General features: G+C 71.3%; 49 protein-coding genes (1 of these 49 running past the window's edge). 31 read left to right on the top strand and 18 right to left on the bottom strand.

Going from position 1 to position 56472, the window contains the following annotated elements; translation table 11 throughout:
- From ACIBVQ_RS05425 to ACIBVQ_RS05415, 3 genes are all read right to left on the bottom strand, one after another.
- Positions 1–296: the start of an ABC transporter permease gene (locus ACIBVQ_RS05425; RefSeq protein ID WP_399175796.1), read on the bottom strand. Its footprint begins 643 nt before the window's first position; only the first 296 of its 939 coding nucleotides appear in the window; its start codon is at positions 294–296; the stop codon falls past the left edge of the window.
- 5 nt (positions 297–301) lie between these two features.
- Entirely contained in the window at positions 302–2026 is a 1725-nt protein-coding gene (locus ACIBVQ_RS05420; protein WP_399175794.1) for an ABC transporter substrate-binding protein, read from the bottom strand.
- Positions 2027–2270: 244 nt separating this feature from the next.
- On the bottom strand, positions 2271–3215 hold the full coding sequence (locus tag ACIBVQ_RS05415; RefSeq protein ID WP_362771915.1) for a LysR family transcriptional regulator: 945 nt from the start codon (positions 3213–3215) through the stop codon (positions 2271–2273).
- Positions 3216–3392: 177 nt separating this feature from the next.
- On the opposite strand from ACIBVQ_RS05415, the gene ACIBVQ_RS05410 reads away from it, so the two are divergent.
- Positions 3393–3812, top strand: coding sequence for a hypothetical protein (locus ACIBVQ_RS05410; RefSeq protein WP_352009425.1), 420 nt, complete (start codon positions 3393–3395; stop codon positions 3810–3812).
- A 4-nt stretch (positions 3813–3816) separates the two neighbouring features.
- On the opposite strand, the gene ACIBVQ_RS05405 is transcribed toward ACIBVQ_RS05410, so the two are convergent.
- From ACIBVQ_RS05405 to ACIBVQ_RS05390, 4 genes are all read right to left on the bottom strand, one after another.
- Complete coding sequence (locus ACIBVQ_RS05405) at positions 3817–5019, bottom strand: cysteine desulfurase-like protein (protein ID WP_399175791.1); 1203 nt, start codon at positions 5017–5019, stop codon at positions 3817–3819.
- A gap of 105 nt (positions 5020–5124) precedes the next feature.
- Positions 5125–5418, bottom strand: coding sequence for a hypothetical protein (locus ACIBVQ_RS05400; RefSeq protein ID WP_352009423.1), 294 nt, complete (start codon positions 5416–5418; stop codon positions 5125–5127).
- The gene (locus tag ACIBVQ_RS05395; RefSeq protein WP_352009422.1) at positions 5415–5753 is read right to left on the bottom strand and encodes a hypothetical protein; all 339 of its coding nucleotides are present in this window, start codon (positions 5751–5753) and stop codon (positions 5415–5417) included. Before ACIBVQ_RS05395 ends, ACIBVQ_RS05400 begins: the two co-directional genes overlap by 4 nt.
- A 219-nt stretch (positions 5754–5972) precedes the next feature.
- Positions 5973–7676, bottom strand: a complete 1704-nt coding sequence (locus tag ACIBVQ_RS05390; RefSeq protein ID WP_399175788.1) for an AMP-binding protein — start codon at positions 7674–7676, stop codon at positions 5973–5975.
- 72 nt (positions 7677–7748) lie between these two features.
- Between ACIBVQ_RS05390 and ACIBVQ_RS05385 the strand changes: the two genes are divergently transcribed.
- From ACIBVQ_RS05385 to ACIBVQ_RS05320, 14 genes are all read left to right on the top strand, one after another.
- Positions 7749–8015, top strand: coding sequence for a hypothetical protein (locus ACIBVQ_RS05385; RefSeq protein WP_399175786.1), 267 nt, complete (start codon positions 7749–7751; stop codon positions 8013–8015).
- Positions 8016–8203: 188 nt separating this feature from the next.
- Positions 8204–8434 carry a DUF6289 family protein gene (locus ACIBVQ_RS05380; RefSeq protein WP_362771909.1) on the top strand — a complete coding sequence of 77 codons (231 nt, stop codon included), beginning with the start codon at positions 8204–8206 and terminating at the stop codon, positions 8432–8434.
- A 454-nt stretch (positions 8435–8888) separates the two neighbouring features.
- On the top strand, positions 8889–10337 hold the full coding sequence (locus ACIBVQ_RS05375) for a DNRLRE domain-containing protein (RefSeq protein ID WP_399175784.1): 1449 nt from the start codon (positions 8889–8891) through the stop codon (positions 10335–10337).
- 172 nt (positions 10338–10509) lie between these two features.
- A complete protein-coding gene (locus ACIBVQ_RS05370) occupies positions 10510–11001 on the top strand; it encodes a MarR family transcriptional regulator (RefSeq protein WP_362916623.1) in 492 nt (163 codons plus the stop codon).
- 382 nt (positions 11002–11383) lie between these two features.
- Complete coding sequence (locus ACIBVQ_RS05365; RefSeq protein ID WP_399175781.1) at positions 11384–15145, top strand: nitrate reductase subunit alpha; 3762 nt, start codon at positions 11384–11386, stop codon at positions 15143–15145.
- On the top strand, positions 15145–16770 hold the full coding sequence (gene narH / locus ACIBVQ_RS05360; RefSeq protein WP_386189796.1) for a nitrate reductase subunit beta: 1626 nt from the start codon (positions 15145–15147) through the stop codon (positions 16768–16770). Before ACIBVQ_RS05365 ends, narH begins: the two co-directional genes overlap by 1 nt.
- Complete coding sequence (gene narJ, locus ACIBVQ_RS05355; RefSeq protein ID WP_386189797.1) at positions 16767–17393, top strand: nitrate reductase molybdenum cofactor assembly chaperone; 627 nt, start codon at positions 16767–16769, stop codon at positions 17391–17393. The genes narH and narJ overlap by 4 nt, the downstream gene beginning before the upstream one ends.
- Complete coding sequence (narI, locus tag ACIBVQ_RS05350) at positions 17390–18094, top strand: respiratory nitrate reductase subunit gamma (RefSeq protein WP_399175779.1); 705 nt, start codon at positions 17390–17392, stop codon at positions 18092–18094. Before narJ ends, narI begins: the two co-directional genes overlap by 4 nt.
- Before the next feature lie 4 nt (positions 18095–18098).
- Positions 18099–18812, top strand: coding sequence for a hypothetical protein (locus ACIBVQ_RS05345; RefSeq protein WP_399175777.1), 714 nt, complete (start codon positions 18099–18101; stop codon positions 18810–18812).
- Between the two features lie 508 nt (positions 18813–19320).
- Positions 19321–25416, top strand: coding sequence for an RHS repeat-associated core domain-containing protein (locus tag ACIBVQ_RS05340; protein WP_399175775.1), 6096 nt, complete (start codon positions 19321–19323; stop codon positions 25414–25416).
- 2 nt (positions 25417–25418) lie between these two features.
- Complete coding sequence (locus ACIBVQ_RS05335; RefSeq protein ID WP_352009410.1) at positions 25419–25841, top strand: hypothetical protein; 423 nt, start codon at positions 25419–25421, stop codon at positions 25839–25841.
- 130 nt (positions 25842–25971) lie between these two features.
- A complete protein-coding gene (locus ACIBVQ_RS05330) occupies positions 25972–27570 on the top strand; it encodes an amidase (RefSeq protein ID WP_386189800.1) in 1599 nt (532 codons plus the stop codon).
- Between the two features lie 209 nt (positions 27571–27779).
- Positions 27780–28721: an NADP-dependent oxidoreductase gene (locus ACIBVQ_RS05325; RefSeq protein WP_399175772.1), complete on the top strand. Its 942-nt coding sequence runs from the start codon at positions 27780–27782 to the stop codon at positions 28719–28721.
- A gap of 168 nt (positions 28722–28889) precedes the next feature.
- Positions 28890–29996, top strand: coding sequence for a nucleotide disphospho-sugar-binding domain-containing protein (locus tag ACIBVQ_RS05320; RefSeq protein ID WP_399175770.1), 1107 nt, complete (start codon positions 28890–28892; stop codon positions 29994–29996).
- 58 nt (positions 29997–30054) lie between these two features.
- Here the strand turns inward: ACIBVQ_RS05320 and ACIBVQ_RS05315 are convergent, their stop codons facing one another.
- Entirely contained in the window at positions 30055–30630 is a 576-nt protein-coding gene (locus ACIBVQ_RS05315; protein ID WP_362916646.1) for a helix-turn-helix transcriptional regulator, read from the bottom strand.
- Positions 30631–30677: 47 nt separating this feature from the next.
- Between ACIBVQ_RS05315 and ACIBVQ_RS05310 the strand changes: the two genes are divergently transcribed.
- Positions 30678–31547, top strand: a complete 870-nt coding sequence (locus ACIBVQ_RS05310) for a methyltransferase domain-containing protein (protein ID WP_362916648.1) — start codon at positions 30678–30680, stop codon at positions 31545–31547.
- Positions 31548–31635: 88 nt separating this feature from the next.
- Here the strand turns inward: ACIBVQ_RS05310 and ACIBVQ_RS05305 are convergent, their stop codons facing one another.
- Positions 31636–32667 carry a DMT family transporter gene (locus ACIBVQ_RS05305; RefSeq protein WP_399175768.1) on the bottom strand — a complete coding sequence of 344 codons (1032 nt, stop codon included), beginning with the start codon at positions 32665–32667 and terminating at the stop codon, positions 31636–31638.
- A gap of 73 nt (positions 32668–32740) precedes the next feature.
- Between ACIBVQ_RS05305 and ACIBVQ_RS05300 the strand changes: the two genes are divergently transcribed.
- Entirely contained in the window at positions 32741–33658 is a 918-nt protein-coding gene (locus ACIBVQ_RS05300; protein WP_399175766.1) for a LysR family transcriptional regulator, read from the top strand.
- Positions 33659–33670: 12 nt separating this feature from the next.
- Here ACIBVQ_RS05300 and ACIBVQ_RS05295 read toward each other — a convergent pair whose 3' ends face one another.
- A complete protein-coding gene (locus ACIBVQ_RS05295) occupies positions 33671–34099 on the bottom strand; it encodes a hypothetical protein (RefSeq protein WP_399175764.1) in 429 nt (142 codons plus the stop codon).
- A 1004-nt stretch (positions 34100–35103) separates the two neighbouring features.
- Here ACIBVQ_RS05295 and ACIBVQ_RS05290 point away from each other — a divergent pair.
- Both ACIBVQ_RS05290 and ACIBVQ_RS05285 read left to right on the top strand, forming a co-directional pair.
- Positions 35104–37560: a M14 family metallopeptidase gene (locus ACIBVQ_RS05290; RefSeq protein WP_399175762.1), complete on the top strand. Its 2457-nt coding sequence runs from the start codon at positions 35104–35106 to the stop codon at positions 37558–37560.
- Positions 37561–37705: 145 nt separating this feature from the next.
- Positions 37706–38629 (top strand): glycerophosphodiester phosphodiesterase, encoded by a 924-nt coding sequence (locus ACIBVQ_RS05285; RefSeq protein WP_399175760.1) that lies wholly within the window; start codon positions 37706–37708, stop codon positions 38627–38629.
- Here ACIBVQ_RS05285 and ACIBVQ_RS05280 read toward each other — a convergent pair.
- Positions 38539–39702, bottom strand: a complete 1164-nt coding sequence (locus ACIBVQ_RS05280; protein WP_399175758.1) for a methyltransferase — start codon at positions 39700–39702, stop codon at positions 38539–38541. The genes ACIBVQ_RS05285 and ACIBVQ_RS05280 overlap by 91 nt on opposite strands.
- A 74-nt stretch (positions 39703–39776) precedes the next feature.
- Here ACIBVQ_RS05280 and ACIBVQ_RS05275 point away from each other — a divergent pair, with 74 nt between their 5' ends.
- The 3 genes from ACIBVQ_RS05275 to ACIBVQ_RS05265 all read left to right on the top strand — a co-directional run bounded on the left by ACIBVQ_RS05275 (position 39777) and on the right by ACIBVQ_RS05265 (position 41721).
- Positions 39777–40328: an MFS transporter gene (locus tag ACIBVQ_RS05275; protein ID WP_362916662.1), complete on the top strand. Its 552-nt coding sequence runs from the start codon at positions 39777–39779 to the stop codon at positions 40326–40328.
- A gap of 120 nt (positions 40329–40448) precedes the next feature.
- Entirely contained in the window at positions 40449–41030 is a 582-nt protein-coding gene (locus ACIBVQ_RS05270) for a copper resistance protein CopC (protein WP_399175755.1), read from the top strand.
- A 43-nt stretch (positions 41031–41073) separates the two neighbouring features.
- Positions 41074–41721: a hypothetical protein gene (locus ACIBVQ_RS05265; protein WP_399175753.1), complete on the top strand. Its 648-nt coding sequence runs from the start codon at positions 41074–41076 to the stop codon at positions 41719–41721.
- A 22-nt stretch (positions 41722–41743) separates the two neighbouring features.
- On the opposite strand, the gene ACIBVQ_RS05260 is transcribed toward ACIBVQ_RS05265, so the two are convergent.
- Positions 41744–42694, bottom strand: a complete 951-nt coding sequence (locus tag ACIBVQ_RS05260) for a glucosyl-3-phosphoglycerate synthase (RefSeq protein WP_352009394.1) — start codon at positions 42692–42694, stop codon at positions 41744–41746.
- 130 nt (positions 42695–42824) lie between these two features.
- Between ACIBVQ_RS05260 and ACIBVQ_RS05255 the strand changes: the two genes are divergently transcribed.
- Complete coding sequence (locus ACIBVQ_RS05255) at positions 42825–44480, top strand: hypothetical protein (protein WP_399175751.1); 1656 nt, start codon at positions 42825–42827, stop codon at positions 44478–44480.
- Here ACIBVQ_RS05255 and ACIBVQ_RS05250 read toward each other — a convergent pair.
- The gene (locus tag ACIBVQ_RS05250; RefSeq protein ID WP_352009392.1) at positions 44465–45934 is read right to left on the bottom strand and encodes a helix-turn-helix domain-containing protein; all 1470 of its coding nucleotides are present in this window, start codon (positions 45932–45934) and stop codon (positions 44465–44467) included. The genes ACIBVQ_RS05255 and ACIBVQ_RS05250 overlap by 16 nt on opposite strands.
- A 226-nt stretch (positions 45935–46160) precedes the next feature.
- Here ACIBVQ_RS05250 and aceA point away from each other — a divergent pair, with 226 nt between their 5' ends.
- Positions 46161–47453, top strand: coding sequence for an isocitrate lyase (gene aceA, locus ACIBVQ_RS05245; RefSeq protein WP_399175749.1), 1293 nt, complete (start codon positions 46161–46163; stop codon positions 47451–47453).
- 152 nt (positions 47454–47605) lie between these two features.
- Here the strand turns inward: aceA and mihF are convergent, their stop codons facing one another.
- Positions 47606–47926, bottom strand: a complete 321-nt coding sequence (mihF, locus tag ACIBVQ_RS05240) for an integration host factor, actinobacterial type (RefSeq protein ID WP_352009390.1) — start codon at positions 47924–47926, stop codon at positions 47606–47608.
- 160 nt (positions 47927–48086) lie between these two features.
- Between mihF and ACIBVQ_RS05235 the strand changes: the two genes are divergently transcribed.
- Positions 48087–48260, top strand: a complete 174-nt coding sequence (locus ACIBVQ_RS05235; RefSeq protein WP_352009389.1) for a hypothetical protein — start codon at positions 48087–48089, stop codon at positions 48258–48260.
- Between the two features lie 313 nt (positions 48261–48573).
- On the top strand, positions 48574–48861 hold the full coding sequence (locus tag ACIBVQ_RS05230) for an HU family DNA-binding protein (protein WP_184714124.1): 288 nt from the start codon (positions 48574–48576) through the stop codon (positions 48859–48861).
- Between the two features lie 32 nt (positions 48862–48893).
- Here the strand turns inward: ACIBVQ_RS05230 and ACIBVQ_RS05225 are convergent, their stop codons facing one another.
- Together ACIBVQ_RS05225 and ACIBVQ_RS05220 are read right to left on the bottom strand one after the other, a co-directional pair.
- Complete coding sequence (locus ACIBVQ_RS05225) at positions 48894–49709, bottom strand: ATP-binding cassette domain-containing protein (RefSeq protein ID WP_352009388.1); 816 nt, start codon at positions 49707–49709, stop codon at positions 48894–48896.
- Between the two features lie 57 nt (positions 49710–49766).
- Positions 49767–51401: a protein kinase gene (locus ACIBVQ_RS05220; RefSeq protein ID WP_399175746.1), complete on the bottom strand. Its 1635-nt coding sequence runs from the start codon at positions 51399–51401 to the stop codon at positions 49767–49769.
- Between the two features lie 182 nt (positions 51402–51583).
- Between ACIBVQ_RS05220 and ACIBVQ_RS05215 the strand changes: the two genes are divergently transcribed.
- The 3 genes from ACIBVQ_RS05215 to ACIBVQ_RS05205 are packed head-to-tail and all read left to right on the top strand — an operon-like array spanning position 51584 to position 54035.
- Positions 51584–52459, top strand: coding sequence for an ABC transporter permease (locus ACIBVQ_RS05215; RefSeq protein ID WP_399175744.1), 876 nt, complete (start codon positions 51584–51586; stop codon positions 52457–52459).
- 1 nt (position 52460) lies between these two features.
- Positions 52461–53249 carry an ABC transporter permease gene (locus ACIBVQ_RS05210; protein WP_399175742.1) on the top strand — a complete coding sequence of 263 codons (789 nt, stop codon included), beginning with the start codon at positions 52461–52463 and terminating at the stop codon, positions 53247–53249.
- A 6-nt stretch (positions 53250–53255) separates the two neighbouring features.
- Positions 53256–54035, top strand: coding sequence for an ATP-binding cassette domain-containing protein (locus ACIBVQ_RS05205; protein ID WP_362771861.1), 780 nt, complete (start codon positions 53256–53258; stop codon positions 54033–54035).
- Between the two features lie 203 nt (positions 54036–54238).
- Here ACIBVQ_RS05205 and ACIBVQ_RS05200 read toward each other — a convergent pair whose 3' ends face one another.
- Positions 54239–54583, bottom strand: a complete 345-nt coding sequence (locus ACIBVQ_RS05200; protein WP_399175740.1) for a hypothetical protein — start codon at positions 54581–54583, stop codon at positions 54239–54241.
- A 3-nt stretch (positions 54584–54586) separates the two neighbouring features.
- Positions 54587–54796, bottom strand: coding sequence for a hypothetical protein (locus ACIBVQ_RS05195; RefSeq protein WP_399175738.1), 210 nt, complete (start codon positions 54794–54796; stop codon positions 54587–54589).
- A gap of 254 nt (positions 54797–55050) precedes the next feature.
- Here ACIBVQ_RS05195 and ACIBVQ_RS05190 point away from each other — a divergent pair, with 254 nt between their 5' ends.
- Together ACIBVQ_RS05190 and ACIBVQ_RS05185 are read left to right on the top strand one after the other, a co-directional pair.
- Entirely contained in the window at positions 55051–55575 is a 525-nt protein-coding gene (locus tag ACIBVQ_RS05190; RefSeq protein ID WP_399175736.1) for an MFS transporter, read from the top strand.
- 71 nt (positions 55576–55646) lie between these two features.
- Entirely contained in the window at positions 55647–56393 is a 747-nt protein-coding gene (locus ACIBVQ_RS05185) for a YcnI family protein (protein WP_352009380.1), read from the top strand.
- Positions 56394–56472: the final 79 nt, after the last annotated feature.

Below are 56472 nucleotides of genomic sequence, written 5' to 3'. Positions count from 1 at the left end.
TCCAGGATCACCTCGCTCACCGGCTGGTTGAGCTGGTAGGACTCGCCGAGGTCGGCGCGGGCCAGCCTGCCGATGAAGATCGCGTACTGGACGGGCAGGGGGTCGTGCAGGCCGTACCGGGCGCGGATCGTCTCCAGCACCTCGGGGGTGGCGTTCGCCTGGACCCCGCCCGCGATGACGTGGGCGGGGTCTCCGGGCACGAGCCGCATGCCGATGAAGGCCAGTGTCGCCGTCCCCCACAGCACGAACAGGGTCAGCGCGAGCCTGCGTGCCAGTCGGCGTGCCAGCGGCGGCATGGGGATCAGGCCCCCAGCCAGGCGCCGTGGAAGACGGGGTAGGTCTGCGCGTCGAAGGCGACGCCGCGCACCCGCCCCGACAGGCCGACGAGTTGCACCGGCGTGTAGAGGGGCAGCACGTAGGCCTGCCTGAGGACCTCCTTCTGCACGGCCGCGTAGTCGCGCCTGGCCGTCTCCGGGTCCGAGGTCTCGGCCGCCTCCTCGACCCGTTCGTCGATCTCGGGTGAGTCGACGAGAGCGACGTTGCCGCCCGCCTTGGCGTAGGTGTTGCCCGAGGCGAAGGCGAATCTCAGCACGTCGGGGGTCGGCCTGGCGAAGCTGACGTCGATCAGGTCGTAGCCGCCGCCGATGAGGTACTCGCTCACGTAGGCGCCGGTGTCGACGGGTGGCCGCCGGATCTCGATGCCGGCGAGTTTGGCCTGTGCCTGGACGCCCTCGGCCAGGACGTCGCGCTGGTCCTTGTTCCCCTCGGCCCAGAAGGGCCACACGAGGGTGAGCCGTTCGCCGTCCTTGACGCGGTAGCCGTCCTTGTCGGTCTCCTTCCAGCCCGCCTCGTCCAGGAGTCTGGCCGCCTCCTTGGGGTCGTAGGAGGCCAGTTCGCTCTCGGCGCCCGCGTCGTAGGCGGCGGTCACCGCGCTGAGCGGGTTGCGCGCCGCCCTGTAGTGACCGAAGTAGACGCTCCTGACCAGCTGGTCGACGTTGACCGAGGCGGACAGGGCGCGGCGGACCCGCACGTCGCGCAGCGGCCCCCGGGTCTGGTTGAGGTAGAGGTTGTAGTTGAGGCCGGGTGTCTCCTGGGCGTTCAGCGTGAACCCGGGCAGCGTCTTCAGCCTGTCGGCGTTGACGGGCGGCACACCCGCTATGGCCTGTGCCTGGCCGCTGGTCAGCGCGCCGTACCGCGTGGCGTCCTCGGAGACGAACTCGAAGACCAGGCCGTCGAGGTAGGCGGCTCCCTGGTGGGAGGCTCCCGCGGGGGTCGCGGTGTAGCCGGGGTTGCGCCTGAGGGTGACGCGCCTGTCCTTCTCCCAGGAGACGTAGGAGAAGGGGCCGGTGCCGACCGGCCGGTACTCGGAGACCGGCTTGGCGAGCGCGGCCGGGCTCTGGATGCCCAGGTAGGGCACGGAGAGCGCCTGCAGGAAGGGGGTGAAGGGCCGGGAGAGCGTCACTTCGACGACCAGGTCGCTCACCACGCGCGCCCTCCGGTACGGGGCGATCAGCGAGGCCGCGTAGGCCGACTTCGTCCCGGGGTCGACCACGTGGTCGAGGGAGGCCTTGACCGCCGCCGCGGTGAGCGGGGTGCCGTCGTGGAAGGTGACGCCCTCGCGGAGGGTGAAGGTGTAGACCTTGCCGTCCTTGGAGACCGTCCACTCCTTGGCCAGCCAGGGACCGAAGCTGTCCGGGCCGGTCTGCGCCACCAGGGAGTCGAAGACGTTGCGGTCGATGAGACCGGTCACCGCGGTGGCCGCGACGGCCGGGTCCAGCGATACCTGGGTGCCCGCGATCGCGTAGGTGAGGGTGCCGCCCGCGACGGGCGCGCCCGAGGGGCCCGCGACGGCCCGCGCCACCGGCCGGTCAGCGCCTCCTGTCATCACGGAGACGGCGACGGCGCCTGCGACGGCGGCCGTGGCCAGACAGGCGATCAGGACGACGGGGCGCCGGGAGCGCAGGGCGCCCCGCCTGCGGCCGGGGATCGGGGTGGCTCTGGTGGCCGGGTCATCGCTCGGTGTCATCGGCGTGGCCTTCTTCTGGGGCGTGGAACGCGTGCGCGAGAAGGGGCGGACATGCCATCGGCGGGTGAGCCGAATGGCCGGAAAACGCACCCTCCGTGGAAAGAAATCATTTTCCCCGGCCCCGGGCAAACATCAGGGCCGCACAGCGATCACACCATGTCAGGCGATTTACGTCAATGACGTACGAGCATTTCAGGCCACCTTTCACGAATATTCGCCAAGCAATTCACCTTGCCAATCGATGTCAATTTGAATTGCTTATCGGATGGCTGGTCTTGTATTGGTCGCGACGCTGCCGCTCTCCACCGGGAAGGCCGGTGAGAAACGGCCGGGAGGGCGGGACCTCGGCGAAGAAGGCGCGCAGGGTGTCGCCCGCGTACGCCTCGATCGCCGGATCGAGTCCCTGCCTGCTGAGCAGGCGCAGCCCGAGTGTGCCCTGCGGGGGCAGCTGGCGGACCTCCTCAAGTCCCGGCGGGACGCCGCACGCGGTCGGCATCAGGGCGACGCCGAGCCGCGCCCTGACCGCGGTGAGGACGCCCTCCAGATTGGCCGCCTCGGTGGTGATCCGCACGATCCAGCCGAGTCTCTCCAGCGCGCCCACGGCCTGCTGGCGCAGCCCGCAGGGCTCCTGGAAGGCGACGAGCGGCAGCGGCGCGCCGGGCGCGGGCGGAACCCAGTCCGGCGCGGCCAGCCAGCGCAGCGGCAGGGAGCCGACCTCCGTCCCTCCCACGTTGGCGACCGCGCCGAGGATCAGCGCCATGTCCACCGTCCCGCGCAGCGTCGCCTCGGCGAGGACCGTGCTGCGGTCCAGCCGGAACACCACGTCGCGTCCCGGCAGGGCGGACATCAGGACGGTGAGCAGGTCGGGCAGGACCGGGGAGGCCGCGTGCTCGACGGCCCCGACGGTCAGCGTCGGAACCGGCTCCGCCCCGAGCCTGCACATCGCCTCGTCGTGCGCGGCGAGGAGTCGCCGCGCCTCGGCCAGCAGCGCCTCGCCGGCCGCGGTGAACCTGGTCAGCCTGCCGGCCCGTTCGACCAGCGGACGTCCGACGACACGTTCCAGAGACCGCACGTGCTGGCTCACCGTGGGCTGGCTCGTCCGCAGCGCGGACGCCGCCCGGCCGAAGCCGCCACACTCCGCGATGGCAACAAAAGTACGCAGTTGCACAAGATCGAGCAATGCTCCCATGTTCCCATGATAAACCGAAAACCCACTTTATCTACCTAGAATGTTGGTTGTTGGGTCCGGAACCCGCCTGAACGGCCGAAACGCGGGCGCACGAGCCGCGCGGAGGCGGCCTTGAAAGAGAGGAAATCCGTCAGCTACGCTGACGATCAACTAAGCTGATGGATTGGAGCCCGCCGTATGTCCTCGACACCACCCGGCGAGATCGCGGCCCGCGCCGCCCTCGCGGTGACGGGCCTGGTCACCACGCTCCCCGTGTTCGCCCTGGTCAACCCGTCCATGCTGGGGTCGACCTACGGCGTGACCGACCCCGATCCCATGGTGCTGGCGCTGCTGCAGCACCGCGGCGTGCTCCAGCTCCTGCTGGGCGCCGCCCTGCTGTGGGCCGTCCTGTCCCCGCCCGTCCGGCTGGCCGCGTGCCTGGCCGCGATCCTCGCCAAGGCCGCCTTCCTCGGGCTCACCTTCCTCAACCCGGCGGCCCGGCCCGGCCTGTCGACGGTGAGCATCGTCTTCGACCTGGGCAGCATCGCCCTGCTGGCGTTCGTCGCCGTACGTGAGACGACCGCCCGGCGCGCGCAACCCGCCGGGACGGCCGCCTGAGAGCTCACCCGGCCAGTTCGCGCACGCCCTTCAGCAGCCGGTCGACGTCCTGCTCGTCGGTGTAGGGGGCGATCCCGGCGCGCACCGCGCCCGTGTCCCCCAGGCCGAGCCTGCGGGAGCACTCCAGCGCGTAGAAGGAGCTGGCGGGCGCGTTGACCCCGCGTTCGCCCAGCAGCCGGTAGGTGTCGGCGGGCGTGACCCCGCCGACGGTGAACAACGTGGTCGGGGTGCGCTCGCGCCCCGGCGCGCCGTACGTCCGCACCCCGCCGATCTCGGCCAGGCCCGCCTCAAGCCGGTCGAGCATGGCCCGTTCGTGCCCTTCGAGCGCGGCCATCGAGCGGGCGAGCCGCGCGCGCCTGTCCCCCTCGCCCGGCACGAGGTCCGCCAGGAAGCCGACCGCCGCCGTCGTGCCCGCCAGCAGCTCGTACGGCAGTGTGCCCAGCTCGAACCGCTCGGGCACGGCGTCACTGGCGGGCAGCAGCTTGTCGGGGTTGATCGTCTCAAGCAGCGCCGGGTCCGCGGCGAGCACGCCCAGGTGCGGGCCGAGGAACTTGTACGGCGAGCAGGCGTAGAAGTCGGCGCCGAGCGCCCCCACGTCGATCAGACTGTGCGGCGTCAGGTGCACCCCGTCCACGTAGACCAGCGCCCCGGCCTCGTGCGCCCGCGCGGCGATCGCCGCGACGTCGGGACGGGTGCCCAGCAGGTTCGACGCGGCCGTGACGGCGACGAGCCTGGTGCGCTCGGTGAGCAGGTCCGCGACCGCGGCGACGGGCAGTTCCCCGCTGTCCGGGTCGAAGTCGGCGCGGCGAACCGTGACGCCGCGCGCCAGGGCGGCCTGCTCCCAGGGCCGGATGTTGGCGTCGTGGTCGAGTGTGGTGACCACGACCTCGTCGCCGGGACGCCACTCCTTGGCCAGCGCGCGGGCCATGTCGTAGGTCAGCTGCGTCATGCTGCGGCCGAAGACGACGCCCTCCGGCGTGGCCGCGAGCAGGTCGGCCATCGCCCGGCGGGCGCCGGTCACGATCGCGTCGGCGCGGCGCTCGGCCGCGGTCATGACTCCCCGGTTGGCGACGGCGGAGCGCAGCGTCCCGGCCACCGCCTCGGCGACCACACCGGGGGTCTGCGAACCGCCCGGCCCGTCGAAGTGCGCCGCTCCCTCCGCCAGCGCGGGGAAGTGCGCCCGTACCGCCGTCACGTCGTATGCCACAGGGCCTCCAGGCTCGTTCCTCGGACAGCCGGTCGCCGTGTGGACCGGCCCCCCGGACAGACTTCCCCGGACGGCCGTCTCCGACTCCTCACCTGGGGCCCCGGGTCAGGGATGCTCGTGCCGTACGTGTGCCTCCTCGGGCCGGTCGCGCCGCAGCCTGTCGTGGAAGCGGCGGATCAGCCTGGCGGCTCCCGCCGGGTCTCCGGTCGTGTGGTACCTCCACCGGTCGCGTTCCCCGACCCACCGGAACCACTCAGGCCCGGCCCACACGATCAGCCCCGGGGCGAGGCTGAGCATCGGATCGCCGGAGCTCGTCGCGAACACGTCGTGCTCCTCGGTCTCGACCCCGGCCGCGCGCAGCTCCCGCCGCAGGTCGGCCAGCGCTCGCTCGGCCCTCACCGCGCCGCCCGCGCCGGTGCCTGACTCGGTGGCCTGTCCCTCGGCTCCCCATGGAAAGGGATGTGCTCCGCGTGGCGCCCGCCGTACGGCGCCTCGGGTCCGGGAGAGGCGGCCCGCGCGGCGAGGTACTCCATGTGCCTGACCGTGCTCTCCAGCTCCTGCGGGGTCGAGGCCTCGACGTGGGGTGTGGCGGCCAGGTGTCCCGCCGTGGGCATCGCCCAGAAGCTGTGGGTGTGCAGGCCGTACCAGATCGTCCAGTTCGGCAGCCGCAGGGCCAGCTCCCGCGCCGCCGCCACGTTGCCCGCCGTTCGCTCGTCCGTCGTTCGTCCGTTCACCGCGCGCTCCCACCTCCGCCGAAGAAACCACCGACTTCCTCAGAGAGGTCGCGCGACCGTCCGTGCCGGGTGGCAGCCGGGGGGGGGGGGGGGGGGGGCGGCCCCCCCCCCCCCCCCGCCCCCGGACCAGGCACTGTTCGTGAACGGGTGACATGTTTGTCCACTCCCGGTCACTGTCCCGGTCACCCTCACCGTCGCCGGGGCGGGGTACGGCGGGCCTCAGGAACGCAGTTCGGGGAACTGGTCGTCGCGCCACTCGCCGGAGGATCCGCCCCCGGCCGCGTCCCGTTCCGCGCGTCCCCTCAGCTCCACACGGCGGATCTTGCCGGAGACCGTCTTCGGCAACCCGGAGAACTCCAGGCGCCGTACCCGCTGGTACGGCGCCAGCCGCTCGCGGGCGTGACGCAGGATGGCCAGCGCGGTCTCCCTGTCCGGCTCCCACCCGGCCGCCAGCGTGACGTAGGCCTTCGGCACGGCCAGGCGCAGCTCGTCGGGCGCGGGCACCACGGCGGCCTCGGCGACGGCCGGATGCTCGATGAGCACGCTCTCCAGCTCGAAGGGGGAGATCTTGTAGTCGGAGGCCTTGAACACGTCGTCGGTGCGGCCGACGTAGAAGATGTAGCCGTCCGCGTCGCGGGAGGCGACGTCTCCGGTGTGGTAGTAGCCGCCCGCCATGGCCTCGGCGTTGCGCGTCTCGTCGCCCCGGTAACCGGCCATCAGCGAGACGGGCCGCTCGCCCAGGTCGACGCAGATCTCCCCCTCCTGGGCGCGCTCGCCGGTGACGGGATCGACCAGAACCACCGGGACTCCGGGCATGGGCAGTCCCATCGAGCCGGGCTTGACCGGTTCACCGGGCACGTTGCCGACCGAGAGCGTGGTCTCGGTCTGCCCGAAACCGTCGCGGATCGTCAGCCCCCAGTGGCCGCGGACCTGCTCGATCACCTCGGGGTTCAGCGGTTCCCCGGCGGAGACCACCTCCCGCAGCCGCCCCGGCCCGCCCGACAAATCAGCTTTTATCAGCATCCGCCAGACGGTCGGCGGTGCGCAGAACGTCGTCACCTCCGCCCTGCAGATCTGCGCGAGCAGCGCGCCCGCGTCGAACCTGCCGTAGTTGTGCACGAAGATCGTCGCCTCGGCGATCCAGGGTGCGAAGAAGCAGCTCCAGGCGTGCTTGGCCCACCCGGGGGAGCTGATGTTCAGGTGCACGTCCCCCGGCCGCACGCCGATCCAGTAGGCCGTCGTCAGGTGACCGACCGGATAGGAGACCTGGGTGTGCTCGACCAGCTTCGGCCTGCTCGTGGTACCCGAGGTGAAGTACAGCAACAGCGGGTCGTCCGGCATGGTGCCCGGATGCGCCGCCGGGGGCGCGTCGAGGGTGTGGGCGTCACGGTAGGCGACCCAGCCCGCCGGGGCGCCGTCGGCGCAGATCCTGACGTAGGTCCCCTCGATCCCGTCGAACTTGGGGGTGTCGGCGGCGTTGGCGATCACGTACCGGGCTCCGCCCCTGCCGATGCGGTCGGGCAGGTCGCCCGGGCCGAGCGCGGTGGTCGCGGGCAGGATCACCGCGCCCAGCTTCATCACCGCCAGCATCGACTCCCACAGCTCGATCTGGTTGTCGAGCATGAGCATGACGCGCTCCCCCCGGCGAACCCCCTGGGCCGCCAGGAACGCCGCGACCCGGTCGGAACGCCGGGCCATCTCGTCGAAGGTGTAGCGGGCCTCGGAACCGTCCTCCTCGACGATCCACAACGCCGTACGGCCGTTGCCGCGCGCGATCGCGTCGAACCAGTCGACCGCCCAGTTGAAGGGGCCCTCGAACCGGGGCCAGGTGAAGCGCCGCACCGCCTCCGCGTGCTCCCCGCCGCATCCCAGCAGCAGGTCACGCGCCTGACGATAGATCTCCGTGTTACCGCTTTTCCCCATCGCACGACTCCTCTCTGCGGCACCTTACTCCGGGCGGCGCTCGACACCGTTTCCGAAACAAAGGGCTTTTTCGTGAACCGGCCGGCGAGCGCCGGCGTCATCGTGCGGGAGGCCCCAGACAGGAACCGCGGTCTTGAGGTCGCCTCGGCCGGGGCGGTGAAGACCCTGTTCAGGACCAGGTACGGCGGCGTCGGCCACATCTTCCAGGGATGCGAGTCCGAGCGTGGCGGGCAGCGGTGCGCCTACTCCTACGAGGGCGGCGCCATGTTCATGCACGCGCGCAGGCTGTCGGCGGGGTCGGGGTACTGGATCGACTCGATCGACTACGTCGCGGACTGATTTTCGGACATCGCCGTCCCGGCACCACGACTGTCGGGACGGCCTCATCCATGAGACCTCCGGTTGCCGGTTCACCGTCCCTCGCACACCCTGGCAGTGATCCATGAGGGATCCGTGAGGCCTCCGCCGTCCGCCATCGGGGCCTTTTCGTTCCACGCCCTCCCACGAACAGGAAGGACCCCCCAACGATGCGCCGCGTGCTCCTCGTCACCGCGTTCGCCGCTCCCCTCCTCGCCCTTCTCCCCGCCGCCCCGGCCCAGGCCATGCCCTGCGGGATGGGCCGCAGCTGCAGCACCACCTACTACTCCGACGACTCGCTCACCACCGCGGTCGGCGGCGAGTGGACCGACTGCTACGGCTACACCGCGAGCTGGGGGGTCTGGAGCGGTCACAGCACCTACCACGAGAGCGACTGCTGACAGTCCGCGGGGCCGTACGTCCGGGAAACGGGGGTGCGGCCCCGCGCGTTCCGCGTCGCGGAAGGAAACGGATACACCGGTGTGACGTGCGCCACACTGCACTAATGTCCTTATTTTTCAGTACTTATTCGTGATAGTTATTTGGGCCAACGGGGATCTTGCTTCATCGCAGAAACGGGGAACCATGCTCGCACCCACGACGGGACACCCTCACCAAGGGTGATCACACCGGTTCGCTCGGCGAACCGGCCGCCTTCCTCCCTCTTCACACCGACGCCACGGGGCAAGAAACGGCGCCGGTGAATCCCATGCCGGAGGAATCCGTAACCGCCCGCCGTTTCCAGGGGAAATGACGGGCGCCCGAACTCCACGCGACCCGTCACGGTCGGTGTGAACGCGTTTTCCGTGCGAAAAGGCATTCCCGTCGAATGTTCGCTCACGACATAGGACGCACATGCGCATTTCTCTTGGGGGTTCCCTGGGCCGGCTGGCCCTGGGCGTGACGACGGTGGCCGCTCTCACCGGCGGGACGGCCGTCCAGGCCCTGGCCGCGCCGGGCGCAGGGCAGCCGCAGACCGTGGCCGACGACGACGCTCGGGACGCCGTCGAGCAGGCCGCCGCGGAGCAGGCCGCCTCGCTGGGGCGGGCCGTCCCCGTGCCGGGTCTGACCGACGAGACCAGCACCACCGTGGCCAACCCCGACGGCAGCTTCACCTCCACGATCACCTCCGGCCCCTCGCAGGTCAGGCGGAACGGCCAGTGGGTGGCCGTCGACACCGACCTGGTCGAGGAGGGCGGGGCGCTCAGGCCGCGCGCGGCGCGGGCGGACGTCAGGATCTCCGGCGGCGGCGACGGGCCGCTGGCGACGCTGACGGACGACGCGGGACGCGTGTTCTCCCTGCAGTGGCCCAAGCCGCTGCCCAAGCCCGTCGTCAAGGGGAACGTCGCGACGTTCACCGACGCCGCCGGACCCGCCGCCGACCTCGTCGTGACCGCGCTGCCCACCGGTTTCCGGCACGACGTGGTGCTGCGGGAGCGGCCCTCTGGCCCGCTCGAACTGCGCATCCCCGTCCAGACCACCGGGGTCGCGCTGTCGGAGTCCCCGGCGGGACGGCTGCTGCTGACCGACACCGAGGGCGCGGACAACGGCGAGGTCGTCGCCTCGGCGTCGCAGCCGCTGATGTGGGACTCGCGCGGGCACGGCAAGCCCCGCGGTAAGGCGGTCTCGGTGATCGACACGAGGGTCGAGACGGAGAACGGCTCGACGACCCTGGTCCTCAAGCCGGACCAGGCGTTCCTGTCCAACCCCGCGACCGTCTACCCGGTGACCGTCGACCCGACGACCACCCTGCCCATCGAGGCGGACACCGACGTCGCGACCTCCTGGAACTCGCACCCGGGCGACGTCCTGATCATCGCCGGGACGATGCTGAAGGAGGACCAGAGCGGAAGCGACGTCATGCGCTCCCTGCTGAAGTTCGACACCCACGCGCTGAACAGGAAGAAGGTCCTGTCGGCCCGGCTCGGGCTGTGGAACGTCGAGACCAGCGCCTGCGGCAGGCGGGTCGGCTCGGGCCTGACCGTTGAGCGCCTCACCGGCGCCTGGAACGAGCACAACCTGACCTGGGCGAACAAGCCCCCGGCGACCTCGGCGGGCGCCACGACCAACCGTGAGGGTCGCGGCCGTACCTGGACCGCCCCCTGCCGCCGCGGGGCGGGCTACCTGCGCTGGGAGGTGACCTCCATCGCCCGCGCCTGGGCCGCCGGCGCCCCCAACCACGGCGTCCAGTTGCGCAGCGCCAACGAGGCCGAGGCCAACAACTGGCGTGCGTTCGCCGCCTCGGAGAACAAGGAGGAGGGCGTCGGGCAGCCGACGCTCACCGTCACCTACCGGCGGCACTGACCTCTCGCCGACCCCTTTCACCGACCCAGGACCGGCCCCGGCGGGCGGGCGCGACGCGCTCACCCGGCGGGGCCGGTCCGCGTACACGGTCGTGCGGACGGCCCGGGCTCAGTACGGTCTAAACAGAGGGCGTCGCCACGGGGGCGGCGAACCGTACAGCGAAAGGGCGCGCATGACCACCGAAGCGATCCACGGCGGCGGCGACGAGCTTCCCTCCGGCGAGGAGAGCGATTCGGCCTGGGTGGTCGAGGAGGCCTCCCTGGTCCTGGTCGAGGTGACGCTCAACGCGGTGGCCGAGATGAGCGACCTGTCGCTCACCCAGCTTCGGGTGCTGCTGGCGGTCGACCGGCACGGCCCGCTCAACCTCAGCACGCTCGCCGCCCACCTCAGCATGTCGATCTCGGCCACGGGCCGGATGGTCGACCGGCTCGACGGCGCCGGGCTGCTGACCCGTTTCCCCGCCCCGCACAGTCGCCGTGAGATCCGCATCGAGACCGCCGAGCGGGGCCGGGAGACGCTGCGGCGGCTGCGCTCGGCCCGTCGCAGGCGCATCGGCGCGGCGCTGGAGCGGCTGACGCCCGGGACGCGGCAGGCCCTCGCCCGGGGGCTGCAGGAGTTCACCGCGGTCGCGCAGGACGAGGACGATACCGACCTTCTCTCCTGAAGCTCCGTTTTCCCCATGACAGCCCCACGCATCCAGCCATAAAGGCCCGTTCGCGACGGCCCACATCAATGACTCATTTTCCTTCCTCATATCCACCTGACGTGCAGAAAACCCCGCAGACGGCCCTCCCGGCGACCCTTTCCGTCGTTCCGGAGGACCGTCTCGCGCGTTTCGGGCCCGAAAGAATCGACATGCCGAGCAGGCGGATTCCCCCGTTAACCATCGCATGATAGAAACACTTTCCTTGACGAAAGTGTTGCCCGGCTGCTGACTCCGGTTGTTTCCATGCGGCAATGAGGCCGCCACCGACAGCGGGCAGCTCCACACAGTGAACATCAGGAGCGGCGCGGGCGTGATGACGCATGCCCGCCGAGGGGGTTCCATGGTTCCTCGGACAGCGCGTGACAGAACCGACCGGGCGGCGGCAGCCGCAACGGAGATGCTCCTCCAGGCGGGCAGGTTGCTGCACCGCTCGGAGACAACCCCCGACCTGCGGGCCGTCTTCCGCGGCGACCAGGCAGTCAACGACGCCCCCTACCGGAAGCGATGGGCGCACGACAAGGTGGTGCGCTCGACCCACGGGGTGAACTGCACCGGGTCGTGCTCCTGGAAGGTGTACGTGAAGGACGGGCTGATCACCTGGGAGACCCAGCAGACCGACTACCCCTCCGTGGGCCCCGACCGGCCGGAGTACGAGCCGAGGGGATGCCCGCGCGGGGCCTCCTTCTCCTGGTACACCTACTCTCCGACCAGGGTCCGCCACCCGCACGCCCGTGGCGTCCTGGTACGGATGTACCGGGAGGCCAGAACCAGGCTCGGCGACCCCGTCGCGGCCTGGGCGGAGATCACCTCGGACCCGGAGAGACGGCGGCGCTACCAGTCGGCGCGCGGCCAGGGCGGGCTGGTGCGGATCGGGTGGGAGGAGGCGCTGGAGATCGCCGCCGCCGCGCACGTCCACACCATCATGAAGTACGGCCCCGACCGCGTCGCGGGCTTCTCCCCCATCCCCGCCATGTCGATGGCCTCGCACGCGATCGGCGCGCGTTTCATGTCGCTCATCGGCGCCCCCATGCTGTCCTTCTACGACTGGTACGCCGACCTGCCGGTGGCCTCGCCCCAGGTCTTCGGGGACCAGACCGACGTGCCCGAGTCGGCCGACTGGTGGGACGCGGCCTACCTGATGCTGTGGGGGTCGAACGTCCCGGTCACCCGCACCCCGGACGCGCACTGGATGGCCGAGGCCCGCTACCGGGGCCAGAAGGTCGTCGTGGTCTCGCCCGACTACTCGGACGCGACGAAGTTCGCCGACGAGTGGCTGCACCCGCACCCGGGCACGGACGGCGCGGTCGCCATGGCGATGGGACACGTGATCCTGAACGAGTTCTTCGTCGAGCGCACCGTGCCGTACTTCACCGACTACGTCAGGCGCTTCACCGACCTGCCGTTCCTGGTCGCGCTGGAGGAGCACGAGACGGGCGGATACGTGCCCGGCAAGTTCGTCACCGCCGCCGACCTGGCACCGGACGGCGCCCCAGAGGGCAGCGCCCCAGGGGACGGGGCCGCGGTGAACGCGGCCGACCGGTGGCGGCCGGTGCTCCTCGACGCGGTCACCGGTGAGCCGGTCGCGCCCAACGGCACCCTCGGCGAACGCTGGAGCGAGGAGGGCGCGGGCCGGTGGAACCTGGACCTGGGCGCGGTCGAGCCGCTGCTCAGCCTCCACCCGCCGCAGGGCGGCGAGACCGCCGAGATCCTGCTGCCCCGCTTCGACTCCGGCCTCGACGAAGGCGACGGGGAGACGGGCGCGGTACGGCGCGGGGCGCCGGTGCGGCGGATCGGCGGACGCCTGGTGACCACCGTCTTCGACCTGCTCCTCGCCCAGTACGGCGTGCGCCGCCCCGGCCTTCCCGGACGGTGGCCGGACGGCTACGACGACGCCGACTCCCCCTGCACCCCGGCCTGGCAGGAGCGGATCACCTCGGTCCCCGCCGAACGGATCACCCGGATCGCCAGGGAGTTCGCCACGACCGCGGAGAAGACCCGGGGCCGGGCGATGATCGTGATGGGCGCGGGCACCAACCACTGGTTCCACTCCGACACGATCTACCGCTCGTTCCTCTCACTGCTGCTGCTGACCGGCTGCCAGGGCGTCAACGGCGGCGGGTGGGCGCACTACGTGGGCCAGGAGAAGGTACGGCCGCTGGCCGGATGGCAGCAGCTGTCCACGGCCGCCGACTGGGTGCGTCCCTCACGGCAGATGGCGGGCACACCGTACTGGTACGTGCACACCGACCAGTGGCGCTACGAGCGTTTCTCCGCCGACGCGCTGTCCAGCGCGACCGGGCGGCGGCTGTTCGCGGGACGGCACACCGCCGACCTCGTCGCGCAGTCGGCCAGGCTCGGCTGGATGCCGTCGTATCCGACCTTCTCCGCCAACCCCCTGGAGCTCGGGGCCAGGGCGCGGGCCAGTGGGAAGGACCCGGCGCTGTGGGCGGCCGAGGAGATCGCGGCGGGCAGGGTCGGCTTCGCCTGCGAGGACCCGGACGCGCCGGAGAACTGGCCGAGGGTGCTGACGGTGTGGCGGGCCAACCTCATCGGCTCCTCCGCCAAGGGCAACGAGTACTTCCTGCGGCACCTGCTCGGTGCTCCCGACAACGCCACCGCCCAGGAGGCGCCCCCGGGCGACAGGCCCCGCGAGGTGGAGTGGCGCGACGAGGCGCCGCGCGGCAAGCTCGACCTGCTGCTCTCGCTGGACTTCCGGATGACCTCGACCACGTTGTTCTCCGACCTGGTGTTGCCCGCCGCGACCTGGTACGAGAAGCACGACCTGTCCAGCACCGACATGCACCCGTACGTGCACGCCTTCTCCCCGGCCATCAGCCCGCCCTGGCAGGCCCGCACCGACTTCGAGATCTTCCACGGTCTGGCGCGCAGGTTCTCCGAGCTGGCCGCGGGGCGGCTGGACGTCGCCCACGACCTGGTCGCCACCGCGCTGCAGCACGACACGCCCGGTGAGACGGCCCAGCCCGGCGGCCGCGTCCCCGACTGGCGCGGCGGCGACGTCCCCGCGCGACCGGGCCACAACCTGCCCGCGCTGACCCTCGTCGAACGTGACTACACCGCCGTCGCCGCCAAGCTCGCCTCCCTCGGCCCGCTGCCGGAACAGGTGGGCCTGACGGTCAAGGGCGTCACCGTCGGCACCGCGCCCGAGGCGCGCTGGCTGACCGCGCGCTGCGGGCAGGCCGGGGACGGCCCTGCGGCGGGCAGGCCGCTGCTGGACAGCGACGTCAAGCTGTGCGAGGCGATCCTGGCCCTGTCCGGCACCACGAACGGGCGGGTCGCCGCCGAGGGCTTCACCAGGCTCGGCGAACGCTGCGGCCCCGGCTCCGGCATGGCCGAACTGGCCGCCTCCGTCGCCGAGCGCAGGGTGGTCTTCTCCGACACCCAGGACCGTCCCGTGCAGGTCGGGGCGAGCTTCGAGTGGTCGGGCAAGGAGGCCCCCGACCGCCGCTACGCGCCGTTCACCGTCAACGTCGAGCACGCCAAACCGTGGCACACCCTCACCGGGCGCCAGCACTTCTACCTCGACCACGACTGGATGGCCGAGCTGGGCGAGCAACTCCCGGTCTACCGGCCGCCGCTGGACACGGCGGCCCTCGGCGAGTACGGCGGGACCCACGAGGGGGATCTCGCGGTGACCGTCCGCTACGTCACCTCGCACTCCAAGTGGTCCATCCACTCCGAGTACCAGGAGAACCTGCTGATGCAGACCCTGGCCAGGGGCGGCCCCGTCATCTGGGTCAGCGTCGAGGACGCCCGGGCCGCCGGGATCGCGGACAACGACTGGATCGAGGCGGTCAACGCCAACGGCGTCGTCGTCGCCCGCGCCGTGGTCTCCCACCGGATGCCGCAGGGCACCGTCTTCATGTACCACGTGCAGGAACGCCTGGTGAACGTGCCGAAGTCGCAGGCCACGGGGCGCCGGGGCGGCGTGCACAACGCCCTCACCAAACTGCTGATCAAACCGACCCACCTCATCGGCGGGTACGGCCAGCTGTCCTTCGCGCCCAACTACTACGGGCCGACCGGCAACCAGCGTGACGCGGTGACCGTCATCCGCCGCCGTTCCCAGGAGGTGCAGTACTGATGCGCGTGATGGCTCAGATCGCCATGGTGATGAACCTGGACAAGTGCATCGGCTGCCACACCTGCTCCGTCACCTGCAAGCAGACATGGACCAACCGGGCGGGCACCGAGTACGTCTGGTTCAACAACGTCGAGACCCGTCCCGGGCAGGGTTACCCCAGGGGCTACGAGGACCAGGACAGGTGGAAGGGCGGCTGGCGGCTGCGCAACGGCAGGCTGGTGCCGCGTTCCGGCGGCCGGGTCAGGCGCCTGAGCCGGCTGTTCGCCAACCCCGAACTGCCGCTGCTCGACGACTACTACCAGCCGTGGACCTACGACTACGAGAACCTCATCAACGCCCCGCTGGGCGACGACGTGCCCACGGCCGCGCCCCGTTCGCTCATCGACGGCTCCCCGACGGCCGTCACCTGGGGGCCCAACTGGGACGACGACCTGGGCGGCGGCCCCGAGCACCTGGCGGGCGACCCGGTGCTGCGCAGGGTCAGCCAGGAGGTGCGGCTGGAGTACGAGCGCTCCTTCATGTTCTACCTGCCGCGCATCTGCGAGCACTGCCTCAACCCGTCCTGCGTGGCCGTCTGCCCCTCCGGCGCGATGTACAAGCGGCTTGAGGACGGCATCGTCCTGGTCGACCAGGACAGGTGCCGGGGCTGGCGGATGTGCGTCAGCGGCTGCCCGTACAAGAAGGTGTACTTCAACCACGACAGCGGCAAGGCGGAGAAGTGCACACTGTGCTACCCGCGGATCGAGGCCGGGGCGCCGACCGTCTGCTCCGAGACGTGCGTCGGCAGGCTGCGCTACCTCGGGGTGATGCTCTACGACGCCGACCGGGTCGGTGAGGCCGCCGCGACGCCCAGGGAGGAGGACCTCTACCCGGCCCAGCTCGACTGCTTCCTCTCTCCCGACGACCCCGAGGTGGTCGCCGCCGCTGAGGCGGCGGGCATCCCGCACGACTGGATCCTGGCCGCCAGGCGCTCCCCGGTGAACGCGCTCATCACCCGTTACCGGGTCGCGCTGCCGCTGCACCCGGAGTACCGGACCATGCCGATGGTCTGGTACGTGCCGCCGCTGTCCCCGGTGGTGGACGCGCTGGCCGGGACCGGCAACGACGGGGAGGACGCGGACAACCTCTTCGGCGCGATCGACGCGCTGCGCATCCCGCTGGAGTACCTGGCGGGGCTGTTCACCGCGGGCGACACCGCCCCGGTCGAGGCGGCGCTGCGCAGACTCGCGGCGATGCGCTCGCACATGCGGGCGCTCAACCTCGGCGAGGAACCGGACCCCACGGTCGCGGAGGACGTCGGGATGCGGCCCGGGGAGATCGAGGAGATGTACCGCCTGCTCGCCCTGGCCAAGTACGACGAACGGTACGTCATCCCCACCGCCTACGCCGCGGGCGCGGGGCGGGCCGACGCGGCGGCGGGGTGCAGCCTGGACGGACCGGGCGGCCCCGGCATGACGGAGGACATGTTCGCGGGGATGAGGGCGGGAGCGGACACCGCCGCCTTCCACGCGTCACCGATCCCGGACGGCGGCGACGAGCGGAGCGGGCGGTTCAACCTGTTCGGCTGGGACGGCAGGGGCCGGCCCGACGGCCTGTTCCCACCCCGCAGAGGAGAGGCCGGATGAACCACGCCGTCGTCCACCAGGCCGCCTCCCTGCTGCTCGCCTATCCTGGTCCCGACTGGCCCGGCCACCTCGACCTGGTAGGACGGGCCCTGGCCGTCGTCCCGACACCGCCCGCCCGCCTCCTGCTGCGCTTCCGCGACCACGTGCGGGAACAGGACACCCTCGACCTCGCCGCCCGGTACGTCACGACCTTCGACCGCAGCGGCCGCCGTACCCTGCACCTGACCTACTACACCGACGGCGACACCAGACGGCGGGGCGCCTCCCTCGCCGAGATCAAGGCGCTCTACCGCGCCAGCGGCTGGCGGCCGGAGGAGGCGGAACTACCCGACTTCCTGCCGCTGATGCTGGAGTTCGCGGCCCGCTGCCCCGAACGGGGCGGGCCACTGCTGCGCGGGCACCGGGCGGCGCTCGACCTGCTGTCCGCCGCCCTGCACAAGTACCGCAGTCCCTACGCCGACGTGCTCGACGCCGTACGCGCGACCCTGCCTCAGGCGAGCGCGCGGGAACGCCGGGCGGTGGGCGAGATCGCGCAGGCGGGGCCGCCCTCCGAGAGCGTCGGCCTCGACCTCACTCCCTATCCAACGGTCACTCAGCACTCCAGCCAGGGAGCCCGCCGGTGAGACATCTGCAGATCGCGTTGTGGGGCGTACTGCCCTACCTCGTCCTCGTCCTGTTCGTCGCGGGCAGCGTCTGGCGCTACCGCTACGACCGCTTCGGGATGACCACCCGATCAAGCCAGCTGCACGAGAGCCGCCTGCTGCGCGTGGCGGGGCCGCTCTTCCACTACGGCCTGCTGTTCGTCATCGCGGGCCACCTCGTCGGGCTGCTCGTCCCCGAACGGCTGACCGAGGACATGCACATCACCGAGTCCCTCTACCGCGCGAACGCGCTGTTCGTCGGCGGCCTGGCCGAGGTCGCCGCCGTCTGCGGGCTCGCCCTCCTGATGTGGCGAAGGCTGCGGGTCAGTGCCGTCAGGCAGGCCGGCGTCCGTGGTGACCGCCTGGTCTATCCGGTGCTGGCCACCGTCCTGCTCGCCGGGGTCGCGGCCACCCTGATCGGGGCGAGGACGGGCTCCTACGACTACCGGCTCGGGGTCTCGGTGTGGTTCAGGAGCCTGTTCGAGCTGGAGCCCGACGTGCCCGCCATGGCGAACGCCCCGCTGCTCTTCCAGGTGCACACCCTGCTCGGCATGGCCCTGTTCGCGCTGTGGCCGTTCAGCAGGCTGGTGCACGCCTTCGGCGTCCCGCTGGGTTATCTGGTGCGCCCCTATGTCGTCTATCGGTCGCGGGCCACGCTCGCGGGCCGGGGCGGGACGCGCTGATCCCATGACCACCTCACCCCTCCCCGCCCCGGTCGCGCTGGTCTCGGTCAGGATGCCCATGACCGTCACCCCCCACCTGCTGACCCGGACCCCCCACCCGCCGAGTGGACCGACCACCTTTCTCGTCACGTTGGGCCTGCTGCGCACCCACTGGCAGCTCCTCGCCCTCATGCTCGCCGTGGCCGTCGCCACGGCCGTGCTCCTCACCGTCAACCGCCAGGCCAGGCGTCCCCGCCTCCTGACCCCCACCGCCGAGCTGCTCACCTTCCTGCCCGCGGAACCGTCCTCGGCCTCGTCGCCGCTCCCGTCGGCCCTGGCGGCCCCGGCGCCGAGGACGGTGCGAAAGAAAAAGGACAACAGCCTGCCTCCGGTCAAGGAGACCGCGGCACGGCGGGCCGCGGAGATCCTGGTGACGACGATGCCCACCCCGCTGTGGCCGATGGCCAGGGCCAGGGCCGTACGGCTGCTCGCCCGGGGGGACTCCGCCCGTGAGGCGGAGGTCCGCCGCCGCCTGAACCTGTCGCGGACGGCCCTCACGGAGGCCGCCCCCGCCGAGACGGAGACCGTCCACCGCGCCGTCGTCGAGCAGTGGAGCCTGGCGTTCACCGTCACCCGGGAGAAGGACTCCCACGCCTGCGCCCTGCTGCACGCCTTCAGCGACACCTTCGCCCATCTGCTCGTCACCGCCGTCCCCAGACGGGACCCCGACCCCCGCTGAGGGCACTTCCGGCACCCGCGCCCACCCGGTCGTGGGTGCCGGGAAGTGGATCGCGGCGGCCGTACCCGGCGGTGGACAGGGTGAGCGCGGGGTGCGTCCCGGTGGCGCGGAAAGCCAAGGAAGGCGCCATGTTTCCGCGTCACACGGAATACGCGGAGCGTGAGCAAGGATCAGGTCGGCCGATCTTTCCGATTGATTAGGGAAGATCCCCGGAATTGCATCGCACCAGGCCGGAACCGTTGATCACGTTTTCCCCGCATTAACGACCTGCTCGGCGCAGCGAATTCGGGCTCTATAACAAAACGTCATCGGCGAAACAAAGCCATTGCAGTGCACAATGCCGAATGATTCCCTCGTTGGCGTACCTGGATAGCTGATTCTTCCGCTGCCGGTCCCTCCACGGGGGAGGTTTTGGGCAATGCCCGCCATCGGTCGACTTCGTCATGCCCGAATTCTGATTCCACTTGTCGTCTCGACGCTCGTCGCGTCATTTCTCACGGTACCGGACGTGCCTCCCGCGATTGCCGCGCCGCCACCGGTTCCGCAGGCCAGGCCCGGTCCCGGCCCCGTCGAACGCCCCCTGCCCAGGGGGATACGCCCGGACAGGGCGTTCAAAGCGGGTGAACGGCCTCCGGTCGTACCCCTGGGTGCGAAGGCCGCGGGCCAGCCGGTCAGGGTCAGCGGGGAACGCTGGACGTCCCTCACCGGAAAAACCGCGAGAAAGGCCGTGGACGACGGGTTCACCGATCTGTCGCTGCGTCCGGGTTACGTGCTGGGCGACACCTCGCTGGTGACCTACTTCAACGTCGGCCAGGCCGATCCCTCGTGGGCGGCGGCGCGGGTGCGGCTGTACGACGCCCAGTCGCAGACCGAGCAGACCTCCACCCTGGTTCAGCGCCCCGACCTGCAACGGTCCTACTGCGGCGGCGCGGGCGACCTCTGCCGTTCCTTCGGCGCCGCCGACGGCTGGACGCTGGAGACCGGCAGGGAGTACTTCGTCACCGTCGCCGCGGTCTACGACGACGGCCGCGAGGTGGTCTCCGCCCCGTCGGACCGCTCGGTCCCGCGCGAGACCGTGGACCCGCCGCCGGTCCCGAACGAGCAGGCCTCCGGCTGTGGGTGCGGCAACGCGCTGGCGCTGACCGCCGCGGGCCAGGCCTCCAGGGCGCTGGGCGTCAACACCGGCACGGGTGCCTTCGTGCGGACCGAGCGCGACCTGGCGATGGCCTCCTACGGCCCGCAGTTCGTCTCGGCGCGCACCTACTCCTCGATGAACCGGGGGGCGAGCCCTCTCGGTCCCGGCTGGGCCTGGTCCTACGACATGCGGGTGAGCGTGGGCGAGGACGGCGTGGCCGTGGTACGCGCCGAGGACGGCGCCCAGGCCCGCTACACCCCCGCCGCAGGCGGCGCCTACAAGCGCCCGCCCGGCGTGCGCTCCACCCTGCGCGGAACGGCGGACGGCTGGGAGCTGACCACACCACGGCAGGTGCGCTACGGCTTCGACGGTCGGGGACGTCTCGTCTCGATCCGCAACGCCCGTGACGTCGGGGTACGGCTGGCCTACGAGGGGCTCGGGGTCAACATCACCGACGCCTCGGGCCGGGTGGTCTCGGTGCGGATCGAGGGCGGCCTGATCCGGGAGATCAAACTGCCCGACGGCCGCAACGTGAACTACTTCTACACCGACGGACTCCTGACCTCGGTGATCGACGCCCGCGGGTTCACCTGGAGGTACCGCTACCACGCCACCACCCTGCTGTCGCAGGTGGTCGACCCGCACAACGTGGCGATCATCTCCAACGACTACGGCACCGACGGCCGGGTGACCGCGCAGCGCGACGGCCTGGGCAAGCAGACCACCTTCGCCTGGGACGCCGCCAAACAGGAGGCCACCACCACCGACCCCGACGGGGTGGTGCTCTGGGACGGCTACCGGGGCAACACGCTGGTGTACTCCCAGCGCGGCACCGGCGACTCCGACAACCACCGCTACGACCGGGAGCTCAACCGCGACCTGGTGGTCAACGGCAAGCAGCACCAGCACGAGGCGACCTTCGACGCCAACGGCAACCGCCTGCAGACCAAGGCGCCCCAGCCGCTCGGCTTCTCCGAGAAGACCCGGTTCGACGAGCGCAACAACCCCACCACCCACACCGACGCCAACGGCCAGGTGTGGAAGGACACCTACAACGAGTTCAACGAGCTGGTGCGCAGCGAGGACCCCGAGGGCCACGCCATCACGCACACCTACGACTCCCGCGGGTTGCGGACCTCGACGACCGACCAGCGCGGCAAGGTGAGCCACTACGAGTACCTGCCGCAGGGCGACCCGAACGCCGGACTGCTCAAGGCGGCGATCTCCCCCGCCGGGCGGCGCGGCGAGGTCGTCTACGACGCCACCGGGCGTCAGACCGCCACGGTCGACCCGCGCGGTACCGTACCCGGTGGCAACCGGGCGGCCTACACCACCCGTTACGCCTACGACGCCCAGGACCGGGTGACCAGCACCCTTGAGCCGGGCAAGAACGGCGCCTGGCGCAGCGGGTTCGACGAGACCGGCCGCCTGGTGCGCAGGCAGACCCCGACCGAGGCCACAACCGACTACCTCTACTTCGCCAACGGCCTGCTCAAGACGGTCGACGACTCCCGGCGCACCACCACCTACACCTACACCGACGCCGGACGGCGGGCCTCGACGCAGGCGCTCCTGCGTACCAGGGCCCCCATCACGACCACCTACGGCTACGACGGCAAGGGCCTGCTCAAGACCGTCACCTCGCCGCGCGGCAACGAGCCGGGCGCCAACCCGGCCGACTTCACCACCACCTACTTCTACGACGCCGACGACAACCCGATCCGGGTACGGCACCCCTATCCCGGCGGCGGGTTCACCGAGCGCGACATCAAGGTCGACGCTCTGGACCGGACCACGAACAGGACCGACGAGCTGGGCAAGCAGTCGGCGTTCGGACGCGACAACAACGGCCAGGTCACCTCCACCACCGACGCGCTCGGCCGCAGGACCACCATGGGTTACGACCGCAGCGGCCGGCAGACCGAGATCAAGGACCCGGCGGGCAAGACCACCCGCACCGAGTACGACGCGGCGGGCAACCGGATCAAGGAGACCAACGCCGAGGGCGGCGTGACCACCTGGAGATACGACGACGACGGCCTGCTGACCGGCGTCACCGAACCGCGGGGCAACGTCGAGGGCGCCGACCCCGCCCGATTCACCACCCGCTACGAGTACGACCAGGCGGGCAACCAGGTCAAGTCCGTCGACCCGCTCGGCAACACCACGGCCGCCGTCTACGACGCGAGCAACCGGGTCGCCTCGGTCACCGACGCCAAGGGACGCACCACCTACCGGACCTACCGGGAGGACGACCTCCCGGCCACGGTCCACACTCCGGAGACGCCCTACAACCCGAACGACCCGACGGCCCGCTCCACCGTCTACACCTACAGCACCGACGGGCTGCTGGAGTCGGTGCGCGACCCGCTGGGCCGCTACACCCGGATGTCCTACGACGACGCCGGACGCCTGATCACCAAGGCCGATCCGCTGTCGCGGCGGGTCGAGGTCACCTACGACGCCGAGAGCAACCCGCTGACCGCGATCACCGTCAACGGTCCCGAGTGGGTCAGCCCCGAGGAGCGCCTCAAGCGGACCGTCGTCAACACCTACGACATCCTGAGCCGCCGTACCAAGACGGCACTGGGCTCGCAGGGGCCGGCCTACACCTTCGGTTACGACGCCAAGGACCGCACCACCTCCTACGGTGACCCCACCGGGGTGCGGGAGGTCGGCTACGACGACGAGGACCAGATCCTCAAGGTGACCCGCAAGACCGCTGGCCAGGCCGACGAGACCTTCTCCTACGGCTACGACGAGCGCGGCAACATCACCTCCCGCACCTATCCCGACGGCACCGCGGTCACCTTCGCCTACGACGGTGACGGCAGGCAGACCGAGCAGAAGGTGACCGGCGGCACCGCGGGCGCGGGCGCCGAGTGGCGCTTCGGCTACGACGTGGCAGGGCGGCGCACCAGCACCACCCTGCCCGGCGGCACGGGCCTGACCGAGAGGCGGGCCTACGACGACGCCGGACGGTTGACCCGCATCGCCACCGCGAACGGCGACGCCGATCCGGTCTCGGCCTTCGACCTCACCCTGGACCAGGTCGGCAACCCCACCAAGGTCGTCACCACGCGCGGCACCGCGAGTGAGTCGGTTTCCTACGCCTACGACACGGTCGACCGGGTCACCTCTGCCTGTTACTCGGCCACGAGCTGCGCCACCGGCTCGCAGATGGCCGGGCGGATCGACTACACCTACGACCTGGTCGGCAACCGCCTCAGCCAGAAACGCACCGGTACGGCGGGCAACGACACCACCGTCTACGCCTACGACGAGGCCGACCAGCTGACCCGCGAGACCGTGACCCGGCCCGGCTCCAGCGTCGCCCGCGACTTCGCCTACGACGTCAACGGCAACCAGATCCGCGCGGGCGCCGACCGGTTCGAGTACAACCTCGACAACAGCCTCGCCAAGGCCACCGTCAACGGCAACTCCACCACCTTCGCCTACGACGCCACCGGCCTGCGCCTGTCGGCGACCAGCGCTGGAGCCGGTGGCACCGTCTCGGCGATCCAGCGCTGGAGCTGGGACGTCAACGGCACCCTGCCGCAGATCGCGCTGGACACCACCGTCAACGCGGGCGGCGCCGTCGTCGAGAGGCAGGGCTTCACCTACGGCCCCGAGGACGAGCCGCTGGCCCTGCTGACCGGCGGCGCGCACTCCTACACCCACGACTGGCTCGGCGGCGTCGCCAACATGGTCTCGCCGACCGGCCAGATCGAGGCGGGCTACGACTACGACCCGTTCGGCAACCCCCGCACGGGCACCACCCTGTCCGCCGGAGTCACCGGGCGGGCGACCCCGCCACCGGGAGGGGCCGGAGCCGCCGGGCGGAGCGGAGCCGGCGCGCCCGAACGGAGCGTCGCGGCGGGCCCGGACAACCCGCTGAGGTTCACCGGCGCCTACCAGGACAGCACGACCGGCGACGGCAACTACTACCTGCGCGCCCGCAACTACAACCCCGGCACGGGCCGGTTCAGCAGCGTCGATCCCATGCCCACGGGTGCCGGCGCCACCTCCGCCTACACCTACGCCTCCAACAACCCCCTCGTCTACACCGACCCCACCGGCATGGTGAACGCGGCTGCGGACGGCGGCGGCAGCGGTACCGCCCCCGGCCAGGAGGCCGAGTCCGGGCCCAGCCCCGAGGACGTCGCCAAGGCCCAGCAGTTGCAGAACAAGAGCGTGCTGGACGTCATCCTGGAGGCGGGCGGCCAGATCCTCATGGAGATCATGGGGATCAACGACATCGTCAACTGCCTCAACGGCGACATCGGCTCCTGTGTGATGGCCGTGATCGGGGCGCTGCCCTGGGGCAAGATCTTCAAGGCCAAGAAGATCGCCGAGGCGATCTGGCGGGCGGGCAAGGCCGTCTTCGCCTTCTTCGAGGAACTCAAGTGGGCCAAGGCCATCCTGCGCGGCGCGGAAAAGGCGGCCGAGGCGGCCAAGGCCGCGGCCGCGAGGGCGGCCAGAGCGGCGGCGGAGAAGGCCGCGGCGGCCAAGGCGGCGGCCGAGGCCTACGCCAAGAAGGTCGCCGCCGAAGCGGCCGAGAGATCCAAAGCCCTCGCCGCCAAGGCCAAGGCCAAGACGAAACCCAAGGCCGCGTCGGAGAGGCCTCGTCTCGACAGGCCGAGCTGCAAACCCGGCAACAGCTTCGTCGCCGGTACATCCGTGCTCATGGCCGACGGCACCGTCAAACCCATCGAAAAAGTCGACCTCGGCGAACAGGTCGTCGCCACCGACCCGGAGACCGGCCAGACCACGGCCAAACCGGTCGTACGACTGATCGTCGGCGAGGGCGAAAAGAACCTGGTCCGCGTCACCGTCGACACCGACGGCGACAGGGGATCGGCCACCGGCCAGATCGCGGCGACCGACGGCCACCCGTTCTGGGTCGAGAGCGCACGCAAGTGGCTCAAGGCCGGCGAACTCCAGCCCGGCATGTGGCTGCGCACCAGCGCGGGCACCCACGTCCAGGTCACCGCGCTCAAGAAGTGGACCGCCCACGAACGCGTCCACAACTTCACCATCGCCGACATCCACACCTACCACGTGGTTACCGGCGGCACCTCGCTCCTCGTCCACAACGACGGCTGCGACTTCATCGGCCCCAAGGACCATGTGGCGCTCGGGAGACGTGACTTCAAACTGAACGAGTTCTCGGAGAAGGTCGGCGCGCGCAATCTCCTCGGAGCGCCAAGCGCGACGTGGCGGGACGAGGTCCAGTCGGCGATCGCCAGGGCCGGACGCGGCGAGGGCGAGATCTCGTTCATGCTGGACGGTCTCCCCGGCGCCAACCGTGGGCCCGCGAAGGCACTGGAGATCGCCAAGAACACCAACTCTCGTGACCTGCTGCACACCCAGTGGGAGCTGTTGCAGGTGGACGCTGCGGGCATCATGGATCAAGTCAACTTCTTCCGCTGGAACCGTAGGCTCAACGACTGGGCTGGTGTGGGATGAACGTGTCGATCGAGAACGGACGGCTCCCGCTCGTCCTGCCGGGGCGGTTCAAGCCCTGGGCGATCGAGGTGGGGCACGGCAAGGTGCTCCTGCGAGGCTTCGACGGCGACCCCGAGGGCGAGGAGAGACCGAGAGTGTTCGACGTCCTGTTCCAGGATGTCTCACGGATCTCCCTGCCCGCCCTCCACTCAGGTTTGCGCCTCACCGTCGCCGATCCCGAGGTGACACGCTCGGAGGAGCGCCGGGTCGGAGAGAACTGGGGAAAGGCGAGGATGTTCCTCCTGGACCCGGACAGAAACTCCGACTACGTGGTCGCGGGGTTCGTGTTCTGGGCGGAGGTGCTCGTCGGTGGCGGCTCGCCGAGCCCTCTCCTGGCTGAGGAACCGGCTGAGGGGTCGATCAGGGGAGCCGTCCACCGTCTCTGAGAGGTCGCGGTCCGCGAGATCCTCCTCTCGCGGACCGCGGTCCGTCAGCCCATCACAGCGGCCCCTGTCCGGCAAAAGTATGAACCGGAAACATTTTCCTCAGAAAGCATGATCGCTACGCTGGTCGTCCATGACTTTCACGCATTCCACGCGATGGCTGGCGGCGGCGACACTCGTCGCCGGGCTGTCCGTGGCCGCACCGGCACACGCCCACGAGGCGGCCGTACCCCCGTCGAGCACCGTCCTGCGCGGCCTGGACCTGGACCGCGCGACCGTCCTGGACATGCAGCGCGCCATGAACCAGAAGCGCTTCGACTCGGTGGCGCTCACCCGCTTCTACCTCGACCGGATCCGTACGGTCGACCCGTTGCTGCACGCGGTCATCTCGACCAACCCCGCGGCGCTGCGGGAGGCCAAGCAGAGCGACCTGCGGCGGCGCCAGGGCGCGCGCGGCCCCCTTGAGGGCATCCCCGTCCTGCTCAAGGACAACATCGCCGCCACCGGACGCGCGAGCGCCGGTTCGCTGGCGCTGCTCGGCTCCCGCCCGGCCCGTGACGCCTTCCTGGTCCAGCGGCTGCGCGCGGCGGGCGCGGTGATCCTCGGCAAGACCAACCTGTCCGAATGGGCCAACTTCCGTTCCAGCGCCTCCTCAAGCGGGTGGAGCGCGGTCGGCGGCCAGACCAACAACCCCTACGTCCTGGACCGCAACCCCTGCGGGTCGAGCAGCGGTTCCGGGGTCGCCGCCGCCGCGAGCCTGGCCGCGGTCACCATCGGCACCGAGACCGACGGCTCGATCGTCTGCCCGGCCGGCATCAACGGCGTCGTCGGGGTCAAACCGACGGTCGGCCTGGTCAGCCGCGCCGGAGTGGTGCCGCTCTCCCTGGCCCAGGACACCGCGGGCCCGCTCACCAGGAACGTCACCGACGCGGCCGCCGTGCTCTCCGTCATCCAGGGGGTTGACCCGCGCGATCCGGCCACCGTGCCGGGCGGCAACCGTGACTACCTCAAGGCGCTGCGGCCGGACGCGCTCGCCGGCAAGCGCATCGGCGTCTGGCGTTCGGCCGCGGGGAACAAGCGGGAGGTGGTCGCCGCCCTGGACGCCACCATCGCCACGCTCAGGGCGCGCGGCGCGACCGTGGTCGACAACCTCGAACTGACGGGGACGGACGAGGCGGCCGAGCAGGAGTTCCCGGCTCTGACGAACGAGTTCAAGCACGACGTCAACGCCTATCTGGCCGAGGCCCCCGGGAAGCACCCGGCGGACCTGGCCGGGCTGATCGAGTTCAACAAGAAGCACGCCTCGACCGAACTCCGCTACTTCGGGCAGGAGCTGTTCGAGCAGGCGCAGGCGACCAGCGGCGACCTGAACGACTTCGAGTACCGCGCCGCGAGGGAGAAGGCGACCTCGCTCTCCCGTGACGCGATCAACTCCGTGATCTCCGCCAACCGGCTCGACGCGGTGCTCGCCCCGACCAACAACGGGGCCTGGGTGACCAATCTGACCAAGGGTGACGACTTCACCGACTTCGTCGCCACCTCCTCGCCCTCGGCCATGGCGGGCTACCCGGCGGTCACGGTCCCCGGTGGATACGCCAAGGACGTGCTGCCGCTCGGCGTGACGTTCTTCGGCGGCCGTTTCTCCGAGCCGACGCTGATCGCCATCAGCTACGCGTTCGAGCAGGCGAGCCAGGTGCGCAAGCCGCCGACCTACCTGCGGACGCTGCCCTGACCGGGGCCCTTTCCTGCTGACGGCCGCACCCCGCGGACGGGTCTCCGCCCGTGGGGTGCCCTCCGGAAATCCCGACTCTGAGACTAGGATTTTCGATCCTAGGGAAAACACTCCGCTTCTCGTCCGTCTCGGGGGATGAGACCGTTTCGGCCGTGTCCCGGTGCGCGGGCGCACCGCCCGCGCACCCCGATCAAGGCTCAAGGAGTGTCATGTCCTCTTCGTCCTTCCCCACCGTCGGCAGGGCCGTCGTCGTCTCCTCCTACGGCGGCGCCGAGGAACTGCGGCTCGCCGAGGTGCCCGTCCCCTCCCCCGGTCCCGGCCAGGTGCTGCTGCGGGTGCGCGCCGCCGGGGTCAACCCGGTCGACTGGAAGATCCGGGCCGGACTGCTCAAGGAGTTCCTGCCGGTCGACCTGCCGTACACGCCGGGAGGCGAGGCGGCCGGTGAGGTGGTGGCGGTCGGCGAGGGCGTGAGCGCCTGGGCGGCCGGGGACGAGGTCCTCGGCCCGGTCGCGGGCGGGTACGCCGAGTACGCCCTCGCCGACGCCGCCCTGCTCTCCGCCAAACCGGCCGGCCTGTCCTGGGAGGCCGCCTCCGGGCTGTACACCTCGGCGGAGACGGCCAACCGGGTGCTGGACCTCCTCAAGGTCGGTGCGGGGGAGACCCTGCTGGTCCACGGGGCCGCCGGCGGTGTCGGCGGCCTGGTGGTGCAGTTCGCGGTCGCGTCCGGCGCCCGTGTCGTCGGTACGGCCGGCGCGGCGAACCACGATTACCTGCGTGAGCTCGGCGCGGTTCCTGTCTCCTATGGAGAGGGGGTGTTCGACCGGGTTCGTGAGGTGGCGCCCCAGGGGGTGGACGCCGTGCTGGACGCGGCCGGGGGCGCGCTGGCCGGTTCGGTCGGCCTCCTCGGTGGCCCCGAGCGGATCGTCGGCATCGTGAGCGTGCCGGAGGCCGTCGAGACCGGGACGCGCTTCACCGGGGGCGGCGAGGGGGAGAGCCACGGTGTCCAGGCCGTGGCACGGGCTCTGGCCCTGCACGCGGCAGGGACCCTCGCCCTGCCGGTCCGCGCCGTCCTCCCGCTGGCCGACGCCGCGGGGGCGCACCGGCTCAGTGAGGAGGGGCACGGACGCGGCAAGATCGTCCTGGTGCCCTGACTCCCGTGAGAAGTCACCCGGGTGGCTCTTGATCAACACGTGTGGGATTCGGTTGACTTGACCCCGGAAGAGCAAGGTCAAGAAAACAGGGTGTCAAACGACAGAGGGGACCTGTCAGAAATGCACGTGCTTTTCGTACCTGCTCCGGGAATCGGGCATGTGTTTCCCATGGTGCCGCTCGCGTGGGCGTTCCGCCTCGCCGGCCACGAGGTCACCTTCGCCGCCGCCGGGGACGCCCTCGCGGTCCGCGACGCCGGGTTCCTCACACTGGACGCCGTACCCGGCCTCACCACGGCGCGGATGATCGCCGACTTCAAGGAGGGTCCCGCGGCCGAGCGTCTCCAGCAGCCCCGGGAGGGCATCAGTCCCGAGGAGCTGGAGCAGATCAAGCCGCTTGTCGTCGCGATGTGGGACGGCTACGTGGACGGGCACGTCAGGCTCGCCGAGCGCCTGCGCCCTGACCTGATCGTCTACGACCCGATCTTCACCGCGGGGCCGGTGGCCGCCGCCAAGCTGGGCGTGCCGTGTGTCGCGCACAGCTACGGGGTCGGTGGGTTCGAGCCCGAGGTCTTCGATCAGGCGCCCGCGAACGAGGCGTTCCTGCGCCACGGTGTCACGGTGCCCAAGGGCGTCGAGACGATCGGCGTCGTCCCGTCCTCCCTGGAGATCGGGCCCCGGCCCCGGTGGTCGATGCGTTACACGCCCTACAACGGCGGCGGGCTGCTGCCCGAGTGGCTGCTCGACGAGGGCGACCGGCCCCGGGTCGCGGTCACCCTGGGCACGGTGGTTCCCGAGACCCACGGGCTCGGCGAGTTCGCCCCGATCATCGAGGCGGCCGAGGCGGTGGACGCGGAGTTCGTGATCGCCACGGGCTCCGGCGAGACCTCGTGGTCCACGCCCCTGCCGCCGAACGTCCGGGTGACCGGCTGGGTGCCGCTCGGGGCTCTGCTGCGCGGCAGCGCGGCGGCCATCCACCACGGCGGCGCGGGCACCACCCTGACCTGCTCCGCGCTGGGCGTTCCGCAGCTCATCCTGCCCAACGGAGCCGACCGGCACATCAACGCCGAGACGCTGGCCGCCAGGGGCAGCGCGCTCACCACACTGATCGGTGACCTGCAGGTGCCGCTGATCGAGCGCCTGCTGACCGACGAGGCGCTGCGCGCGACGGCGCACGAGGTCAGGGCCGAGATCGAGGCGCTGCCCACACCGGCCGAGATCGCCGCCGAACTGGCGGCGCTGTACACCCCGGACGCGCTCAGGCCCGCCGTGGCGTGACGCCGCGGGCCGGCCCGGCCCTACCCCGGACCTCATGTCATGGGTACGGCCGGGCCGGTCAGGGCAGCTGCCACAGGTGGGTGCGCTGCCCCTCGTGGTCGAGGACGCACAGGATCTCCGCCGGGCCGTCCTCGGCCCCGAAGGCGTGCGGGATCATGGTGGAGAACTCGGCCGCCTGCCCGGCCTCGACCCTGATGGTCCGCTCCCCCAGCAGCAGCGTGAGGGTTCCGGACAGGACGGTGAACCAGTCTCTGCCGGGGTGGACCTTCAGCTCGTCGACGCCGCGCCGTACGGGCTTGGTGACGCGCATCTTCGCAACGGTCACCCCGTGCGGCCCGTCGCGTCCGCCCAGCATCCAGGTGGTCAGCCCCCGCCCCTCGTCGTGCCTCGGCCTGATCACCACGTCCTCGTCGCCCACGGGCTCGACGAGCTGGTCGATGGTGGTGCCCAGGGCCCGGGCGATCGCGCTGAGCTGGTCGAGGCTGATGCGCCGGTGGCCGGTCTCGATGCGGCTCAGGGTCGAGGGGCTCAGGTAGCAGCGGCCCGCCAGGTCGTCGAGCGACCAGCCCCTGGCCACGCGCAGCCCTCTGATCCGCCCGCGCACCACGCTGTCGAGATCACCGTCTTGCTTCATACGCAAGATGGTATGTCATCGACGCAAACTCCTCGTAGGGTTCCCTCATGGGAAACCCTCACCACCACCATCATCACCACGCCACCGCCGACCACGACGGCTCGGGCATGGCCGAGCTGCTCGATCTGGACGCGGAGGTCCTGCACGCCCACCTGGCCGAGGTGACGGACCTGATCGCCGGACTGGCCGCGGACTCGCCGCCCCGTACGATCCTCGACCTGGGCAGTGGCACGGGAACCGGCGTCCTGACGCTGCTCGCGCGGTTCGGGGAGGCCGAGGGGATCGCCCTCGACCAGGACGAGCACATGCTGCGCCGCCTCACGGACCGGGCCCGCGCCCTCGGCCTCGACCGGCGGGTCCGCACCGTCCAGGCGGACCTGGACACCGCCTGGCCGTCCGTCGGCGCCGTCGACCTGGTCTGGGCCTCGGCCTCCATGCACCACATGGCGGACCCCGGCCGCGTCCTGGCCGACGTCCACGCGGCCCTCAGACCCGGAGGGCTGCTGGCCGTACTCGAAATGGACTCCCTGCCGATGCCGCGTTTCCTGCCCGACGACCAGGGCGTCGGCCGTCCCGGGCTTGAGGCGCGCTGTCACGCCCTCCTGGCGGAGATGCGCGCCGAGCACATGCCGCTCCTGGGATCCGACTGGGGGGCTCCGCTGGCCGAGGCGGGGTTCACCGTCGAGACCGAGCGGAACTTCGCCATCGACCTGCGGCCGCCACTGCCCGCCGCGACGGGCCGCTACGCCCTGGCGACCCTGCGGCGCGTCCGCTCCGGCGTCGAGAACCTGCTGGACGCCGACGACCTGGCCGCGCTCGACGTTCTCCTCGACGGCGACGGCCCGGAGTGCGTGCTGCGGCGGACGGACCTCACCGTCCGTACCACAAGGACCGTGTGGCTGGCCAGAAGGCCGTGACCGGCGGGCCGGACGACCGCCCGGACGGCTGTGTGGTCGCGCCGGACCGGATCAGGCGGGCAACCGGCCGACCGGCCCGTCGAGGTGGTCAGGGGTGATCGGGCCCGCATCGCACGGGACGCGCATGTAGCTCGGCGCCAGGAGACGGTCCGGCACTCCCAGGGCGTCGGACGGGTCCTGCCCGCCGGACCGCCGCGGGCGAGGGGTTCGTGCGGGCACCGGCGCGCCGGAGCTGGAGGACGGCCACGGACGACAACACCAGCGCGCCGCCGGCGAGCTGCACCGGGGTCAGGGACTCGCCGAGGAAGACAGCGGCCAGCGCGGCGGTGACGACGGGCTCGAAGGTGGACATGATGGCGGCGGTCGACGGGCCGGTGCGCCTGAGCCCGGCGAAGAAGGTCAGCATCGCCACGACGGTGGAGACCACGGCGATGCAGGCCAGCCAGAGCCATCCCGGCGCCCCGAAACGGAGATCGACGCCGCCGGTGAGCAGGGCGCGGGCGCCGAGGGTGCCGGCCGCACCGGTCATCACCAGCGCGGACAGCGCCACCGGTGCCAGCCGGTGCACGACGGTGTCGGCGACGAGGATGTAGACGGTGTAGGTGATCGCGGAGGTGAAGGCCAGCAGCGCCCCGAGCGGGTGGAAGCTCACGCCGCCGGCGCCGAGCAGGACCAGAAGCGTTCCGCCCGAGGCGGCCGCCAGCGCCGCTCCGCGTGCGGGGGTGAGCCGGTCACGGCCGAGCAGCACCGCCACCACGGTGACCATGACCGGGTAGGTGTAGAGGATCAGAGCCAGCAGGGACGCGTCCATCAGCCGCAGCGCGGAGAAGAACAGACTCGCCTGCGTGGCGTACCCGACGGCACCCAGGCCGACGGCGACGGCCGTCACCCGGCCGCGCGTCATCGCCGGCCGACCGGCCGCCTCACCCCGGGGGGAGCCGGAGGCGGCGCGGCGCAGCCCCGGCCGTACCAGCAGGACGACCCCGAGCAGGACGGCGGCCAGGGCGAAGCGCACCAGCAGCAGCGCCCCGGGGGAGACACCGGCGTCGTAGGCGAGCTTGCCGAAGATCGCCATGGCGCCGAAGCAGGCCGCGGACAGAAGACACAGTGCTGCACCCATGCGCCCAAGGATTGGACACCTGACCCATCGGGTCCAGCGATGATTCCTGGAGGTGACCCGTTAGGGTTTCCGAATGATCGAGCTGGACCTTCGACGGCTGCGCTTTCTGCGGGAGTTCGAGGAACGAGGCACCCTGGCCGCGGTCGCCGCGGCCCTTGGCTACAGCCCCTCCACGGTCTCCCAGCAGCTCGCCCTGCTGGAGAGGGAAACCGGCGCCCGGCTGCTCGACAAGGCCGGGCGCGGTGTGCGGCTTACCGACGCCGGACGCCTGCTCGCTCAGCACGCGCGGGTGTTGCTTTCGGCCGCCGAGGCTGCGGAGGCCGACCTTGCCACCCTCAGCGGCGTCATCCGGGGCACTGTCCGCGCCGGCGGCCTGCAATCGGCGGCCCGCCGCCTCCTCATCCCGGCGGTGGCCCGCATGAAGGCGGACCACCCGCAGGTTCGCGTGGAGATCTTCGAGCTGGAGCTCGAACAGTCCCTGCCGGGTCTACGCCTGGGCGCGGTCGACCTCGTCATCGGCGACGAGTACGACAGCCACCCCCGCCCTCGCCCGGCCGGGCTCCGCTTCACGCTTCTGCTCGAAGAACACCTGAAGATCGTGCTGCCGGCCGCGCATCGGCTCGCCCGGCCCGGGAGACCCGTGGCGCTCACCGACCTGCGATCCGACATCTGGGCCGCCTCGGCCGAGGGCACCGGTCACCACGCCATGGTCGTCGGGACCTGCCGCGCCCTCGGCGGCTACGAGCCCGACATCCGGCACCGCTCCGGCGACGCCGACGTCCAACTCGAACTCGTCCGCGCCGCGACCGCCGTCGCCCTCATGCCGACCCTGAGCCTGCCCGGCGACGACCCCGCCCTCGCGATCCGGGACATCGCAGGAACCACCCTCAGACGCCGCCTGGTCGCCGTCACCCGGGACACCCCGCCCACTCCCGCGCTGACCGCCCTCCTGACAGCCGTGACGGACCAGGTGCGCAAACTCGGCCTGTAGAAGCCCGTCGGGTCAACCGTCCGGCGTTGTTCGCGGGCCGGAAACCGTGGGCGGTCCACAGCGGAAGAGGTCAGGGCAGAGCGATTCGATCCAGGACGTGAGGTCCACGGCCTCGACCTCGAAGTCCTCGGGGCCCAGGTCGCCCAGGTCTGACGAGAACACGGCGGAGCACGGATCACCGGCGCGCAGGAGAAACCCGCGGCCACCGCTGTCGTCGCCGATGAGGACGAAACCCGGTGCGCACCGCGTGACGTCGTAGGTGGCGTTGCGTTCACCGACGCACCCAGCCGGGTACACGGTCACACCGGCATCGGTCGCCAGGCCGTCCTTCACCTTCCACAGAGCCACCAGCGGAGCCGGAAGGCCCGGCCCGATTTCGGCCCGGGCGCGCGCCACATCAGCCGGCGTGGCCGCCGCCTGCCCGGGAACCGGCTCCGCCATGTCGACCTCGCCCCTCCGTCCTGCCGGGTCCGCGGCTCCGGGAATCCGAAGCGACCCCGGCGCCACGACAAGCATGGGAACGAACACTGTCACCAGGCCTGTCCGCGGGCAAACCACCGCCCTGCCCGATCACGCTCCACGGCTGGAGTACCGGACCTTCACCTCCACCCCGCTGAACATCCCGGAGAACGGACTCTGTGTCGACCGGCGACGGGTTCACCGGGCTTCCGGCCTGCCGCATGGCCGTCCGGATCGCCGCGATCATACCGGTGGCCGGGCCTTCTGCCCCGGTACCGGCGACGACCGCGGTCCCGCTCGTGCCATCTCGGTCATCGACGTCCACGGAACGACCGACGGAACCATCCCCTATGGGGGAAACGTCACGCGGGGCCCTCCCGACATCCGGAAACGGATCTTCACGTGGGTGGTACGCAACGACCGCGCCAGGCGTGCCTCCCCCGGCATCGCGATCTCCCTGCGGGGGAACCGCGCCGAGGACGCGGAAGTCGAGCACGTCGCGACGGCGGCCCGGGGAGCTCCAGGAGGGACGCGGTCAACGGCCCCACGTTCCGACAAAGGAAATGACAGAGCATGTTTTCCCGGTGTTCCACACCCGGCGGTCATGAGGCGACACGGCCTTTCTGGGCATCCGGAACACGCGTTCTCCGACGAAGGAGCTCATCCGTAAAGCGAAGACCCATATCCCGGGAAATCCAGCGAAGACCGGCCACGCCCCGAGAAAAAACGCCGGACGGCCTGGCCACACCCCCGAACACACACCCCCGAGGCCCATGGCCGCAGGCGTCCAGGCCATCCCGGATAGCACAATCCAAACGACACATAATGAAATTTCACTTCAATCGAATGGGAATCGTATAACCCTACGCCGTCCGAACCGGGGGACTTGACGAAGATGATCTTATCGATCAAGATTTCCCTCCGATTGTGTGCTCATTCCGTGACACCCCCTACTCGGCCGAGCGCACCAACTGGAGGAATCTCGCATGAGAAGTTCTCTCAACGGCAGAGGGAGCGGCCGCGTCGTGGCCGCGTTCGTCCTGCCCGTCGTCCTGGCGCTCGGCGCCACCCCGGTGCTCGCCAGCCCCCCTCCCCCGGCCCCGTCCGGCGGCGAGGTGGTCCCCGACCGGCAGCCGAGCACCACGCAGGACGGGGTCGCCCTGCTGCGGGTCGTCGTCCCCGGCCAGGCGGCCGTCGACCGCCTCAACGCCCTGGGCGTCGACCTCGCGGAGTACCGCAAGGCCGTCGACGACGGGATCGAGGTGCACGCCGTACTCAGCCCCCAGGAGGCGCGGGAGCTGCGCGGGCAGGGCTTCGACGTCCGTGACGCCGTGCCCGGCCAGGCCGCTTTCGCGGCGAACCAGGCGGAACGGCGGACCGCGATGTCGGCCGCGGTCACCGCCGCGCAGCAGAACGACACCCTGACCCCGCTGCGCGCGGAGTGGTTCACCAGCACCGACGACCGGCGGTTCCTCTCGGTCGAGGTCAAGTCGAGCGCGACCGACGCCGAGACCGTGCTCACGGCCACCTGGGACTCGGGGCGGGGCACTCCCCCCGACTCGGGCGGAACGGCCACGCTGTCACGCCTCACCGACGCCGGACAGTACATGTACCACCGCTTCGACTACCCGCTGCCGGTGACGCAGGCCCCCTCGCGCGTGACGATCAAGAGCAGCCGCGGCGGCTCGGTCACGGTCCCGGTCACCAAGTGGCTCGGCGAACGGCGCACACCGCCCGGCGGGCACTACGTCTCCGACTTCGTCGACCACTACATGGACCCGACCGAGGTCACCGGCCGGATCACCGCCCTGGCCGCCGAGTTCCCCAGGATCACCCAGATCATCGACCTGCCGTACAAGACGAACGGCTACCGCAGGGCCGCGCAGGCGCAGTTCGGCACGGGCGCGGCGAGCACGTTCTACGTGACCTCGACCGCGTACGGCTCGCAGGGCGGCAACGACGTCAGCCTCGCCCTGACCCGCCCCGAGGCCGCCTCCTCCCCGCTGAGCGTCACGGTCACCGGCAAGGACGTCGTGGTCGGCCTGGCCACCGACGCCTCCGGCGCGATCTCCAGCACCGCCCGTCAGGTGGTCGACGCGCTCAACGCGAACACCGCGGCCTCGGCGCTGCTGACCGCCGCCACCTACCGGGGCGACCAGGGCGGCGGTCTGGTCGCCGCGGCCCCCGCGACCCGGCTGACCGACGGCCTGAAGGCGCCGCAGAGCGTCTCACGTGAGCCGTTCCAGATGAAGGCGCTGCGCGTCGGCACCAAACGGGGCGGTCCGAAGGTCGGAGTCTTCCTCTACTGCCAGGAGCACGCCCGTGAGTGGGTGACCCCGCTGGTCTGCGTGGAGACGGCGGAACGGCTGCTGCGCAACTACGCGCACGACCCGCGGACCAGGAGGATCGTCGACGACCTCGACATCTTCATCCTGCCGACGTCCAACCCGGACGGCGGGCACTACAGCTTCTACGACTACAACATGCAGCGCAAGAACATGACCAACCACTGCCCGGCCAAGGCCGCCGACCCGGCCTCGCGCAACTCGTGGGGCGTCGACCTGAACCGCAACTTCTCCGTCGGCTCCATGTTCGACGGCTACCTCGGGGCTTCCTCCGACTGCACCAGCGGCGTGTTCGCGGGCCCGTCCGAGCTGTCGGAGCCCGAGGACCGCAACCAGGTCTGGCTCACCAGGAAGTACCCCAACATCAAGTTCGCGATGAACACCCACTCCTACGGCGGCTACTTCATGTGGCCTCCCGGCGCCTACAAGGAGGCCGGTCGCGAGACGCTGCCGCGGACCGATCTGGGCACGGAGAACTACTTCTGGGAGTCCTCCCGGCACATCCTGTCCGCGGTGCAGGAGAGGCGCGGCACCGCGATCTGGCCCGGCCGTACCGGGCCGGTGCCGGACGTGCTGTACTCGGCGGCGGGCAACAGCGCCGACGAGCACTGGTACAACCGCGGCATCATCGGCTGGGACTTCGAGGTCGGCGCCGACCTCTACGACCCGGCGACCAAGCGCTTCCAGCCGGTGGGCTTCCAGCCTCCGTTCGCCGAGGGGCACGAGGAGGCGATGGAGTTCTCCAGCGGCCAGATCGCCATCCTGGAGGTCGCCAGGGCCTACTCGGGCGACCGGCGGCGTCCCGGCTCCGAGCTGAAGGTGACCGGCAGGACCGGCGCCTCGGCCACGTTCACCTTCACCACCGACGAGCCCGCGAACGTCTACTACACGCTGGACGGCAGCAGGCCGACGCTGAACTCTCCCAAGCTCGTCGCCGCCGGGACGCGTGAGGGGGCGCAGCGGATCACGGTCGACCGTACGACCGAGGTGCACTGGTTCTCCGTGGACATCGCGGGCAACGTGGAGCGCGGCTACCGCCCGGGCGGACCGGGCGCGAACTACCGCAGGCAGCGGGTCGAGGTACGCGGCGACCGATGACCGGTGACCCGGTACGGCCGCCGGCCCAGGCCGGCGGCCGTACCGGGCATGACCGGCCCTTTGCGGATTGATGACACACAGTTACAGTCAATAACTGTGTGTACCATTCCCCGGCTTCCTGTTCCCCGGTCCGACATCCACCCTCGTGTCCTCTGGTAGCCCGGCCGCCGTCAGGCTCGCGCGCGGGACGCTGGTGCTCGCCGCGCTGGCCGTCGTGACGCTCGGCCGGGGCGGTGAGCGGACCGCCTCCCTCCCCCCGGTGCCGGCCGGGTGCCCGGCGCCCGCCGTCGTCTCCCACCGCGGGTACGGCCCGCCGGGCACGGAGAACACCCTCAGGGCCTTCCGCGACGCCCTGGCGGCGGGGTCCGGACAGGTCGAGCTGGACGTCCACTTCACCAGGGACCACCAGCCGGTGCTGATGCACGACGCCACGGTCGACCGGACGACCACGGGCACGGGACGGGTCTCCGGCATGACCCTGTCCCGTTTCCGCGCGCTGCGCACCCTGGGCGGCGAGCGGCCCGCGACGCTGGACGAGGCGCTGCGGCTCCTGCGCGCGGCAGGCGGCCGGACGCTGCTCGACCTCAAGGAGGTCCCGGACGCGGCGGACCTGCGTTCCCTCTCCGGCGAGTACCGCCGGCTGAACGCCTACCGGTGGGCGAGCCTGATGTCGTTCTCCCCGGACACGCTGCGGGCGGTGCGCTCCATCCACGCGCGCCGGGGCCTGCTGGCCAGGACGGCCCCTCCGGTCTCGCTGGCCAGGAGGTTCGCCTTCGTCGGAATCCGTCACGACAGGCTCACCGGAAAGCTGGCCCGCGCGTACGCGCGGGCCGGGGTCGCCGTCTACGCCTGGACCCCCAACGACCCCGCCGCGTGGCGGCGCCTGGCGGGCTACGGCGTCGAACGCGTCGTCACCGACGAGACACCCGCCTACCTGGCGTGGGCCGTGCGGCGGTGCGGGACCGGCCCGGTACGGCGTCAGCGCTTGGCGGCCCGCAGGACGACGAACTTCGGGTCGCTCGCGACGACCTCGCAGTTGCCGAAGAGCCTGCGCAGCTTCACGTGGTAGCCGAGGTGCCGGTTTCCCACGACCCACAGCTCACCTCCGCGGCGCAGTGCGGCGCGGGCGCCGGTGAACATCCGCCAGGCGGTCTCGTCGGTCGTCGCCCGGTGGCTGTGGAAGGGCGGGTTGTTCAGCACCAGGTCGACCGATCCGGCGGGTGTCCCGGACAGGCAGTCGCCGACGAGGAACTCCGCCCTGTCCGGGGCGGGGACGTCGTTGGCCAGGAACGTGGCCCGCGCCGAGGCGACCGCCTGGTGGGACTCGTCGACGAAGGTCACCCGCGCCTCCTCGTCGGCCAGCGCCACGGCCAGGCCGACGACCCCGTTGCCGCAACCCAGGTCGACCACGTGCTCCGGCCCCTTGCGACTGGGAAGGTTCCTCAGGAAGAACCTGGTGCCGATGTCGAGGCGGTCGGCGCAGAAGACGCCCGCGTGGTTGACGACGGTCAGGCCGGAGACCGCTCCGACGTCGTCGGGCAGCGTGTAGCTCAGCGGCCAGGGGTTGACGGCCGGGGCCGGGCGCGGCTCCGGCGTGCAGAAGATCAGCCGTGCCTTCCTGACCGCCAGCGACGTCCTGGTCGGCCCGAGGACGCGCTCGAACAGCCGCAGCGTCGAGGTGTGGATCTCGGTGACCATCCCGGTGCCGACGACGACGGTGCCCGGGTGCACGGCCGGGGCCAGACGGCACAGCTGGTCCTCCAGGAGTGCCAGGCTCTTGGGCACCCTGACCAGCAGCACGTCGATCCGCTCCGGGGGCGTGTCCCCGGTCGACAGGAGCCGGACGGCGTCCTGATCGATCCCGTTGCGGGCGAGGTTCGCCCGGGTCGCCTCCTGGGCGAGGAAGGAGTCGGTGATCTGCACGGGCGCGGGCCGGTGGGCGGCCAGCGCGGTGGCCAGGGCTCCCCACCGGTCACCGGACACGACCACCGTGCCGGACAGGGCGACCGGCTCGCCGTCCGCCCCTTCGAGGTGCCGCAGGAGATACTCGTCGGCGGCGTCCCAGGCGCGTAGCTCCTGCCGGGAGCGCTCGGGGAAACGGGCGAGTTCGAACTCGCCCCTTGAGGTCGTCAAACGGTTCATCGCGCCTCAGGCTAGCCCAGCGGCGACGTCCCCCGGTCTTCTCGGGGCCTGACCCGGCTGACAGGATGACGGTCATGGCCCCAGTGGCGTCAGCGCTCCGTCTGCCGCGGGCACTCGTCTTCGCGACGTTGTGCCTCGTGGTCTCCGGCGGTGGCCACGCCCTGGCCGGGGGCGGGGCGGTGCCGCCGTACACGGCCGTCCTCGGGGGGATCGTCGCCCTCTGCCTCGGCTACGCCCTCAACGGGCACGAGCGCGGCCCGCAGGTCGTGCTTCCCGCGAGCGTGGGCGCGCAGGTCCTGCTGCACGAGCTGTTCAGCCGGGCCGCGCCCGTGCCGTACCCGGTGATCCCGCTGGCCCACGGGCACGCCCGGCCCGGCATGACGGCGGTCCACCTCGCGGCGGCGCTGCTGACCGGCTGGTGGCTGTGGCGCGGCGAGAGCGCCCTGTGGCTCATGATCCGCGTGTACGGCGCGCGGCTCCCGATCCTTCCGGTGCTCGCCGCCACCTGGACACCCGCGGCCGTTCCCGTTCTCGTGCCGTTCGTCGAGGCCGTGCCCCTCCCGAGCGGGTGGGCCTGCCCGGTTCCGCGCAGGCGCGGGCCGCCCGCGCTTCCGCGCGCCGGCTGAGGGAGACCCTGGCGGGTCCGGTGGCCGGCACGCCCCGTGATCGGGTGCCCCTGCCGGGGGTGCCTTCCGCCTTGCCCGGCCGCGCCGATCGCGCGTCCGGAAGTCTCCATGGAGTCCGTTATGGCATATCTGCCGCAGTTCATACGCAGAATGGTCCTGGCGGTCGCGGGCTGCGGGGTCCTCCTCGCCCTGACCGCCCCCGCGGCCCTCGCCCACGACCAGCTGCGCAGCAGTTCCCCGGCGAAGAACGCCGAGGTGTCCTCCCCCGAGCGGATCGAGCTGGTCTTCAGCTCCCGGGTCCACTTCCCCGCCGTCGTCCTGCGCCGGACGGACAACACACAGGCGCCCCTGGGCACGCCGCGCACCGAGGGACCGAAGGTGACCGCCGACGTGACACAGCCGCTGGCCCCGGGTGGATACGTGATCGCCTGGCGGGTCGTCTCCTCGGACGGCCACCCCATCGAGGGCGAGATCCCCTTCACCGTGACCGGTTCCGGAGAGCCGTCAGCACCGGGTGAATCCGTCGCGCCCACCGCCTCCGCGGTCCAGGTCTCGGCCTCACCGGCACCCGCCGCGGCGGGTGAGGAGGCTCCGAGCGGCATCCCCTGGTGGATCTGGGCCGCCCTGGCGGCACTCGCGGCGATCGGCGCGGTCGTCTGGTACAGAACGCCCCGTCACGACCGCCCCACGCCGGAGGAATGAGCCCGCGGGCGAACCGCCGGGCGCCGGGATACGTGATGAGGACATGATTAACAGGGTCGTCACCGTCCTCCTCCTGCTGGCCGCCGCCATCGTGGCCTTTCCCGGCACCGCGTGCGCCTGCAGTTGCGCCCCGCTCCAACCCACGGAACAGGTAGGGAACGCGAGTGTCGTCTTCACCGGGACGGTGCTCGCCTCCCGCCCGGCCAAGACCGACGCGTCCGTGCCCGCGCCGGTCGTCTACACCTTCAAGGCCGACCAGGTCTACAAGGGGCAGGCACTGACCGAGTACCAGGTGACGACCAACGCCGACAGCGCGGCCTGCGGCTACAACTTCGAGCAGGGGGCCCGGTACCTGGTGTTCGCGTCCTCCAGGGAGAGCGGCATGATTCCGACCGAGCCGGGGCTGCCGCTGCACACGGCGCTGTGCGACGGCGACCACCGGGTGCGCGCCGGGACGGGGGCGCTGGTCGCGGACGACGGGATCGAGGGGCAGCCGCTGCCCGCGGCCCTGTTGTCCGCGCTCGGCACGCCCACCCGTCCCACTGTCACCACCACCCCCGTGACCCCCGCCCCCGCCGCCTCCTCGGGCGGGGGCTCCTCGCCGTCTCCGTGGGTCTACGTGGCCGGGGCGCTGGTCCTGGCCGCACTGGCGCTGGCCGGGTGGCGGCTGGCCAACCGGCGCGGCGCGTAACCCCGCCGCCCGCGCGGGCCGGTCACTTCGCCGGGCGCCGTCCCTCGACGGTGGCCATCGGGGGCCGCTCGGCCACGGCCACGTCGCGCACGGTCACCTGGTGGCCGTGCGCCCCCCTGCGGAACTGGGCCAGCCGGGGCGAGGGCGTGTGCAGCGAGACCATCTTGTTGTGCCGTTCCAGGCGGGACCAGGCGGTCTGCAGGATCTGCGCGGCCATCCCGCCGAGCGCCTCGGTCGACTGGTGGGAGTGGACACGCCTGCCCAGATCGACCTGGGCCAGGGCGTCGAGGCCGACGAGTTCGAGCAGGTCGACCAGCAGCGCCAGCTCGACTCCGTAGCCGGTGACGAAGGGGACCCGCTCAAGCACGCAGCGCCGCCCGGCGTACTCACCCGCCAGGGGCTGCACGAATCCGGCCAGCAGCGGCCAGTGCAGGTTGAGCAGCGGCCTGGCGACCAGCTCGGTGACCCGCCCGCCCCCGCTCTGCACGTTCTGCAGCGGCCGGTCGTAGCAGCCCTTGACGTAGACCACACCGGGATCGTCGAGCAGCGGGCCGAGCAGCCCGGTCACGAACGACGTGCGGAACTCACGCAGGTCGGCGTCGACGAAGACCAGCAGGTCGCCCGAGGTCACCGCGAGGGACTTCCACAGGGCCTCCCCCTTGCCGTCCAGCGGTTTCAGGTCCGGCAGGATCTCGTCCTGGGCGACCACCCTGGCCCCGGCCTGCGCGGCGCGCGCCGCGGTCTCGTCCACGGAGCGTGAGTCGATGACCACGATCTCGTCGACGAGCGGGGTCCTCTCGACCAGGTCGCGACGGATCGCCGTGACGATCTCACCGACCGTCTCGGCCTCGTCACGCGCGGGAAGCACGACACTGATCGTGCTGTTCCCCTTGGCCTTGAGCAACCAGGGCAGGGACCAGTCATCCGACGACGAGGTGCGCCTGCCCAGCCATGCCTCCACCTCAGGCAGCACAGCCCTTCCTTCCCAGCACCTCGAAATCCACGGGTATCACCCTATGCGGCTCCTATTCTCGGCGGGTACGGGCTCCCGTACCCGCCGCGCAGTGGGAAGATCGGCTCAGAGCGGAGCGAGGAGGGACGGTATGGACCCGGTGGCCGTGATGAGGGCGGCGCGCACCGTCCGTGACGAACTCGGCGGCATGCCGGGTGAGCCTCCGGCAGAGCTCGCCGCCCGGCTCGATCCGCTGCTCGCCGGGGAGGGCGGGCAGCCGCCAGGACCGCTCGCCGAGGCCGTGGTCGCCCTCATCTCCCAGTACGGCCCCGCGTGGGAACGCTTCTGCCTGCTGCTCGGCCAGGACGCGCCCCCGCAGGAGGAGCCTCCGGCCGCGAGCACCGGCCCGCTCGGCCGCGTCCCGTCCGGCGCCTCCCCCGGGCCCGCGCGCTCGGTGATCGGCAGACTGACCGGCGCCTTCCGCCGTCGCCGCAGGCAGGGCGAGTCGTCCGCCGCCGGGCAGGCACCCCCGCTTCCCCTCATCGAGGCGCCCGCCGAGGTCGTCGCGGGCTGGGGAGCCGAGGTCGAGGTCGGCCTGGTGGCCGAGGAGGCACCCGGTGGGCGGGCGGCGCCGTACGGCGGGCTCGGACCTGCCGATCTTGACATCCAGATCGTCGCGGAGGGGTTCGAGGCGCCCGGCGGCTGGCGGGTACGGCTGCGCGCAGACGAGGCCTCGCCGTACCCCAGGGCGAAGGTCGGCCTGGTCGCCGCGGCGCAGGAGCAGCCGGTCACCGCCAGGCAGATCCAGGTGGTGCACGCGGTGCGCGGCCAGGTGGTCGGTTTCGGTGTGCGGGCGCTGGCGGTCCTCGACTCCCCCGGCCTGCTCGGCAGGGACAACGCCCCGCATCCGGTGGCCGGGACCCGGGTTCGGCTCGCCGAGACCGGGCAGGCGCCGGACGTCACGGCGGTCGTCGTCCACGGTGACCGGCCGGGACGGCTGTGGTGGACCTACCAGTCGCCGCACTTCGTCACCCCCGACCAGGCGGAGGTCTGCGAGCTGGGCATGCGGGCCTCGGAGTTCGGGCGGGGCCTGGCCGAGCAGTCCCTGCCCCTGGAGGAGGTGGGGGCGCGGGTCGCGGCGCACGTCCCGCCGGGGTTCTGGGAGCTGCTCAACGCGGTGGCCGGGCGGGTGTCGCCCCGGCGGCCGAGTGTGCTCTTCCTGTCCCAGGAGCCACACGTCCCGTGGGATCTGGCCGTGCTCCAGCATCCGTTCGACCGGTCCCTGCCCGGTTTCCTGAACTGCCAGGCGGTGACGGGGCGCTGGCCGCTCGGCGGGAACCGCCCTGAGCTGCCGCCTCCGGCGCGGGCGGGCGGGCGGGGCATGGCGGTCGTGCACGGCGGGCCGCACCCGCACCCGCTGGTCTCCGCCTTCGGCGCCAGGCAGGTCGGCACCTCGCTGGGCGAGGTGCTCGCGCTGCTGGGCGACCCGCCGGACGTGGTGCACTTCGCCACGGGCGGCCCGGCCCCCGAGTCCCTCGGCCGGGGCATGGGCGGTGGCGCGTTCGTCTTCCTCGACGAGCCCGGTGACTGCCAGCCGTTCCTGTTGGCGGGGGCGTGCGCCGCCGTCGCGCCGTTCAGGCCCGTCGGGGACGGCCTGGTCGAGGAGTTCCACCGGCGCGCCCTGGCCGGGGAGCCTCCGGCCGAGGTGCTGCGCTCGCTGCGCTGCGTCGCCCCGGCGACGGCGCCCGCCTACCAGTTCTTCGGCAACCCCTGGCTCGTGCTGGAGCGCGATCAGCCCGCGGCGTGACGTTCGAGGAAGGCGTAGACGTCGGCCTCGTCGACGCCGGGGAACGACCCCGGCGGCAGTGCGGCCAGGACGTGGGAGTTGCCGCGCGCCGAGGGCCAGGCGTAGCCGTCCCAGCGCTGGGCCAGCTCGACGGGCGGGCGGCGGCAGCAGTCACCGGTCGGGCAGTTCGACCTGGTGCGGTTGGTCGTCTCCCTGCCGCGGAACCAGCGTGACTCCCGGTACGGCACGCCCAGGGTGATCGCGAAGTCCCGCTCCCGCGAGGGGTCGACGTGGGCGATGCAGAAGTAGGTGCCGGTCGGCGAGTCGGAGTACTGGTAGAAGACCGAGAACCTGTCCGGGGAGCGGAAGACCTGGCGTCCCGACCACTGCAGGCACATCCGCTGACCCTCGATCGCCCCCTGCTCGTCGGCGGGGAAGACGATGCCGTCGTTCTCGTAGGCCTTGAAGATGATCCCGCCCGCGTCGTTGCGGACGAAGTGACAGGTCAGGTCGAGGAAGTGGGTGGCGAGGTTGGTGAAGCGGTGCGCGGCCATCTCGTAGGAGACGGCGAACACGTCCCTGAGGTCCTCGACGCTGAGCGCCCTGTCCTGTTTCGCCTCCCTGAGGAAGGGCACGGCGGTCGCCTCGGGCACCAGCACCGCGGCGGCGAAGTAGTTGGCCTCGGTCCGCTGGCGCAGGAAGTCGGCGAAGTCGCGGGGCCTGTGGTGGCCCAGGGCGAGGTGGCCGAGTGTCTGCAGCAGGATCGTGCGCGGGGTGTGCATGCCGAGTTGCTCGTGCTTGACGTAGATGCGCCGGTTGCGCAGGTCGGTGATGGAGCGCACCGTACGGGGCAGGTCCTGGACGGTCTGCACGGTGTAGCCGAAGTGGGTGACCAGGGCCTGGACCGTGCCCTGCGACAGCGCCCCGGTACGGTAGCCGACCGCGGACAGCGCCTCAGCCGCGGCCTTCTCGATCTCCTCGAAGTGGTTTCCCCGTTCGCGCTGCATGCGCCGCAGTTCGGCGTTGGCGACCCGCGCCTCCTCCGGGGTCGCGGTGCCCCTGGCCTGACGTGAGCGCAGCTCGCCGTACAGGCCGAGGATGTGTTCGAGCACGTCGTTGGGGACGCGGGCGGAGACCTTCAGCCTGGCCAGGCCGAGTCCGGCGTACAGCGGGTCGCGCTGGGCCTCCTCAAGCTCCATCTCCAGCTGGGCCCTGCGGTTGGGCGCCTGGCGGCGCAGCAGTTCCTCGACGGGCACGCCGAGCGCGACGGAAAGGGACTTCAGCAGCGACAGCTTGGGTTCGCGCTTGCCGTTCTCCAGCAGCGACAGCTGACTCGGCGCGCGGCCGACGCGTTCACCGAGGTCGGAGAGGGTGAGGCCGCGCTGCTTGCGCAGGTGTCTCAGCCGCTGCCCGAACGCGATGAGGTCGAGCTCCTGCGTCAAGGACAGCGGTTCTTCTCCGACGAGCGATGCCATACCACGATGCTAAACGAAATTTCGAGAGATATTTCAAGCACCCGCGCACCCAACCCGGGATTGGTCTAGTCCATATCGAAAACTATGAATTTCTTCTGCACCCAAGACGACCAATACTTGCCGAAGCAGCAACAAAGTCGATTCTTTCGCTATCGGTGACCTGTTCGTCCCTTTCGATGGGGAACACACTCGGTGCAAGGCACCCAGGGGACGACAAGGAGTGACGATGAACGATCGCCTCAAGGGAGCCGCAGACGAGCTGCGGCGAGAGTGGCAGACCGACCCTCGTTGGGCGGGTACCGAGCGGACCTTCACGGCCGAGGACGTGGTTCGACTCCGGGGCTCCGTCCAGGAGGAGCACACTCTCGCCCGGCTCGGTTCCGAGCGGCTTTGGAAACTGCTCCACACCGAGGACTACGTGCACGCCCTCGGCGCGCTGACCGGCAACCAGGCCGTTCAGCAGGTCAAGGCCGGGCTGAAGGCCATATACCTGTCAGGCTGGCAGGTGGCCGCCGACGCCAACCTGGGCGGGCAGACCTACCCCGACCAGAGCCTCTACCCCGCCAACTCGGTTCCGGCCGTGGTGCGCCGCATCAACAACGCGCTGCTGCGCGCCGACCAGATCACCTGGTCGGAGGAGGAGCGCGACGCCCCCCACTGGCTGGCCCCGATCGTGGCCGACGCCGAGGCGGGCTTCGGCGGAGTGCTCAACGCCTTCGAGCTGATGAAGGGCATGATCGCCGCAGGTGCGGCGGGCGTGCACTGGGAGGACCAGCTCGCCTCGGAGAAGAAGTGCGGCCACCTGGGCGGAAAGGTGCTCATCCCCACCGGCCAGCACGTCAAGACGCTCAACGCGGCCCGTCTCGCGGCCGACGTCGCGGGCGTCCCCTCGGTGATCATCGCGCGGACCGACGCCCAGGCCGCGACGCTCCTGACCACCGACGTCGACCCCCGTGACCAGGCCTTCACCACCGGTGAGCGCACCGCGGAGGGGTTCTACCGCGTCCGCAACGGCGTCGCCGCCTGCATCGCACGGGGCCTGGCCTACGCCCCCTACGCCGACCTGCTGTGGATGGAGACCTCGACTCCGGACCTGGACGTCGCCCGCCGGTTCGCCGAGGCCGTCAAGACCGTCTACCCCGACCAGATGCTCGCCTACAACTGCTCGCCCTCGTTCAACTGGAAGAAGCACCTCGACGACTCCACGATCTCCAAGTTCCAGCGCGAGCTGGGGCACATGGGATACAAGTTCCAGTTCATCACGCTGGCGGGCTTCCACTCGCTCAACTACTCGATGTTCGACCTGGCCAGGAGGTACGCCGAGGAGGGCATGACCGCCTATGTCGGCCTCCAGGAGGCCGAGTTCGCCGCGGAGCGACGCGGCTACACCGCCACCCGCCACCAGCGCGAGGTCGGCACCGGATACTTCGACCTGGTCAGCACGACCGTGGCGCCGGACTCCTCGACCACGGCCCTCAGGGGCTCGACCGAGGAGGAGCAGTTCGAGACGGCTCACTGACCCCTCGGACAAGGGCCCGCCCGGGCGCCTCCAGGGCATGGGATCGCTCCCCGGGCGGGCCCTGCCACCAGGTCGTCGCGTGAGGCCCCGCCGTACGGATCTCCCGAGTCCGTACGGCGGGGCCTTCGCCGTGTTCCGCCTCAGGGCGTCGTTCAGCTCGTCGTCCCGCTCACCAGGGCCCTGATCAGCCTGCGCCGCTGCTGCGCTCCCAGGCCGCCGAGACGGCGGGTCTCGTCGACCTCGGCCCGCTGCATGAGCTGGGCCGCCTTGATGCTGCCGATCCCCGGCAGGGCGCGCAGCGCCTGCGAGACCTTGATGCGCCTGGCGATCTCGTCGTTCCTGGAGAGCAGCTGCTCAAGGCTGATCGATCCCGCCTTGACCTCGGCCAGAAGCCTGGCCCTGGCGACACGGGTCTCGGCGGCCTTGGCGAGGGCCGCCTGACGCTGTTCGGGGGTTAGCTTGGGCAGAACCATGTTGATTTCTCCCTGATTACTTGGATTAAGACCGTCTGTTACCCAGAGCACAACGGCTAATCACCGACGGAAGCGGTCAAACCACATGGCTTACGGGACCTATCACGATATGCCCGGTTGGTTACCCCGGCCTTACCTGACTGTTCGTAGCCTCGACTCCATGGGGATCTGGCGAGGGCCGGACGGCATCGAGGTCGAGGCGGTCGTGCTCAACGATCGACCGTGCCTGCGTGTCACCCGGCGGGTCGGCGAACGGCGGGTTCTGCTGGCGTACTGCCTGGACGTGCGCGAGGTCGGCGAGCACGTCGATCTCGCCGAGCTCGTCGCGACATAGAACGACACGGGAGTGGTGGAGGCCGCTCACACGCCCGGCGCGGTTTCACAGATCACGGTCACGTCCGATCCGGTACCCGTGTGAACTTTCACGGCCCGTGAGACGTCCGAGTAGTGGGAGGCCCGAATGGAAGTTCTGGACGGCCTCGTCGACGAAGACCTCCGCCTGGAGCTCATCCTCGTCGAGGCCTTGTACGGGGAAGCGGAACGGCTGGCCGCCCAGTCGGACCGCTGAAGGCCCCAGGTGCCTGCCGTCCCCCCATGGGACGGCAGGCACCTCCCCGACGATGAGGGGAATGGCGTTAACTGTCCCCATGAACAAGCGCGAGCTGATCGAGAAGGCCGCGGCCGAGGCGGGACTCACCAGGAGGCAGACCGCGGCGGCCCTCGAAGCGATCCTGGGAACCATCCAGACAGCCGTCGCGGCCGAGGAGAAGGTCGCGATCCCAGGCTTCGGTTCCTTCGAGATCGTCCACAAACCCGCACGGACCGGCCGTAACCCACAGACCGGGGAACCTCTGGAGATCGCCGAGACCTGGACCGCGAGGTTCAAGCCGAGCCCGGGGTTCATGGGCCTCATCCGCCAGCGCAAGAAGGACTGACCCCACCGGGCGCGGAACCGGCCGGTCCCGTGTCAGCTCCGTACGGCCACAGCCGACCAGCGTCCTTCGTGCCGGCCGACCCGCAGCGGCCTGCCGAAGCAGCCGGACAGGTTCTCCTCCGTCAGCACCCGCTCGACCGGCCCCGCCGCGCAGATCCGCGACTCGCGCATCAGCAGAGCGTGGGTCGTGGTCGCGGGCACCTCCTCAAGGTGGTGGGTGACCGTGACCGTGGTCAGCGCGGGCCGGGTCATGGCGAGGCCCTCCACCGCGGTGATCAGGTCCTCCCGGGCCGGAAGGTCGAGCCCGGCGAACGGCTCGTCGAGCAGCAGGAGAACCGGATCGGCCATCAACGCCCTGGCGACGCGGATCCTGGCCCGCTCTCCCTGCGAGCAGACCCGGAAGAGCCGCTCAGCCAGCTCCCCGCAGCCCATCTCGCCCAGCATCCGGTGGGCGCGTTCGTGCTCCTCGGGCCGGTAACGGTCCCACAGCGGGGCGCTCGTGCCGGTGTGACCGGTCAGCACGACCGTGTGGGCGCTCGCGCCCTCCTCCTCAAGCAGTTCCTCGTCGACAAGCCGCTGGCTCGCGGCGACCAGGCCGATGTGGCGGCGCAGTTCCCGCAGGTCCATCCGGCCAAGCCGCTGGCCGAGCACGGTCACCGTGCCCTCCGTCGGATGCCGTACGGCCGCCGCCAGCGACAGCAGAGTCGTCTTGCCCGCGCCGTTCGGCCCGAGCACCACCCAGTGCTCGCCGTACCCGACCCGCCAGTCGACCCCGTCCAGCAACGTCCCACCGACCACCCGGACACCGACGCCGCTCAACTCGACCGCACCCGGCGCGAGTCCGCCCACAGGCCTCCCCCTCCGACTCGACACGCGCCGATCACCCTAACGGACGCCCCGGCGGGATCACTCCCCGGACTTGAGGGCGGGCGCCGCGCTCGACGAGGGGAGGGACGGCGGCACCGCCGTTGAGCCTCCCGTGACGGGGGCGACGCTCTCGCTCCCCCCCACCTGCGGGACCGGGGTGAGGAACGACTTGGACTCACCCGGGCTCGCCGGGCACTCCACGCCCTTGTCCAGGGTGCCCGCGCAGCCGACCGGCTCCTCCGCCTCGGCGGTTTCCCTGGTCCACCGCGGGAGCCGCGACCACCGCGGAAGCCTCGGATAACGCCTCGGATAGTGCTGCGGCCTGGCGAACCCCGGCTCCTCGAAGGCGGGCGGAAGAGCAGGGGGCTCCGTGACACCGGCCGTGGGCGTGGCGACCGGAGCGGCCGGAACCGCCGAGACGACCGGGACCGCCGACGCCCCCGGGGCCACCGGGGTCGGTGGCGGCGGCCCCTTCGGCGTGGCGGGCCGCCCCGTCTCCCTCCGGGCACGCTCCGCCGGGCTCCCGTGGACCGGTGCGATCACCGCGGGAAGCTCCCCCACCTCGGGATCGGCGTACGGCCTGGCCCCTCCCCTGGCCGCCGCCAAGACCGTGACGGCCGCCATGACGAGGGTGGCCAGCGCCGCGAAACCCGCCTGCGTCCGGTGCGGCCGTCGCTGCGGCACCGTCTTCGCCACCCGGTGGGAGGCGGAACCCGCCCCGACCGAGGGGCGCTCCCCGCCCGCCCCGCTTTCCGCCCTCACCGGGAACGACCCCTGCCCCGCCCCGCCCCGGGGCCACGGCACCGGGGTCCAGATCCACCCGAGCACCTCGGCGACCGCCACGCGGAGATTCCCCGGCGCGCCGACCCCTCCCGCGGCGAGCAACGCGCCGAGCAGGTCGGCGGCGCCCGGCCGCCGCGCGGGATCCTTGGCGAGCGCGGCCTCGACCACCGGGCGAAGCCTCTCGGGAAGGCCGGTCAGCTCCGGCGGGTCGGCCAGCACGCGGCGGGCCAGCGCCTCGGCGTCCCCCGCGCCGAAGGGATGGGAGCCGGTGGCGGCGTAGGCGACCAGGCATCCCCAGGCGAAGACGTCGGAGGCGGGCAGCGCGGGCCCACCGGTGAGCCGCTCCGGCGAGACCCAGCCGGGACTGCCCATGACCTGCCCCGCCTCGGTGTGCGCGACGAGGGTGTCGACGCCCCTGGCGATGCCGAAGTCGATCAGCCTCGGCCCCTCCTCCGACAGCAGCACGTTGCCCGGCTTCAGGTCGCGGTGGACCAGGCCCGCCTCGTGCACCGCGACCAGCGCGGCCGCCACCCCCAGGGCGACGCCGTAGGCGAGGTCGGCGGACAGCGGCCCCACCCGGGCCATCACCTCCGACAGCGCGGGACCGGGGATGTACTCGCAGACGAGGTACTGGCGGTCGCCGTCCACACCGTCCTCGTAGACCCGCGCGGTGCAGAAGGGCACCACCCGCCGGGAGTTGACGATCTCCTCGGCGAAACGCGCGCGCAGGGTGACGTCGCCGAGGTGGGCCGGGTGCGGGGTCTTGAGCGCGACCACGTCCCCGTTCGGACGCTCGGCCAGGTAGACCACGCCCATGCCCCCGGCCCCCAGCCGTCCGAGCAGCCGGTGGCCGCCGACCGCGATCGGATCTCCTGACGTGAGGGGCCGCACGCCGGGCGGCATGCCGTACCTGGGACCAGTTCCGCCACGTGCCATCCTGGTTGAACCTCTCGTGTACGCGATGCGGCACACACACTGTGACGAACCCGGGAGCCCGCCGCCCGCGCCCCAGACCTAAGGGATGCGAAAGGTAAGGGGAATCATCCCTAACGGTAATCAACCTGTGACGCCATGTGACCGAGGAGACGGAAAAATCCGTTGCCCCGATCAAGATCGGCGACAACGATAGGACGGTTGTCCCGACGCTTCCCGGGGAGGCCGCCTTCCTTCTCTACCTTCACATCGCCTGGTACGGCTTCCGCCGCCACTTCGCCTACCGGTCCGCCGCCCTCGCCGGGGCCTTCACCAACACCGTCTTCGGCATCCTGCGCGCCTACGTGCTGATCGCCCTGTGGACCGCCCGGCCCGGCCTGGCGGGCTACGACCTCGCCGACGCCGTGACCTTCTGCTTCCTCAGCCAGGCCTTCATCGGGCCGATGCAGGTCTTCGGCGGAGGTCTGCAACTGGCCGAACGCGTGCGCAACGGAGACGTGGCCGTCGACCTCGTCCGTCCCGCCTCGCTACAGCTGTGGAGCCTCTCCGACGACGTGGGCAGGGCCGCCCACCTGTTCCTGCTGCGCAGCCTGCCGCCGACGGTCGTCGGCGCGGTGCTCTTCGAACTGGTCCTGCCCCCCGGCCCCGCCGCCTGGCTCTCCTTCGCCGCGGGCTTCGCGCTCGGGGTCGTCGTCAGTTTCGCCTGGCGCTATCTCATCGCGCTCTCCGCCTGCTGGCTCGTCGACGACAGGGGCACGCAGTCGCTGTCACTGGTCCTGACGCTCTTCTTCAGCGGCATGGTGCTGCCGCTGAACCTGTTCCCCGGCTGGCTCGGCGACCTCGCCCGCGTGCTGCCCTGGTCGGCGATGGTCCAGGTCCCCGCCGACCTCTACCTCGGCAAGCGCGACATCCTCGACGCCCTGGGCTTCCAGGCCGCCTGGGCGGTCGCCCTGCTCACCCTCGGCGCCCTGGCGACCTCCGCCGCCCGCCGCAAGGTCGTGATCCAGGGTGGTTGACATGGTCAGGACCTATCTCCTGCTCGCCTGGACCTGGCTGCGGGCCTCCGCCCAGTATCCGGGGCCGCTGATCACTATGGCCGTGAGCTCGTTCGCCATCAACATGCTCGACGTCCTGGCGATCTGGGTGATCTTCGAACACACCCGCTCGCTCGCCGGATTCGGCCTGTCCGAGGTCATGTTCCTGTACGGCACGTCGAGCCTGGCCTTCGGGGTGAGCGACATGCTCTTCGGCAACCTGGACCGGCTCAGCCAGCACATCAGGACGGGCGGGTTCGACACCATGCTCATCCGTCCGGCGAGCGCCTTCGTCCAGATGGCCGTCGACCGCTTCAGTGTGCACCGCTTCGGCAGGGTCACCCAGGCCGCGGTCGTGCTCGCCATCGCCCTGCCGGGACTCGACCTGCCCTGGAACAGGGCCTGGGCGATCCCGCCGATGATCCTGTGCGGAATCGTCATCTTCTCCTCCCTCTTCGCCCTGGCCGGCGCGGCGCAGTTCCTGCTGACCGACGCGCCCGAGGTGGCCAACGCCTTTACCTACGGCGGCAACGCGCTCACCCAGTACCCGCTGAACGTCTACAGCCGCGACCTCGTCAGAGGAGTCACCTTCGTCGTGCCACTGGCCTTCGTGAACTGGCAGCCCACACTGTTCGTGCTGGACCGGCCCGACCCGCTCGGCCTGCCGTACTGGCTGCGTTTCGCCTCCCCGCTCGCCGCGCTGACGCTGGCCGCCGTCGCCGCGTTCGCCTGGCGGGCGGGCGTCCGCCGCTACCGCTCGACAGGGAGCTGACACGACATGATCGAGGTTCAGGGAGTCGGCCGCTCGTTCACCGTCGGCCGCCGCAGCGCGCGTAAGACGGTGCACGCCGTACGGGACCTGTCGTTCACGGTCGGGGCCGGGGAGTTCGTCGGCTATCTCGGGCCGAACGGCGCGGGCAAGTCGACCACCATCAAGATGCTCACCGGCATTCTCGCGCCGACCGCGGGCCGCATCGAGGTGGCCGGGTTCGACCCGGCCCGGCGCCGTACGGCTCTCGCGCGCAGGATCGGCGTGGTCTTCGGCCAGCGGACCACCCTGTGGTGGGACCTGCCGCTGCGGGACAGCTTCGAGCTGATCCGGCACCTTTACAAAGTAGATCGAGTTGTCTTCCGGGAGAGGCTTGAGGAGTTGTCCTGCCTGCTCGGCCTGGAGTCCTTCATGACCACCCCGGTCCGCCAGCTCAGCCTGGGGCAGCGCATGCGCGGTGACGTCACCGCGGCCCTGCTGCACGACCCCGCCGTTCTCGTGCTCGACGAGCCGACCATCGGCCTGGACGTGGTCAGCAAGGCCGCCATGCGGGATTTCCTGAGCCGCCGCAACGCCGAGCACGGCACCACTGTCCTGCTCACCACCCACGACCTGGGCGACATCGAGCGGCTCTGCCGCCGGGTGATGCTCATCGACCACGGCCGCCTGACGTTCGACGGCACCCTCGACGACCTGCGCGCGACCGTTCCCGAGGAGAAGTCCATCGAGGACGTGGTCGCCCGTCTCTACACCGGCGGAACCGCGCCGGCCGCGGAACCGTCCGGCTGAGCGTCGTCGCGGGGACGGTGACCGGCCCGCTCTGGGAACGGGCCGGTCACCGGCTCGCGGCTGGACGCCACCGGGGAGCGGGACGCCGGGGCGCAGGCACCGGCGCGGAGCCGGGGACGTCCGTCACCGCGGGCGACGCCCGACGCGCGCCCCAGCGGTCAGGGGATGGGAGCGCACACCGGGCTGGAGGGGTGGGTCCGGGGTCAGGCCGTGAGATTGACGTAGTAGCTGGAGTAACCGTTCAGATCGACCAGACGGGCGCCGACCCGCCGCGCGGCGGTGCCGCCGACGTTCAGGCAGGAGTCGAAGGCGTCCCGGTAGACGTAGAACGGGCCGTGGGAGCCGGTCCACACCGCGCCGTCGGCGGCCTCGGCGTAGAAGGCGGCATAGCGGTTGCCCGTGTTGAGGACGTAGGCCTCACCACCCGGGTCGACGGCCCACCAGCCCCGGGTGCCCCACTGTCCCTGGTCGCGGCAGCCGTCCGGGCTGTAGAACATGATCGCGATCCATGCCCTGGCGGTGTAGCGGTTGCGGAAGTGCAGCTCCATGACCTATCCCTCCGGCTCCGCGAAGCGCTGGGTCAGCGGTCTGCCGTCCGGCCGCTCCTCGGCCAGCGGGGGCAGGTGGCCACCGGCACCCGTCGTGGCGGTGACGCCCTCGGCGGCGCCCGGGCACGCGTCGGTCTCACCGACGCGCGATCCCGTCTCTCCGGCGAACGCCACCCGGGGGTCGGGGCGACGCTCGGTGCCGTTGTCGGGCATGCCTCACCTCTGTCTCGCGAGTACATAGGGTGATCAGTCAACAACGTACAGTTACGCAACAGGTGTGTAAAGAGAAGTTCTGGCGCATCCGACGCCCACGGTGCCACATTCCGGGCAGAGTCCGGAAAGATCTTCCCCGGGCCGTCCGCGCCCCGGCTTTCGCGTCCGTGCCCGGCCATGAGCCCGGAACGGCGGGGGAGGCCGGAGCGTGAGAGCATATGGGCGTCATGCATGCCCGCCTCCCGTTACGCCTCATGCGCACGGCCGCCTTCTCGGCCGTCTGCGTGACGCTCGCCGTGCTCGGCCATCTGGCCGCGGGCGGCTCGGGGCCCGAGTCGTGGGCGGTCGCGGCCGGTGGCGCCACGGTCATGGCGTTGACGGCGGCGCTGGCCGGTCGTGAACGGTCGGCGACGACGATCGGCGTGACCCTGTCCGGCATGCAACTGTTCCTACACGAACTGTTCGCCTTCGACGACCCCTCGGGGATCTCACTGGCCGCACACGGCCACGGCGGCAGGCTGGGCGAGGGCCTCGGCATGATCATCGCGCACCTCACCGCAACGCTGATCACCGGCTGGTGGCTGTCACGCGGCGAGGCCGCCCTGTGGGCGCTGCTGCGCGCCGCCGGTCGGCGGCTCGGCGCGGCCCTGCGCCTGCTCCCGTTGCCCTCGATCCCCGCTCCTGCGCGCACGGTGCCCGCCACCGTCGCCCCCGTCCCCGCCGGGCGGCTGCTCCGCCATACCGTCAGCAGACGCGGTCCTCCACTTCCCGCCGTCTGAGATCACCTGACACCTGTGTCACCTGTCACCGCCGGAACAGAACACGAAGTATCGAAGTGGAGTCTCCAAGCATGTCCCTTTCCTCAGTGTGCCGCCGTGCCGCCGCCGTGACCGCCGGCGCCGTCGCGCTCACCATCGGCCTGGCGCTGCCCGCCCTCGCGCACGTGAGCATCAACCCGGGAACCGCGGAACAGGGCGGGTTCACCAAGGTCGCCTTCCGGGTGCCGAACGAGCGTGACAACGCCTCGACCGAGAAGGTCGAGGTGGAGTTCCCCACCGACCACCCGCTGCCGTTCGTCTCGGTCAAGCCGGTACCCGGCTGGGACGTCAAGGTGGTAACCGGCAAGCTTCCCAAGCCGGTGACGACCGAGTACGGCGAGATCACCGAGGCCGTCACGAAGGTCACCTGGTCAGGCGGGAAGATCGGCCCCAGCCAGTTCCAGGAGTTCGAGGTCTCCATGGGGATGCTCCCCAAGGACACCGACCAGCTCACCTTCCCCACCACCCAGACCTACACCGGTGGTGAGGTCGTCAAGTGGGCCGACCCGCCCAAGGCCGACGGCTCCGAGGCCGACCGCCCGGTCCCGACCCTGAGGCTCACCCCCTCGACCGGGGGTGACGAGCACGGCGCCGGAGCGGCCAGCCCGTCCGCCACGGCCACCGTGGCCGCCCACGAGTCCGAGGCCGCCAAGCCCGCCGCGCAGGCGTCCTCCTCGGACGGCACCGCACGGCTGCTGGGCGGGGCCGGCCTGCTGGCCGGAGTCGTGGGCGTCGTGGTCGGCGTGCTCGGCCTGCGCCGTGGAGGACGCGCCTCCTGACCCGCCGGTGAGGCGCTCCGGCGGGAGGCTCGTGGAGAGGCTTCCGCGGAGAGGCCTCGGCGGAGACGAGAACAGACGG

It is taken from the genome of Streptosporangium sp. NPDC049376 (genome assembly GCF_044466505.1).
Lineage (GTDB): Bacteria > Actinomycetota > Actinomycetes > Streptosporangiales > Streptosporangiaceae > Streptosporangium.
This window is presented reverse-complemented; position numbering and strand designations above follow the sequence as displayed.

Bases quoted from the DNA above. Each gene is read 5' to 3' on its own strand.
- ACIBVQ_RS05420 (WP_399175794.1), bottom strand. From the start codon at position 2,026: ATGACACCGAGCGATGACCCGGCCACCAGAGCCACCCCGATCCCCGGC.
- ACIBVQ_RS05415 (WP_362771915.1), bottom strand. From the start codon at position 3,215: ATGGGAGCATTGCTCGATCTTGTGCAACTGCGTACTTTTGTTGCCATC.
- ACIBVQ_RS05410 (WP_352009425.1), top strand. From the start codon at position 3,393: ATGTCCTCGACACCACCCGGCGAGATCGCGGCCCGCGCCGCCCTCGCG.
- ACIBVQ_RS05390 (WP_399175788.1), bottom strand. From the start codon at position 7,676: ATGGGGAAAAGCGGTAACACGGAGATCTATCGTCAGGCGCGTGACCTG.
- ACIBVQ_RS05380 (WP_362771909.1), top strand. From the start codon at position 8,204: ATGCGCCGCGTGCTCCTCGTCACCGCGTTCGCCGCTCCCCTCCTCGCC.
- ACIBVQ_RS05375 (WP_399175784.1), top strand. From the start codon at position 8,889: ATGCGCATTTCTCTTGGGGGTTCCCTGGGCCGGCTGGCCCTGGGCGTG.
- ACIBVQ_RS05370 (WP_362916623.1), top strand. From the start codon at position 10,510: ATGACCACCGAAGCGATCCACGGCGGCGGCGACGAGCTTCCCTCCGGC.
- ACIBVQ_RS05365 (WP_399175781.1), top strand. From the start codon at position 11,384: ATGGTTCCTCGGACAGCGCGTGACAGAACCGACCGGGCGGCGGCAGCC.
- narH (WP_386189796.1), top strand. From the start codon at position 15,145: ATGCGCGTGATGGCTCAGATCGCCATGGTGATGAACCTGGACAAGTGC.
- narJ (WP_386189797.1), top strand. From the start codon at position 16,767: ATGAACCACGCCGTCGTCCACCAGGCCGCCTCCCTGCTGCTCGCCTAT.
- ACIBVQ_RS05345 (WP_399175777.1), top strand. From the start codon at position 18,099: ATGACCACCTCACCCCTCCCCGCCCCGGTCGCGCTGGTCTCGGTCAGG.
- ACIBVQ_RS05330 (WP_386189800.1), top strand. From the start codon at position 25,972: ATGACTTTCACGCATTCCACGCGATGGCTGGCGGCGGCGACACTCGTC.
- ACIBVQ_RS05325 (WP_399175772.1), top strand. From the start codon at position 27,780: ATGTCCTCTTCGTCCTTCCCCACCGTCGGCAGGGCCGTCGTCGTCTCC.
- ACIBVQ_RS05320 (WP_399175770.1), top strand. From the start codon at position 28,890: ATGGTGCCGCTCGCGTGGGCGTTCCGCCTCGCCGGCCACGAGGTCACC.
- ACIBVQ_RS05315 (WP_362916646.1), bottom strand. From the start codon at position 30,630: ATGAAGCAAGACGGTGATCTCGACAGCGTGGTGCGCGGGCGGATCAGA.
- ACIBVQ_RS05310 (WP_362916648.1), top strand. From the start codon at position 30,678: ATGGGAAACCCTCACCACCACCATCATCACCACGCCACCGCCGACCAC.
- ACIBVQ_RS05305 (WP_399175768.1), bottom strand. From the start codon at position 32,667: ATGGGTGCAGCACTGTGTCTTCTGTCCGCGGCCTGCTTCGGCGCCATG.
- ACIBVQ_RS05300 (WP_399175766.1), top strand. From the start codon at position 32,741: ATGATCGAGCTGGACCTTCGACGGCTGCGCTTTCTGCGGGAGTTCGAG.
- ACIBVQ_RS05295 (WP_399175764.1), bottom strand. From the start codon at position 34,099: ATGGCGGAGCCGGTTCCCGGGCAGGCGGCGGCCACGCCGGCTGATGTG.
- ACIBVQ_RS05290 (WP_399175762.1), top strand. From the start codon at position 35,104: ATGAGAAGTTCTCTCAACGGCAGAGGGAGCGGCCGCGTCGTGGCCGCG.
- ACIBVQ_RS05280 (WP_399175758.1), bottom strand. From the start codon at position 39,702: ATGAACCGTTTGACGACCTCAAGGGGCGAGTTCGAACTCGCCCGTTTC.
- ACIBVQ_RS05275 (WP_362916662.1), top strand. From the start codon at position 39,777: ATGGCCCCAGTGGCGTCAGCGCTCCGTCTGCCGCGGGCACTCGTCTTC.
- ACIBVQ_RS05270 (WP_399175755.1), top strand. From the start codon at position 40,449: ATGGCATATCTGCCGCAGTTCATACGCAGAATGGTCCTGGCGGTCGCG.
- ACIBVQ_RS05265 (WP_399175753.1), top strand. From the start codon at position 41,074: ATGATTAACAGGGTCGTCACCGTCCTCCTCCTGCTGGCCGCCGCCATC.
- ACIBVQ_RS05255 (WP_399175751.1), top strand. From the start codon at position 42,825: ATGGACCCGGTGGCCGTGATGAGGGCGGCGCGCACCGTCCGTGACGAA.
- ACIBVQ_RS05250 (WP_352009392.1), bottom strand. From the start codon at position 45,934: ATGGCATCGCTCGTCGGAGAAGAACCGCTGTCCTTGACGCAGGAGCTC.
- aceA (WP_399175749.1), top strand. From the start codon at position 46,161: ATGAACGATCGCCTCAAGGGAGCCGCAGACGAGCTGCGGCGAGAGTGG.
- mihF (WP_352009390.1), bottom strand. From the start codon at position 47,926: ATGGTTCTGCCCAAGCTAACCCCCGAACAGCGTCAGGCGGCCCTCGCC.
- ACIBVQ_RS05235 (WP_352009389.1), top strand. From the start codon at position 48,087: ATGGGGATCTGGCGAGGGCCGGACGGCATCGAGGTCGAGGCGGTCGTG.
- ACIBVQ_RS05230 (WP_184714124.1), top strand. From the start codon at position 48,574: ATGAACAAGCGCGAGCTGATCGAGAAGGCCGCGGCCGAGGCGGGACTC.
- ACIBVQ_RS05210 (WP_399175742.1), top strand. From the start codon at position 52,461: ATGGTCAGGACCTATCTCCTGCTCGCCTGGACCTGGCTGCGGGCCTCC.
- ACIBVQ_RS05205 (WP_362771861.1), top strand. From the start codon at position 53,256: ATGATCGAGGTTCAGGGAGTCGGCCGCTCGTTCACCGTCGGCCGCCGC.
- ACIBVQ_RS05200 (WP_399175740.1), bottom strand. From the start codon at position 54,583: ATGGAGCTGCACTTCCGCAACCGCTACACCGCCAGGGCATGGATCGCG.
- ACIBVQ_RS05195 (WP_399175738.1), bottom strand. From the start codon at position 54,796: ATGCCCGACAACGGCACCGAGCGTCGCCCCGACCCCCGGGTGGCGTTC.
- ACIBVQ_RS05190 (WP_399175736.1), top strand. From the start codon at position 55,051: ATGCGCACGGCCGCCTTCTCGGCCGTCTGCGTGACGCTCGCCGTGCTC.
- ACIBVQ_RS05185 (WP_352009380.1), top strand. From the start codon at position 55,647: ATGTCCCTTTCCTCAGTGTGCCGCCGTGCCGCCGCCGTGACCGCCGGC.